Origin of the sequence: Cellulomonas fengjieae (assembly GCF_018388465.1) — a bacterium.
Taxonomy (GTDB): domain Bacteria; phylum Actinomycetota; class Actinomycetes; order Actinomycetales; family Cellulomonadaceae; genus Cellulomonas; species Cellulomonas fengjieae.
The window spans coordinates 1545888-1603558 of sequence record NZ_CP074404.1; the positions used below are offsets into that span (position 1 = coordinate 1545888).

At 71.7% G+C, this 57671-nt stretch carries 48 protein-coding genes and 3 rRNA genes (1 of these 51 only partly in view); 42 read left to right on the plus strand and 9 right to left on the minus strand.

The window, feature by feature from the left end:
• From KG102_RS07125 to KG102_RS07170, 10 genes are all read left to right on the plus strand, one after another.
• Positions 1–483 carry the 3' portion of a cell division protein SepF gene (locus KG102_RS07125; RefSeq protein ID WP_208289132.1) on the plus strand. Its footprint begins 12 nt before the window's first position, so only the last 483 of its 495 coding nucleotides appear in the window; the start codon falls outside the window, past its left edge; the stop codon is at positions 481–483.
• Between the two features lie 3 nt (positions 484–486).
• Positions 487–771, plus strand: a complete 285-nt coding sequence (locus KG102_RS07130; RefSeq protein ID WP_208213806.1) for a YggT family protein — start codon at positions 487–489, stop codon at positions 769–771.
• Positions 772–900: 129 nt separating this feature from the next.
• Entirely contained in the window at positions 901–1584 is a 684-nt protein-coding gene (locus tag KG102_RS07135) for a DivIVA domain-containing protein (protein ID WP_208213805.1), read from the plus strand.
• A 164-nt stretch (positions 1585–1748) separates the two neighbouring features.
• Positions 1749–2210 carry a TraR/DksA family transcriptional regulator gene (locus KG102_RS07140; protein ID WP_208213804.1) on the plus strand — a complete coding sequence of 154 codons (462 nt, stop codon included), beginning with the start codon at positions 1749–1751 and terminating at the stop codon, positions 2208–2210.
• Between the two features lie 20 nt (positions 2211–2230).
• Positions 2231–2902 carry a signal peptidase II gene (locus KG102_RS07145; RefSeq protein ID WP_208289131.1) on the plus strand — a complete coding sequence of 224 codons (672 nt, stop codon included), beginning with the start codon at positions 2231–2233 and terminating at the stop codon, positions 2900–2902.
• Positions 2895–3833, plus strand: coding sequence for an RluA family pseudouridine synthase (locus KG102_RS07150; RefSeq protein WP_208289130.1), 939 nt, complete (start codon positions 2895–2897; stop codon positions 3831–3833). The genes KG102_RS07145 and KG102_RS07150 overlap by 8 nt, the downstream gene beginning before the upstream one ends.
• A 95-nt stretch (positions 3834–3928) precedes the next feature.
• A complete protein-coding gene (gene dnaE, locus KG102_RS07155) occupies positions 3929–7468 on the plus strand; it encodes a DNA polymerase III subunit alpha (protein ID WP_208213802.1) in 3540 nt (1179 codons plus the stop codon).
• Positions 7469–7599: 131 nt separating this feature from the next.
• Complete coding sequence (locus KG102_RS07160; RefSeq protein ID WP_208213801.1) at positions 7600–7932, plus strand: ArsR/SmtB family transcription factor; 333 nt, start codon at positions 7600–7602, stop codon at positions 7930–7932.
• Positions 7922–8422, plus strand: a complete 501-nt coding sequence (locus tag KG102_RS07165; RefSeq protein WP_208289129.1) for an SRPBCC family protein — start codon at positions 7922–7924, stop codon at positions 8420–8422. Before KG102_RS07160 ends, KG102_RS07165 begins: the two co-directional genes overlap by 11 nt.
• A complete protein-coding gene (locus KG102_RS07170) occupies positions 8422–9447 on the plus strand; it encodes an SRPBCC family protein (RefSeq protein ID WP_208289128.1) in 1026 nt (341 codons plus the stop codon). The genes KG102_RS07165 and KG102_RS07170 overlap by 1 nt, the downstream gene beginning before the upstream one ends.
• Here KG102_RS07170 and KG102_RS07175 read toward each other — a convergent pair.
• Positions 9423–9641, minus strand: a complete 219-nt coding sequence (locus KG102_RS07175; RefSeq protein WP_208213798.1) for an RNA-binding S4 domain-containing protein — start codon at positions 9639–9641, stop codon at positions 9423–9425. The genes KG102_RS07170 and KG102_RS07175 overlap by 25 nt on opposite strands.
• A 109-nt stretch (positions 9642–9750) precedes the next feature.
• Here KG102_RS07175 and hisD point away from each other — a divergent pair, with 109 nt between their 5' ends.
• From hisD to KG102_RS07225, 10 genes are all read left to right on the plus strand, one after another.
• Positions 9751–11073 (plus strand): histidinol dehydrogenase, encoded by a 1323-nt coding sequence (gene hisD / locus KG102_RS07180; RefSeq protein WP_208289127.1) that lies wholly within the window; start codon positions 9751–9753, stop codon positions 11071–11073.
• A gap of 83 nt (positions 11074–11156) precedes the next feature.
• A complete protein-coding gene (locus KG102_RS07185) occupies positions 11157–12179 on the plus strand; it encodes a 3-oxoacyl-ACP synthase III (RefSeq protein WP_208289126.1) in 1023 nt (340 codons plus the stop codon).
• On the plus strand, positions 12176–14746 hold the full coding sequence (locus KG102_RS07190) for an alpha/beta fold hydrolase (protein WP_208289125.1): 2571 nt from the start codon (positions 12176–12178) through the stop codon (positions 14744–14746). The genes KG102_RS07185 and KG102_RS07190 overlap by 4 nt, the downstream gene beginning before the upstream one ends.
• Positions 14743–15738 (plus strand): NAD-dependent epimerase/dehydratase family protein, encoded by a 996-nt coding sequence (locus KG102_RS07195; RefSeq protein WP_208289519.1) that lies wholly within the window; start codon positions 14743–14745, stop codon positions 15736–15738. The genes KG102_RS07190 and KG102_RS07195 overlap by 4 nt, the downstream gene beginning before the upstream one ends.
• A 9-nt stretch (positions 15739–15747) precedes the next feature.
• Positions 15748–16857: a histidinol-phosphate transaminase gene (locus tag KG102_RS07200; RefSeq protein WP_208289124.1), complete on the plus strand. Its 1110-nt coding sequence runs from the start codon at positions 15748–15750 to the stop codon at positions 16855–16857.
• Positions 16854–17468: an imidazoleglycerol-phosphate dehydratase HisB gene (gene hisB / locus KG102_RS07205; protein ID WP_208213793.1), complete on the plus strand. Its 615-nt coding sequence runs from the start codon at positions 16854–16856 to the stop codon at positions 17466–17468. Before KG102_RS07200 ends, hisB begins: the two co-directional genes overlap by 4 nt.
• Entirely contained in the window at positions 17465–17953 is a 489-nt protein-coding gene (locus tag KG102_RS07210; RefSeq protein WP_208213792.1) for a hypothetical protein, read from the plus strand. The genes hisB and KG102_RS07210 overlap by 4 nt, the downstream gene beginning before the upstream one ends.
• Before the next feature lie 58 nt (positions 17954–18011).
• Entirely contained in the window at positions 18012–18671 is a 660-nt protein-coding gene (locus tag KG102_RS07215) for a type 1 glutamine amidotransferase family protein (RefSeq protein WP_249667509.1), read from the plus strand.
• Between the two features lie 4 nt (positions 18672–18675).
• Positions 18676–19416, plus strand: a complete 741-nt coding sequence (priA, locus tag KG102_RS07220; RefSeq protein WP_208213790.1) for a bifunctional 1-(5-phosphoribosyl)-5-((5-phosphoribosylamino)methylideneamino)imidazole-4-carboxamide isomerase/phosphoribosylanthranilate isomerase PriA — start codon at positions 18676–18678, stop codon at positions 19414–19416.
• Complete coding sequence (locus KG102_RS07225) at positions 19413–20144, plus strand: SseB family protein (RefSeq protein WP_208213789.1); 732 nt, start codon at positions 19413–19415, stop codon at positions 20142–20144. Before priA ends, KG102_RS07225 begins: the two co-directional genes overlap by 4 nt.
• On the opposite strand, the gene KG102_RS07230 is transcribed toward KG102_RS07225, so the two are convergent.
• The 6 genes from KG102_RS07230 to KG102_RS07255 all read right to left on the minus strand — a co-directional run bounded on the left by KG102_RS07230 (position 20141) and on the right by KG102_RS07255 (position 24555).
• A complete protein-coding gene (locus tag KG102_RS07230; RefSeq protein WP_208289123.1) occupies positions 20141–20536 on the minus strand; it encodes a spore germination protein GerW family protein in 396 nt (131 codons plus the stop codon). The genes KG102_RS07225 and KG102_RS07230 overlap by 4 nt on opposite strands.
• 21 nt (positions 20537–20557) lie before the next feature.
• Positions 20558–21298 (minus strand): S1C family serine protease, encoded by a 741-nt coding sequence (locus tag KG102_RS07235; protein WP_208289122.1) that lies wholly within the window; start codon positions 21296–21298, stop codon positions 20558–20560.
• Positions 21295–21960: a hypothetical protein gene (locus tag KG102_RS07240; protein ID WP_243884270.1), complete on the minus strand. Its 666-nt coding sequence runs from the start codon at positions 21958–21960 to the stop codon at positions 21295–21297. The genes KG102_RS07235 and KG102_RS07240 overlap by 4 nt, the downstream gene beginning before the upstream one ends.
• Before the next feature lie 57 nt (positions 21961–22017).
• A complete protein-coding gene (locus KG102_RS07245) occupies positions 22018–22401 on the minus strand; it encodes a DUF1844 domain-containing protein (protein WP_208213786.1) in 384 nt (127 codons plus the stop codon).
• A gap of 127 nt (positions 22402–22528) precedes the next feature.
• Positions 22529–24034 carry a catalase gene (locus KG102_RS07250; protein WP_208289121.1) on the minus strand — a complete coding sequence of 502 codons (1506 nt, stop codon included), beginning with the start codon at positions 24032–24034 and terminating at the stop codon, positions 22529–22531.
• Positions 24035–24135: 101 nt separating this feature from the next.
• Positions 24136–24555 (minus strand): Fur family transcriptional regulator, encoded by a 420-nt coding sequence (locus tag KG102_RS07255; RefSeq protein ID WP_208213784.1) that lies wholly within the window; start codon positions 24553–24555, stop codon positions 24136–24138.
• A gap of 420 nt (positions 24556–24975) precedes the next feature.
• Between KG102_RS07255 and infC the strand changes: the two genes are divergently transcribed.
• The 8 genes from infC (at position 24976) to KG102_RS07295 (ending at position 37460) form a co-directional block, all read left to right on the plus strand.
• The gene (gene infC, locus KG102_RS07260; RefSeq protein ID WP_249667540.1) at positions 24976–26133 is read left to right on the plus strand and encodes a translation initiation factor IF-3; all 1158 of its coding nucleotides are present in this window, start codon (positions 24976–24978) and stop codon (positions 26131–26133) included.
• A gap of 95 nt (positions 26134–26228) precedes the next feature.
• Complete coding sequence (rpmI, locus tag KG102_RS07265; protein WP_208213783.1) at positions 26229–26423, plus strand: 50S ribosomal protein L35; 195 nt, start codon at positions 26229–26231, stop codon at positions 26421–26423.
• A gap of 63 nt (positions 26424–26486) precedes the next feature.
• Positions 26487–26870: a 50S ribosomal protein L20 gene (gene rplT, locus KG102_RS07270; RefSeq protein ID WP_146847295.1), complete on the plus strand. Its 384-nt coding sequence runs from the start codon at positions 26487–26489 to the stop codon at positions 26868–26870.
• Between the two features lie 129 nt (positions 26871–26999).
• Positions 27000–27824 (plus strand): TrmH family RNA methyltransferase, encoded by an 825-nt coding sequence (locus KG102_RS07275; protein ID WP_249667510.1) that lies wholly within the window; start codon positions 27000–27002, stop codon positions 27822–27824.
• Positions 27821–28459 carry an RNA 2',3'-cyclic phosphodiesterase gene (gene thpR / locus KG102_RS07280; RefSeq protein WP_208289120.1) on the plus strand — a complete coding sequence of 213 codons (639 nt, stop codon included), beginning with the start codon at positions 27821–27823 and terminating at the stop codon, positions 28457–28459. The genes KG102_RS07275 and thpR overlap by 4 nt, the downstream gene beginning before the upstream one ends.
• A gap of 250 nt (positions 28460–28709) precedes the next feature.
• Positions 28710–29768, plus strand: a complete 1059-nt coding sequence (pheS, locus tag KG102_RS07285) for a phenylalanine--tRNA ligase subunit alpha (protein ID WP_208289119.1) — start codon at positions 28710–28712, stop codon at positions 29766–29768.
• Positions 29768–32323: a phenylalanine--tRNA ligase subunit beta gene (gene pheT / locus KG102_RS07290; protein WP_208289118.1), complete on the plus strand. Its 2556-nt coding sequence runs from the start codon at positions 29768–29770 to the stop codon at positions 32321–32323. Before pheS ends, pheT begins: the two co-directional genes overlap by 1 nt.
• A gap of 184 nt (positions 32324–32507) precedes the next feature.
• The gene (locus KG102_RS07295; protein ID WP_208289117.1) at positions 32508–37460 is read left to right on the plus strand and encodes an ExeM/NucH family extracellular endonuclease; all 4953 of its coding nucleotides are present in this window, start codon (positions 32508–32510) and stop codon (positions 37458–37460) included.
• A gap of 148 nt (positions 37461–37608) precedes the next feature.
• Here KG102_RS07295 and KG102_RS07300 read toward each other — a convergent pair whose 3' ends face one another.
• Together KG102_RS07300 and KG102_RS07305 are read right to left on the minus strand one after the other, a co-directional pair.
• The gene (locus tag KG102_RS07300; RefSeq protein ID WP_208289116.1) at positions 37609–38355 is read right to left on the minus strand and encodes a DsbA family oxidoreductase; all 747 of its coding nucleotides are present in this window, start codon (positions 38353–38355) and stop codon (positions 37609–37611) included.
• Positions 38352–39335, minus strand: a complete 984-nt coding sequence (locus KG102_RS07305) for a quinone oxidoreductase family protein (RefSeq protein WP_208289115.1) — start codon at positions 39333–39335, stop codon at positions 38352–38354. Before KG102_RS07305 ends, KG102_RS07300 begins: the two co-directional genes overlap by 4 nt.
• A gap of 81 nt (positions 39336–39416) precedes the next feature.
• On the opposite strand from KG102_RS07305, the gene argC reads away from it, so the two are divergent.
• The 14 genes from argC to rrf all read left to right on the plus strand — a co-directional run bounded on the left by argC (position 39417) and on the right by rrf (position 56743).
• Positions 39417–40481, plus strand: coding sequence for an N-acetyl-gamma-glutamyl-phosphate reductase (gene argC, locus KG102_RS07310; RefSeq protein WP_208213776.1), 1065 nt, complete (start codon positions 39417–39419; stop codon positions 40479–40481).
• Positions 40478–41683 carry a bifunctional glutamate N-acetyltransferase/amino-acid acetyltransferase ArgJ gene (gene argJ / locus KG102_RS07315; protein ID WP_208289114.1) on the plus strand — a complete coding sequence of 402 codons (1206 nt, stop codon included), beginning with the start codon at positions 40478–40480 and terminating at the stop codon, positions 41681–41683. Before argC ends, argJ begins: the two co-directional genes overlap by 4 nt.
• Positions 41680–42657, plus strand: coding sequence for an acetylglutamate kinase (argB, locus tag KG102_RS07320; RefSeq protein ID WP_208289113.1), 978 nt, complete (start codon positions 41680–41682; stop codon positions 42655–42657). Before argJ ends, argB begins: the two co-directional genes overlap by 4 nt.
• Positions 42654–43952, plus strand: coding sequence for an acetylornithine transaminase (locus tag KG102_RS07325; protein WP_208289112.1), 1299 nt, complete (start codon positions 42654–42656; stop codon positions 43950–43952). Before argB ends, KG102_RS07325 begins: the two co-directional genes overlap by 4 nt.
• Positions 43949–44878: an ornithine carbamoyltransferase gene (gene argF / locus KG102_RS07330; RefSeq protein ID WP_208213772.1), complete on the plus strand. Its 930-nt coding sequence runs from the start codon at positions 43949–43951 to the stop codon at positions 44876–44878. Before KG102_RS07325 ends, argF begins: the two co-directional genes overlap by 4 nt.
• Positions 44878–45423 carry an arginine repressor gene (locus tag KG102_RS07335; protein WP_208213771.1) on the plus strand — a complete coding sequence of 182 codons (546 nt, stop codon included), beginning with the start codon at positions 44878–44880 and terminating at the stop codon, positions 45421–45423. Before argF ends, KG102_RS07335 begins: the two co-directional genes overlap by 1 nt.
• Before the next feature lie 44 nt (positions 45424–45467).
• Positions 45468–46706, plus strand: a complete 1239-nt coding sequence (locus tag KG102_RS07340; protein WP_208213770.1) for an argininosuccinate synthase — start codon at positions 45468–45470, stop codon at positions 46704–46706.
• Positions 46699–48156, plus strand: coding sequence for an argininosuccinate lyase (gene argH, locus KG102_RS07345; protein WP_208289111.1), 1458 nt, complete (start codon positions 46699–46701; stop codon positions 48154–48156). The genes KG102_RS07340 and argH overlap by 8 nt, the downstream gene beginning before the upstream one ends.
• Positions 48153–48728, plus strand: a complete 576-nt coding sequence (locus tag KG102_RS07350; RefSeq protein WP_208289110.1) for a uridine kinase family protein — start codon at positions 48153–48155, stop codon at positions 48726–48728. The genes argH and KG102_RS07350 overlap by 4 nt, the downstream gene beginning before the upstream one ends.
• 49 nt (positions 48729–48777) lie before the next feature.
• On the plus strand, positions 48778–49479 hold the full coding sequence (locus KG102_RS07355) for a DNA-3-methyladenine glycosylase (protein WP_249667511.1): 702 nt from the start codon (positions 48778–48780) through the stop codon (positions 49477–49479).
• Positions 49480–49555: 76 nt separating this feature from the next.
• Positions 49556–50818, plus strand: a complete 1263-nt coding sequence (gene tyrS / locus KG102_RS07360) for a tyrosine--tRNA ligase (RefSeq protein WP_208289109.1) — start codon at positions 49556–49558, stop codon at positions 50816–50818.
• Positions 50819–51464: 646 nt separating this feature from the next.
• A 16S ribosomal RNA gene (locus KG102_RS07365) occupies positions 51465–52985 on the plus strand.
• Positions 52986–53431: 446 nt separating this feature from the next.
• Positions 53432–56548 (plus strand): 23S ribosomal RNA (locus tag KG102_RS07370).
• Between the two features lie 78 nt (positions 56549–56626).
• A 5S ribosomal RNA gene (rrf, locus tag KG102_RS07375) occupies positions 56627–56743 on the plus strand.
• The 16S, 23S and 5S rRNA genes sit together here, the layout of an rRNA operon.
• Positions 56744–57671: the final 928 nt, after the last annotated feature.

A 57671-nucleotide genomic window follows, 5' to 3' on the forward strand; every position in this document is an offset into this window, starting at 1 on the left:
CTGCGCAAGACGATGCTGTACCTCGGCCTGGCCGACGACCGGTCTGAGCACGAGGAGTACCTCGAGGAGTTCGACGACCAGGAGGTCGCGGTGCCGCAGGAGTTCGAGGCCCAGGTCACGCCGTTGCACCGGCCGACCCGCACGACCGTGCCCACGCAGGCGCCGTCGCAGGTCGCGCCCGTGGCGGGCGAGCTCCGTCGGATCACGACGATCCACCCGCGCTCCTACAACGACGCGCGCAAGATCGGCGAGGCGTTCCGCGAGGGCACCCCGGTCATCATGAACCTCACGGACATGGACGACGCCGACGCCAAGCGGCTGGTCGACTTCTCCGCCGGCCTGATCTTCGGCCTGCACGGCGCGATCGAGCGCGTGACCAGCAAGGTGTTCCTGCTCTCGCCCGCGCACGTCGAGGTCGCCGGTGAGGCCGCTGGGCCCGCCGCCGAGCCCCCGACGCGCGCAGGCTTCTACAACCAGAGCTGACGGATGCAACTCGTCGCGGCCCTGCTGTTCTACGTCGTCCTCGCGTTCTTCCTGCTGCTGCTCATCCGGCTCGTGCTGGACTGGGTGCAGTTCTTCGCGCGGGACTGGCACCCCTCGGGGATCGCGCTCGTGGTCGCCGAGGTGACGTACACGGTGACCGACCCGCCGCTCAAGGCGCTGCGCAGGATCCTGCCGCCGCTGACCATCGGCTCGGTCCGGCTCGATCTCGCGTTCCTCGTGCTCGTGCTCGCCTGCTCGATCCTGATGTCCCTGCTCAGCAGCATTTGAGGGTGACCTCTCCCCGTTCGTCGGCGTGTCGCAGGGGCATGCGCGCGCCGCATTGTCCGCTACCGTGGCCCGAGGCGGTCGGTGGACTGCCGCCGGCCCGACCGAGCACTACCGACTGAGGTGATGACGATGGCTCTGCTGACTGCAGACGAGGTCTTGAACAAGAAGTTCCAGGCCACGAAGTTCCGCGAGGGCTACGACCAGGACGAGGTCGACGACTTCCTGGACGAGGTCGTCAACACGCTGCGCGACCTGCAGGGTGAGAACGACGACCTGAAGACGAAGCTCGCTGCGGCCGAGCGCCGCATCGCTGAGCTGAGCCGCGCGGGCTCGCAGCAGGCGGCGCCGGCGCCCAAGCCGGAACCCACTCCCGAGCCCGCACCGGCGCCGGCCCCCGTGGCCGCCGCTCCGGTCGCCCAGCAGGCGCCGATCGTGGCGCCCGTGTCGAACGGACCGCGCTCGAGCGAGCCCGAGTCCGCGACCGGGATGCTCGCGCTGGCCCAGAAGCTGCACGACGACTACGTGCGCAGCGGCCAGGAGGAGTCCGACCGTCTGGTGGGCGAGGCCAAGAGCCAGGCCAACCGCATCGTCCGCGAGGCCGAGGAGACGTCGCAGCGCACGCTCGGCCAGCTGGAGCAGGAGCGGTCGCTGCTCGAGCGCAAGATCGACGAGCTGCGGGTCTTCGAGCGGGACTACCGCACCCGCCTGAAGAGCTACCTCGAGAACCTCCTCGGGGACCTGGACAACCGGGGCAACGCACTGCCGCCCCGTTCCGGTCAGCCGCAGACGGTCGGAGACGGTCAGAACCTCTGACGACGGCGCCCCGCGACCACCCGCCGGGCCTCCGCACGCATCACCACGGGTCGGTCCTGCGACCTCCGTGCACGCCACGCCTGGGTTTCGCCCAGGCGTGGCGTGTTGTGCACCCGGCGGACCCCGCATACAGTCGCGTCACTCGAGGACAGGGGGGCCAACTCGTGGCTATCAACGACGCGCTCAGCGCGGTCGACGTCAGGACGGACACCAAGGAGCTGGCGAAGTCCGTCAAGCAGTTCCTGGTACGGGACGGCGAGAAGCCGTGGACCGTGCACGAGGTGAAGGACATCGCCGAGGAGCTGACCGGCGACATCGACCGGCTGACCGGCGAGCTGGCGGCTGCGGATGCCGAGCTGTCGGACCTGCTGCGCAACTCCGGCGACGGTGCCGGGGACGACCAGGCGGACTCGGGCTCCTCGGCGCTCGAGCGTGAGCAGGAGCTCACGCTCGTGAACAACACGCGGGACCTGCTCGCGCAGACGAGCCGCGCGCTGTCGAGGATCTCCGCAGGCACGTTCGCGTCCTGCGAGTCGTGCGGCAAGGCGGTCGGCAAGGCGCGGCTCCAGGCGTTCCCGCGGGCCACCCTCTGCGTGGAGTGCAAGCAGCGCGAAGAGCGCCGCTGAGCCGCACGTAGACTCCTGCGGTGCCCATCACCACCGACGACCCGCCTGACGCGCCCGCGACCAGCACCACCCGACGTGCGCTGCTGATCACGCTCGCCTCGATCTCGGCGGTCGTGCTGCTGCTCGACCAGGCGTCGAAGGCGTGGGCGGTCCGCTCGCTGGTCGAGGGCGAGCGCCACGAGCTGGTGGGCGACCTGCTCGGAGTCCAGCTGGTGTTCAACCCCGGCGCGGCGCTGTCGATCGCGACGGGGATGACCTGGCTGCTGACCGTCGTCGCGACCGTGGTCATCGTGGTGGTGGTGCGCGCGAGCCGACGCATCGGCTCGCGCGCCTGGGCCGTGGCGCTCGGGCTGCTGCTCGGTGGCGCCGTGGGGAACCTGACGGACCGCTGGATCCGCGAGCCCGGTCCGGCCCGTGGGCACGTGGTCGACTTCATCGCGTACGCGGACTGGTTCGTCGGCAACGTCGCGGACATCGCGATCGTGGCCGCGGCGATCCTGATCGTGATCCTGGCGACCCTCGGCATCCACCTGGACGGCACGCGGGACGGACGGGGCGACGGCGACTCCGGCGACGAGGCGAGCGATGAGCCTCGCGACGAGGCGGGCACCGGCGAGGCGCGCGACGTGCCCACCGACGCCGCGCCCGCGGTCGCACCCACGACGACGACGGCGACCGAGCAGAATGTCTGAGACGCGAGCGATGCCCGTGCCCGACGGGCTGGTCGGGGAGCGGGTGGACGCGGCCCTGGCCCGGCTGCTCGGGCTGTCGCGCACGCGCGCGGCGGAGATCGCCGAGGCCGGCGGCGTGCAGCTCGACGGCAAGGAGCTCGGCAAGTCCGACCGGCTGTCCGCGGGCGGCTGGCTCGAGGTCGCGATCCCGGACGTGGTGCCGGCCTCGACGATCGAGGTCGTCGCCGAGCCGGTGCCCGGGATGCGGATCGTCTACGACGACGACGACCTGGTGGTCATCGACAAGCCCGTCGGCGTCGCGGCGCACCCCTCCCCGGGCTGGACCGGCCCGACCGTGGTCGGCGCGCTGATGGCGGTCGGCTACCGGATCTCGACGTCGGGAGCCGCCGAGCGGCAGGGGATCGTGCACCGGCTCGACGCCGGCACGTCGGGCCTCATGGTCGTCGCCAAGTCCGAGCACGCCTACACGGTGCTCAAGCGGGCGTTCAAGGACCGCACGGTCGAGAAGGTGTACCACGCGCTGGTCCAGGGGCACCCCGAGCCGACCACGGGCACGATCGACGCCCCGATCGGCCGGCACCCGAGCTCGGACTGGAAGTTCGCCGTGGTGGCCGACGGGAAGCCCTCGATCACGCACTACGAGGTGCTGGAGATGCTGCCCGCGGCCTCGCTCGTCGAGGTGCACCTGGAGACCGGGCGCACGCACCAGATCCGCGTCCACTTCGCGGCCACCCGGCACCCCTGCGTCGGTGACCTCACCTACGGGGCCGACCCGTCGCTCGCGGCGCGCGTGGGGCTGACCAGGCAGTGGCTGCACGCGATGCGGCTCGGCTTCCACCACCCGAGCACGGGCGAGTGGCTCGAGCTGACCAGCGAGTACCCGGAGGATCTGCGCCGGTCGCTCGCGGTGCTCCAGGACGGGTACGTCTGAGGGGTCGCCTCCCGGCGGCGTGAGTGCAGTCACGTCCTTCGACACAGCCCGCGACGCGCCGGGGAGTGTCGGACGGGCGACGTAGGATCGCCCGCATGGCATCAGCTGGGGGCTCCGACTTCGTCCACCTCCACGTGCACACCGAGTACTCGATGCTCGACGGCGCGGCGAGGCTGGACGACCTGTTCACGGAGGCCAACCGGCTCGGTCAGACGGCGGTCGCCATCACGGACCACGGCTACCTGTTCGGCGCGTTCGACTTCTGGCAGAAGGCCAAGAAGCACGGGATCAAGCCGATCATCGGCGTCGAGGCCTACGTCACGCCGGGCACCAGCCGGTTCGACCAGAACCGGGTGCGTTGGGGCGAGGCCCACCAGGCGTCCGACGACGTGTCGGCGCGCGGCGCGTACACGCACATGACGCTGCTGGCCAAGTCCACCGCCGGGATGCACAACCTCTTCCGGATGTCCTCGCTGGCCTCGCTCGAGGGCCAGATGGGCAAGTGGCCCCGCATGGACCGCGACCTGCTGACCACCTACAGCGACGGCCTGATCGGCACCACCGGGTGCCCGTCGGGCGAGGTGCAGACGCGGATCCGGCTGGGCCAGTTCGACGAGGCCGTGCGGGCCGCCGGCGAGCTCCAGGACATCTTCGGCAAGGAGAACTACTACGTCGAGCTGATGGACCACGGGCTCGAGATCGAGACCCGGGTGATCAAGGATCTGCGCCGCTTGGCCGAGGCGATCGGTGCACCCGTGGTGGCGACGAATGACCTGCACTACACCAAGCACGAGGACAGCCACGCGCACGAGGTGCTGCTGTGCGTCCAGTCGGGCTCGACCCTGGCCGACCCCGACCGGTTCAAGTTCGACACCGACCAGTTCTACCTGAAGTCCGCGGAGGAGATGCGGCGCACCTGGGCAGAGATCCCCGAGGCGTGCGACAACACCGTCCTCATCGCCGAGCAGTGCGAGGTGGAGTTCAACACCGACGCCAACTTCATGCCGAACTTCCCCGTCCCGGCGGGGGAGAACGAGGACTCCTGGTTCATCAAGGAGGTCGAGACCGGCCTGCAGCGGCGCTACCACGGGACGATCCCGTCGGACGTGCGCACGCAGGCCGAGTACGAGACCGGCGTCATCACCCAGCTGGGGTTCTCCGGCTACTTCCTGGTCGTCGCCGACTTCATCAACTGGGCCAAGGCGCAGGGCATCCGCGTCGGCCCGGGCCGCGGGTCGGCGGCCGGCTCGATGGCGTCGTACGCCATGGGCATCACCGAGCTGGACCCGCTCGAGCACGGGCTGATCTTCGAGCGGTTCCTCAACCCGGAGCGCGTCTCCTGGCCCGATGTCGACGTCGACTTCGACGAGCGCCGGCGCGGCGAGGTCATCCGGTACGTCACGGACAAGTACGGCGAGGACCGGGTGGCGCAGATCGTCACCTACGGCACCATCAAGGCCAAGCAGGCGCTCAAGGACGCCTCCCGGGTCCTCGGCTTCCCCTTCGCGATGGGGGAGAAGCTCACCAAGGCGATGCCGCCCGCGGTGATGGGCAAGGACATCACGCTCTCGGGCATCTACGACCCCCAGGACTCCCGGTACGCCGAGGCCGACGAGTTCCGCCAGGTGGTGCAGGCCGACCCCGAGGCGCAGCGCGTCCTGGAGACGGCGAAGGGCCTGGAGAACCTCAAGCGGCAGTGGGGCGTGCACGCCGCCGGCGTCATCATGTCCAGCGAGCCGCTGGTCGACATCGTCCCGATCATGCGACGCCCGCAGGACGGCGCGATCATCACGCAGTTCGACCAGCCCGGGTCCGAGGCCCTGGGTCTGATCAAGATGGACTTCCTCGGCCTGCGCAACCTCACGATCCTCGACGACGCGCTCGAGAACATCGAGATGAACGGCAAGGCACCGATCAAGATCGAGGAGGTCCCGCTCGACGACCCGGCGACGTACGAGCTGCTCGGTCGCGGTGACACCCTGGGCGTGTTCCAGCTCGACGGCGGACCCATGCGGTCCCTGCTGCGCCAGATGCGCCCCGACAACTTCGAGGACATCTCGGCCGTCATCGCGCTGTACCGCCCGGGCCCGATGGGGATGAACTCCCACATCAACTACGCGCTGCGCAAGAACGGCCTGCAGAAGGTGGAGCCCATCCACCCCGAGCTCGAGGAGGCGCTCGAGGAGGTCGTGGGCGTCACTCACGGCCTGATCGTCTACCAGGAGCAGGTGCAGCGCGCCGCGCAGAAGCTGGCCGGGTACACGCTCGGCCAGGCCGACCTGCTGCGGCGCGCGATGGGCAAGAAGAAGAAGGAGGTCCTGGACAAGGAGTTCGTGCCGTTCCAGGCCGGCATGCGCGAGCGCGGGTACTCGGACACCTCGATCCAGGCCGTCTGGGACGTGCTGGTGCCGTTCGCCGGGTACGCCTTCAACAAGGCGCACTCCGCCGCGTACGGCGTGATCTCCTACTGGACCGCCTACCTCAAGGCGAACTACCCGACCGAGTACATGGCCGGGCTGCTCACCAGCGTGCGCGACGACAAGGACAAGTCGGCGCTGTACCTGGGCGAGTGCCGCCACATGGGCATCACCGTGCTGGCCCCGGACGTGAACTCCTCGTCCGCCAACTTCACGGCCGTCGGCAAGGACATCCGCTTCGGGCTCACCGCCATTCGCAACGTGGGCGCCAACGTGGTGGACGCGATCGTGCGGTCGCGCGAGGAGAAGGGCGCGTTCACGTCCTTCACCGACTTCCTGGACAAGGTTCCCGCCGTCGTCTGCAACAAGCGGACCATCGAGTCGCTCATCAAGGCGGGCGCGTTCGACTCGCTCGGTCATGCCCGTCGGGCGCTCCTGCTGGTGCACGAGCAGGCGGTCGACTCGGTCATCGGCGTCAAGCGCAAGGAGGCCGAGGGGCAGTTCGACCTCTTCGCGGACATGCTCGGCGGCGACGACGCCGGCCAGGGGTTCGCGGTCGTCGTGCCCGACCTGCCGGACTGGGACAAGAAGCAGCGGCTCGCGTTCGAGCGGGAGATGCTCGGCCTGTATGTGTCGGACCACCCGCTGTCCGGGCTCGAGCACGTGCTCGCCGCGGCGGCGGACGTGTCGATCGCGACGCTGCTCGGTGACGAGCAGCGGCCCGACGGGTCCACCGTCGTCGTCGCCGGACTCATCACGTCGCTGCAGCGCAAGATGTCCAAGCAGGGCAACCCCTGGGCCGCGGTCACCATCGAGGACATGGAGGCCTCGGTCGAGATCATGTTCTTCGGGGAGACCTACCTCGCGTACTCCACGGCGCTGGCCGAGGACGCGGTCGTCGTGATCCGGGGTCGCGTGCGGCGCCGCGACGAGACCATGCAGCTGCAGGCGATGGAGGTGTCCCTGCCGGACGTCTCGCAGGCCGCGGACGCGCCGGTGGTGGTGTCGATGGCGGTCTCCCGGTGCACCCCGCCGGTGGTGGAGCGGCTCCGCGAGGTGCTGTCCACGCACCCGGGCGTGACCGAGGTGCACCTGCGCCTCACGAGCCCGGGCCGCGCCACGGTCATGCGCCTCGACCACGGGCTGCGCGTCGAGCGCTCGCCGTCGCTGTTCGGGGACCTGAAGGCGCTGCTCGGCCCGAGCTGTCTGGCGTCCTGACCGGCAGGTGGCGCTGGCCGTCGCCAGCCGATCGGTTGTGATCCAGCGCCAGTCGCCGCGCTGCACGATTCGCGGTCGCATAGCCCTTGCGTTATATAACCCGAACTGAAACCATCGGCGATGTGCAGGTGATGGATGCGTTGGGGGACCCGGTCCGGCGGCGGCTCGTCGAGCTGCTCGCCGACGGTGAGCGCAGCGCAGGCCAGCTGGCGACCGCGGTCGGTGCGGAGTTCGGCATCAGCCAGCCCGCCGCCTCGCGACACCTGAGGGTGCTGCGGGAGGCGGGGGTCGTCGAGTCGGTGCCGCGCGGCCCGGTCCGGCTGTACTCGGTCCGGCCGGAGGCCCTCGACGAGGTCGAGGACTGGGCTCGCCGCACCCGTCGGTTCTGGGACGGGCACCTGGACGCGCTGGAGACGGAGATCGCCCGAGGGGCGCGCGAGCGGAGGAGACACGATGGCGACTGACCTGTGGGGCGTGCTCACGCCGACCGGGACCCGTGTCACGGTCCGGTTCGAACGGCGGTTCGCGACCGCGCCCGAGGACCTGTGGTCGTGCATCACGGACCCGGACCGGCTTCGGCGCTGGCTCGGACCGGTCTACGGCGACCTGCGGGTCGGCGGCCGGTACGAGCTCCGCATGGGTGACGACGTCGCGGGGTCCCCGCAGAACGCGGCCGGCGAGGTCGTGGAGTGCAACCCGCCCGCGCGGCTGCTGCTGACCTGGCTGTTCCCGGGCGAGCCGGAGTCGCGGGTGAGCGTCGAGATCCGCGCCGAGGGCGGCGGTGCACTCCTCGTGCTGGAGCACCTCGGTCTGGAGGAGGCCGCCGCGCGTGGCTACGGCAGTGGCTGGCACGCCTCGCTCGACCAGCTGGACGACCACGTCGCCGGGCGGACCGTCCGGCCCTGGGAGGACCTCTATCGGGCGGCGCTGCCGCGGTACCGGCAGGAGGCGTGATGGGCGAGCTGGGTGAGGTGCTGGTCCGGGGAGCGCGCCGCGAGGTGGCATTCACGCGCGTCCTGGGCGCACCGCCGGCCGACGTGTGGGCGGCGCTGACGGTGCCCGAGCGCGTGGCCCGGTGGATCGGGGACCTCGAGACGTCGGGCGACGAATACGTGCTGACCTTCCCCGACCCGGGCAGCCCCCGGACGCACGGCCGCGTCCTGGTGTGCGAGCCGACCAGCCGGCTGGTGGTCACCTGGACGCACGAGACGGAGGCGCCCGGCGAGGTGGAGATCGTCCTGGTGGCGCACGGCCACGGGACCGAGCTGCACCTGGTGCACCGTGACCTGCAGGCGGTCGGGGCGGCGGAGTACGGGGCCGGCTGGCACGAGCTCCTCGACGTGCTGGCGGATGCGGTCGGGTTTCCGGTCGAGACCCCGCAACCGTTCGCCGATGTCCTCCCGCGGTACCGCCGGCTGGAGGCGGCCGGGGTCGCGGGTGAGGTGACGACCGGGCCCGACGGTGCGACGGTCGTGGTCTCGCGGCTGCTCGACGCGGCGCAGGACGAGGTCTGGTCCGCCTTCACCCGGCGTGAGCGCGTGGCGCGCTGGCTGTGGCCCGTGACGCAGTGGCCGGGGGCGGACGACGAGCCCTGGGAGCCCGCGCCAGGGGAGCGGATCGTGTTCGCCGACCCGAACGTCCCCGGCGGCGTGCGGTTCGAGGTCCTGGAGGTCCAGCCCCAGCGCAGGCTCGCCGTGCGGTGGGGCCCTGCAGACGGCCAGGACGGGACCGACGTGATCTTCACGTTCCAGCAGGAGGGTGACGAGACGCTGCTGGTCGTGCACCAGGGGCCCTCGCCGGAGGTCGAGGGTGCCGGACGGCGGCGGGGCGGGGCCGACTTCGCCGCCGGGTGGCACGCGCTCGTGGACGCGCTCACGGTGCTGCTCAGCGGGGAGAAGATGCCCCCTGGCGAGGACCTCTGGGAGGCCGCCTACGCCGTCTACTCGGCGCCGGGTCAGCCGACCGTGGCCTCCTTGTAGCCCGTCGGCAGGTCGACCTCCACCACGTCGCCGCGGACCAGCTGGCGGCCACGGCGGGTCTCGTCCTCGCCGTTGACGGTCACGGCGCCGTCCTCGAGCAGGGAGCGGGCGTGCGCGCCGGACTCGGCCAGGTCGGCGAGCTTGAGGAACTGGCCGAGCCGGATCGAGTCGTCGGAGATGGGCACCAGGGTCATGGGGCCAGTCTGCCTGTTCGGGGAACGTGGGCGCGCACCGGCGCACCCCGGTGCTCGGCCGGTGGGCGTGGTCGGGCCGTGCCCCGGTCCGCGTCTTATGCTCGGGAACGTGATCACCCGGATCGACCTGCGAGGTCGCACCCTGTCGCGTCGCGAGCTCCTGGGCGCACTGCCTCGTGCCGAGGTCGACGTCGAGCACGCCGCCGAGGTCGTCGCGCCGATCATCGCGGCTGTCCGCGCCGGCGGTGCCGCGGAGCTGCGCGACCTCGCCGAGCGGTTCGACGGCGTGCGTCCGGTGCACCTGCGCGTGCCCTCGGACGCGCTCGCCGACGCCATCCAGGCCCTGGACCCGCAGGTCCGCTCGGCGCTCGAGGAGACCATCCGACGCGTCCGGCAGGTGCACGGGGCGCAGCGGCCCGCCGACTTCACGGTGGAGCTCGCGCCTGGTGCCCAGGTCCGGCAGCGCTGGATCCCCGTCCGCCGCGTCGGCCTCTACGTCCCCGGCGGTCTCGCGGCCTACGCGTCGTCTGTCGTGATGAACGTCGTCGCCGCGCAGGCCGCGGGCGTTCCCTCGCTGGCGGTGGCCTCGCCCCCGCAGAAGGACCGTGCCGGCCTGCCCGACCCGGTCGTCCTGGCCACCTGCGCACTGCTGGGCATCGACGAGGTGTACGCGGTGGGGGGTGCCCAGGCGGTCGCGATGTTCGCCTACGGTGCCGCCGGCTCGGACGAGGTGGACGGCGAGACGCTGTGCGAACCGGTCGACGTCGTCACCGGACCCGGCAACGTCTACGTCGCGGCCGCCAAGCGGCTCGTGCGGGGGATCGTCGGCATCGACGCGGAGGCGGGCCCGACCGAGATCGCGATCCTCGCCGACGGCACGGCCGACGCGACGCACGTGGCTGCCGACCTGGTCTCGCAGGCCGAGCACGACCCGCTCGCGGCGGCCGTCCTGGTCACTCCGTCGGTCGAGCTGGCGGGTGCCGTCGAGGCGAAGCTGACCGACCGGGTGGACGCCACCATGCACCGCGCCCGCGTGATGACCGCGCTGGGGGGCCAGCAGTCCGCCATCGTGATCGTGGACGACCTGGAGCAGGGACTCGACGTCGTGAACGCCTACGGCGCCGAGCACCTCGAGATCCAGACCGTCGGTGCCGCCGCGCTCGCCGAGCGCGTGACCAGCGCGGGGGCGATCTTCGTCGGTGCCTGGTCGCCCGTGTCGCTCGGCGACTACATGGCCGGGTCCAACCACGTGCTGCCCACCGCGGGGTGCGCACACTTCGCCAGCGGTCTCGGGGTGCACTCCTTCCTGCGGGCGGTGCAGGTGATCGAGTACGACTCCGACGCCCTGGCCGAGGTCGCCGACAAGATCGTCGCGCTCGCGGACGCGGAGGGACTTCCCGCGCACGGCGAGGCGGTGCGGTCCAGATTCTGAGAGACGCACGTCGCGGTCCAGAACGACCGTGACCCGCCCCCCCGCCCGCGCCCGCGGTCGTCGACCCGTCGAGAGGACAGCCTGTGACAGGCAACGCGACGTTCCGCCACCGTGACGTCGCGCTGCTGGGTGTCGTCGGCATCGAAGCGCCCGTCGTCGTCGCGTCCACGGTCTTCGACGAGCGCCTCGCACCGACCCTGGACCGGCTGCGGCTGCCACGCGGCCTGCTGGCCCGGGTCGCGGGCGTCCACGAGCGCCGCTGGTGGGACGAGGAGATGACCTTCGACGACGCCGCGACGGCCGCAGGCGCCAAGGCCCTCGCCGAGTCCGGCATCGACGCCGGTGACGTCGGCCTGCTGATCAACACGTCGGTCACCAGGACCTTCCTCGAGCCGTCGGTCGCCTCCCGGATCCACTCGGGGCTGGCCCTGCCATCGAGCGCGCTCAGCTTCGACCTCACCAACGCGTGCCTCGGTTTCGTCAACGGCATGACGCTCGCCGCGCAGCTGATCGACTCGGGGCAGATCCGGTACGCCGTCATCGTCGACGGTGAGGACCCCCGGCCGACCCAGGAGGCCACCCTCGAGCGGCTCACCGCACCGACGACCACCCGCGAGCAGTTCCTCGAGGAGTTCGCCACCCTGACCCTGGGCGCGGGCGCGGCAGCCGCGGTGCTCGGGCCGGCGCACCTGCACCCCGGTGCCCACCGGCTGGTCGGCGGGGTCGCCCGCTCGGCCACGCAGCACCACGACCTGTGCGTCGGCGGTGTCGACGGGATGAGGACCGACCCGTCCGGGCTGCTGGCCGGTGGCCTGGAGCTCGTGGTCGACGCGTGGAACGAGGCGCAGCGGGACTGGGACTGGGTGGGGGTCGACCGGATCGTCACCCACCAGGTCTCGTCGGTGCACACCCGCTCGATCGTCGAGGCGCTGGACCTGGACCCCGACAAGGTGCCCATGACGTTCCCGCGCTGGGGGAACGTCGGCCCCGCGGCGCTCCCGCTGACCCTGGCCGACCAGGCCGACTCGCTGCGCTCAGGCGACCGCGTGCTGTGCATGGGCGTGGGGTCCGGGCTGCACACCGCGATGGCCGAGATCATCTGGTGACGGCCGCCTCGCACCCGCCCCCGGACGTCCTGGCGGCTGGCGGCATCGACCCGCGCTGGTCGCAGACCGTCGAGGTGGGGCCGCACACGTGGCACGTGCTCGACAACGGCGCCACGCTGGGCACCGAGCCCGTCGGCACGCTGCTGTGCGTGCACGGGAACCCGACGTGGTCGTTCCTGTGGCGTCGGCTGGTCGCGGCGGGCGCCCGGCCGGACCGCCCGTGGCGCGTGGTCGCCGTGGACCAGCTGGAGATGGGCTACTCGGAGCGGACGGGAGAGCAGCACCGGCTCGCCGACCGGGTCGCCCAGCTCGGGGCGCTGACCGACCACCTCGGACTCGCCGGTCCCGTGGTCACCGTGGGGCACGACTGGGGCGGCGTCGTGAGCCTCGGCTGGGCCCTCGACCACCCCGAGCTGCTGGCCGGCGTCGTACTCACGAACACGGCCGTGCACCACGACGCCGACGACCCCCTGCCCGCCCCGTTGCGGCTGGCGACCGCGCCGGGCGTGCTGCCGGTCGGCACGGTGAGCACCCCGGCGTTCCTGGAGGCCACGCTCGCGCTGGCGCACCCGCGCCTCGACCACGCCGTCGCGGACGCCTTCCGCGCCCCGTACCGCACGGCCGACCGGCGCTCCGGCATCGGCGGCTTCGTCGCGGACATCCCCGGGACGGCGGACCACCCGAGCCGGCCCGAGCTCGACCGGATCGCCGACGGACTGGGTGGTCTCGACGTCCCGGCCCTGCTGCTGTGGGGCCCGCGCGACCCCGTCTTCTCCGCGCGCTACCTGCGGGACCTGCGCGACCGCCTGCCGCACGCCGACGTGCACCGCTTCGAGGGTGCCGGGCACCTGGTCGTCGAGGACGCGGACGTCGCCGGTGCGGTCCTGAGCTGGCTCGACGCACGCGAGGGGCCGTCGCAGCCCTCGGCGAGCCTGCCCGCCCGGCCCGCGGGCGAGCCCTACCGCGCCCTCGGCGCGACCCTCGTCGAGCGCGCCGACGACGAGGGCACCGCGCTGATCGAGCTGCGCGGGCCGCACTCGCGCCGCGTGAGCTGGTCGGCGCTCGCCGCGCGGACCGAGCAGCTCGCCCGGGGGCTCGCCGCGAGCGGTGTCCGGCCGGGGGACCGGGTGGGGCTGCTGGTGCCGCCGGGCGCCGACCTCACCGCGCTGCTGTACGCGTGCCTACGGCTGGGGGCGGTCGTGGTCGTGGCCGACGCGGGGCTCGGCGTCCAGGGGTTGACGCGGGCTGTGCGCGCGGCGGAGCCCGCGGTCGTCGTCGGGATCGAGCGGGCGCTCGTCGCCGCACGGTGGCTGCACTGGGCGCCCACGCTGGTCAGTGCCGGGCCGCTGCGCGCGGGGGTCGCTCGCGCGCTGGGCGTGGAGGCGTCTCTCGACGACCTCGCCGCCCTCGGCCGCGCCTCGAGCGACGACCTGCCCTGGCCGGACCCCGACGCGGACGCCGCCGTCCTGTTCACGTCCGGGTCGACCGGTCCGGCCAAGGGCGTCGTGTACACCCACCGCCGGCTCGCGGCGATGCGCGACGTGGTCGCGCGCACGTACGGGATCGGGCCGGACAGCCCGCTCGTCGCCGCGTTCGCCCCGTTCGTGCTGCTGGGTCCCGCGCTCGGCGCCGCCAGCGCCAGCCCGGACATGGACGTCACGTCGCCCGGCACGCTCACGGCGCAGGCCCTGGCGGACGCGGTGCAGGCGGTCGACGCCGCGGTGGTCTTCGCCTCACCCGCAGCGCTGCGTTCCGTGGTGCGCATCTCCGACGGGTCGCAGCGGTCCGCCCTCGCGGGCGTGCGCCTGTTCCTGTCGGCGGGCGCACCCGTCGGCCTCGCGCTGCTGGAGGCGGCGGCCGACGTGATGCCCGCCGCCGAGGCGCACACGCCGTACGGCATGACCGAGGCCCTGGTCGTCACCGACGTGTCGCTCGAGGAGCGCCGTGCCGCCGGGCCGGGCGACGGCGTGTGCGTCGGACGGCCGGTGCCCGGGGTCGACGTCGCCGTGAGCGCACTGGACGGCGAAGGGCGCGCGACCGGGGTGCCGGACCGGTCGCCAGGGGTCACCGGGGAGGTGCTGGTCGGTGCCGCGCACGTCAAGGAGCGGTACGACGGGCTCTGGCTGACCCAGCAGGCCTCCGCCCGCGACGAGGGATGGCACCGGACGGGGGACGTGGGACACCTCGACGGCGAGGGGCGGCTGTGGATCGAGGGTCGGCTCGCGCACGTGCTGGTCACGCCCGACGGCGTGCGGACGCCGGTCGGCCTCGAGCAGCGGGCCCAGGACGTCGACGGCGTCGTGTCGGCAGCGGTCGTGGGTGTCGGGCCGCGGGGTACGCAGCAGGTCGTCGTCGTGGTCCAGCCGGAGGTCTTCTCGCACGGCCCGCTCGTCGCGGACCCTGCCCTCGCGGGGGCAGTCCGTGCCGCGCTCGACGGGACCGAGGTGGCCGCGGTGCTCGTGGTGGAGCAGCTTCCGACCGACGTGCGGCACAGCTCGAAGGTCGACCGGACACGGGTCGCGGCGTGGGCGGAGCGGGTGCTGGCGGGGCAGCGGGCACGGCTGTGACGCGTGTCCTGGTCACGGGCGCGAGCGGCATGCTCGGGCGGGCGGTCGCCGCGCGCCTCGTGGCGGACGGGCACGACGTCCGGACCCTGCAGCGCAGCCCGTCGCGCGTCGCCGGGGCCGTCGACGTGCGCGGATCGATCACGGACGGCCACGCCGTGCGGGGCGCCGTCCGTGACCGGCAGGCCGTCGTGCACCTGGCCGCCAAGGTGTCGATCACAGGGCCGCTCGAGGAGTACGAGACGGTGAACGTCGGTGGTACCCGGGTGCTGCTCGACGAGGCGCGGGCCGCGGGGGTCGAGCGGTTCGTGCACGTCTCCTCGCCGTCGGTCGCCCACGTCGGCCGCTCGCTCCTGGGTGCCGGCGCCGCACCCGCCGACCCCGAGCGGGCCCGTGGCAGCTACGCGCGGACCAAGGCGCGGTCCGAGGTCCTGGCGCTCGCGGCCCACGGCCGGGACGGCCTGGGCGTCATCGTGGTCCGGCCGCACGTCGTGTGGGGGCCGGGGGACACCCAGCTGGTCGGGCGCGTGGTGGACCGCGCCCGGTCGGGCCGCCTGCCGGTGCTGGGTCACGGCGCCGCGCTCATCGACACGACCTACGTCGACAACGCCGTCGACGCCCTCGTCGCCGCGCTGCACGCCGAGCCGTCCGCCTACGGGCAGCCGTACGTGGTGACCAACGGCGAGCCCCGCCCGGTCGTCGAGCTGTTGGCCGGGATCTGCGCCGCGAGCGGGGTGCCGATCCCGCGCCGGCACGTCCCGGCGGTCCTGGCGCGCGGGGCAGGGTCGCTGCTCGACACCGCGTGGCGCACCCTCCCGCTGCCCGGCGAGCCGCCGCTGACCCGGTTCGTCGCCGAGCAGCTGTCCACCGCGCACTGGTTCGACCAGCGCCGCACGCGCGACGCGCTCGGCTGGGTCCCGCGGGTCACCCTCGACGACGGGCTGGCGCGGCTGGCGGCGTGGACGGCGCGGCAGCAGGCGTCCGCGGCTCCTTAGACTCGTCGGGTGACTGCTGATCTCGGCGCCCTGCCCCTGCGCCCCGACCTCGCCGGCCTCGAGCCGTACGGCGCCCCCCAGCTGGACGTGCCGCACCTGCTCAACGTCAACGAGAACCCCTACGCCCCCGCCCCGGACGTGGTCGCGGACATCGCCGCCGCGGTCGCGGAGGCCGCCGGAGGCCTGAACCGGTACCCCGACCGCGACTTCGAGGCCCTGCGGACCGACCTCGCCGGGTACCTGCGCGTCGAGTCGGGCGTCGAGCTGGCGGTCGAGCAGATCTGGGCCGCCAACGGGTCGAACGAGATCATGCTGCACGTCCTGCAGGCGTTCGGCGGTCCGGGTCGCACGGTGCTGTCGTTCGCGCCGACGTACTCGATGTACCCCGAGTACGCCCGGGACACGTTCACGGGCTGGGTCGCCGGGCGCCGCGAGGCGGACTTCGCGCTCGACCCCGACGTCGCCCGCGCGGCGCTCGCCGAGCACGCTCCCTCCGTCGTGCTCCTCGCGAGCCCGAACAACCCGACCGGTACGGCCCTGCCCCCCGCGGCGGTCCTCGCGGTCCTGGACGCCGCCGCCGCGGTGCCGGGCGGATGCGTGGTCGTCGTCGACGAGGCGTACGGGGAGTTCCGCCGCGCCGGGGTCCCGTCGGCGCTCGAGCTGCTCGCCGACCACCCGCACCTGGCCGTGAGCCGGACGATGTCCAAGGCGTTCGGCCTGGCCGGTGCCCGGGTGGGCTACCTGGCCGCGGCACCGGCGCTCGTCGACGCGCTGCGGGTCGTCCGGCTGCCCTACCACCTGTCCGCGGTCACCCAGGCGGTCGCCCGTGCCGCGCTGCGGCACGCGCCCGCGCTGATGGCGCAGGTGGGGTCGCTGCGCGACGAGCGCGACGCGCTCGTGGACTGGCTGCGTGAGCGTGGCCTGACGGTCGCGGACTCCGACGCGAACTTCGTGCTGTTCGGCCTGTTCGACGACCGCCACGCGGTCTGGCAGGGTCTGCTCGACCGCGGGGTCCTGATCCGCGAGGTCGGGCCGGAGGGTTGGCTGCGGGTGTCGGTCGGCACACCGCAGGACATGGTGGCGTTCAAGGACGCCCTGGTGGAGGTGGCAGGACTGTGAGTGCCAAGAGTGGCGGCCGTACCGCGCGCGTCGAGCGTGCGACGAGCGAGTCGAGCGTGCTGGTCGAGCTCGACCTGGACGGCACCGGCCGCACGGACATCTCGACGACCGTGCCGTTCTACGACCACATGCTCACCGCGCTGGGCAAGCACTCGCTCATCGACCTGACGGTGAAGGCGACGGGCGACACGCACATCGACGCCCACCACACGGTCGAGGACGTCGCGATCACCCTCGGCGAGGCACTGCGCGAGGCGCTCGGCGACAAGCGGGGGATCTCGCGCTTCGGCGACGCCACGGTGCCGCTGGACGAGGCGCTCGCGCAGGCGGTCGTCGACGTCTCCGGGCGGCCCTACCTGGTGCACACCGGCGAGCCTCCCGGGCAGGAGTACCACCTCATCGGCGGCCACTTCACGGGGTCGCTGACTCGGCACGTCCTGGAGTCCATCGCGCACCACGCCGCGTTCAGCATCCACGTGCGCGTGCTCGCGGGCCGCGACCCGCACCACATCGTCGAGGCCCAGTTCAAGGCGCTCGCACGCGCGCTGCGGTTCGCCGTCGCGCTCGACCCGCGGGTCGAGGGCATCCCGTCCACGAAGGGTGCGCTGTGAGCCAGGACCTGCCCGAGGGCTTCGAGGTCCCCGACGACCTCTCCGGACTGCTCGACGGCCCCGCGGAGGAGCCGTCCGTCGTGCTCGTGATCACCCAGGTCGCCGCGCCCGCCCCGCTGGCCGCGGCCTGCGCGATCGCCAAGGTCGACGTCGACGTGGTGCCGACGCAGATCGGTGCGATCGCCGCGCTGCGCGACCCGAAGGCCGCCGCGGCCGGGGCCGAGGCGATCTCGAAGCTGCTGCGCACGCTGCCGGTCATCCTGCTGGAGCGCCGCGAGGGGCAGATCACCGCGTCGCGCTGGACCGCGGGCGAGAAGGGCGACGAGCTCCCGGCGGGCCTCGTGCTCTCCGACGCCCCCGCCGTCCTCGAGGACCTGCTGCTGGGGTCGGTGCGGGCGAGCGACGTCGAGGGTGTCGTGTCGAGCGTCGGGATGTCCCGGTGGCAGGCGATGCGCACGATCGCGAGCTCGGCCAAGCGCAAGTAGTCGTCTCGCGGACCGGCGCGCGTCCATGACGAGCACGAGCCGCAGGTACCGTGGTCCGGTGCCCGCTCAGCCCCTCGTCGTCGTGCTCGACCACGGCGCCGACGACCACGCACCGCTGGCCGAGGCGCTGACCCACGCGGGCGCGCGCGTGGTCGTGACCGCCGACAAGCGCTCGGCGCTCGCGGCCGACGGGCTCGTGATCGCCAGCCGCGCGACGGCCGCGGGCCTGATGCCCGCCCTGCGCGCCCTCGGCGCGGACCAGGTGGTCGACCGCCGTCTGGCGGGCGGCCGACCGGTCCTCGCGGTCGGCGTGGGCATGCATGTCATGTTCGCCGAGACGGTGCAGGACGGGACCGCCACGGAGGGCCTGGGGGAGTGGGCCGGAGTCGTGGACGCGGTCGCTGCTCCGCAGGCCCCCGCGACCGTCGAGGTGCCCGCGGGGTCGGCGCTGTTCGCCGGTCTCGACGACGCGCGGTTCGACGTCTCCCACCCGCGCGCCGCTCGCACGTTCCCCCTGCTCGACGACTGGCCCGCCGACACGCGGCTCGTCGTCCCGCTCGTGACCTGGTCGACCGAGGGCGAGCGCTTCGTCGTCGCCGTCGAGAACGGCCCGCTCGTCGCGCTGCACCTGGACCCCGTCTCCTCCGGCGCCGCGGGCGCCGAGGTGCTGGCCCGCTGGGTCTCGTCCCTGCCCACCGTCCCCGACCTCGCGGAGTGACCACATGACCGACCGCCTCGAGCTGCTGCCCGCCGTCGACGTCGCCGACGGACAGGCCGTCCGCCTGACCCAGGGGGCCGCCGGCACCGAGACCGGCTACGGCGACCCGCTGGCGGCCGCGCTCGACTGGTGCGCGGGGGGCGCCGAGTGGATCCACCTCGTCGACCTCGACGCGGCGTTCGGGCGCGGCTCCAACGCCGACCTGCTGGCCGAGGTGACCGGCGAGCTGGTCGCCAAGGGGGTCAAGGTCGAGCTGTCCGGCGGGATCCGCGACGACGCCTCGGTCGAGCGCGCGCTCGCCACCGGTGCCACGCGGATCAACCTGGGCACCGCCGCGCTGGAGAACCCGGAGTGGACGGCGCGCGTCATCGGCTCCTACGGCGAGCAGATCGCCGTAGGGCTCGACGTGCGCGGCACCACCCTGGCCGCGCGGGGCTGGACCCAGGACGGCGGAGACCTCTGGGAGGTGCTCGCCCGGCTCGAGGACGCCGGCTGCGCCCGCTACGTCGTCACCGACGTGCACAAGGACGGCATGCTCAGCGGCCCGAACGTCGAGCTGCTGCGCCAGATGTGCGCCCGCACGGACGCGCCCGTGATCGCATCCGGGGGTGTCTCCAGCCTCGAGGACCTGCGCGTGCTGCGCACGCTGGTCCCGCTGGGGGTGGAGGGCTCGATCGTCGGCAAGGCCCTGTACGCGGGCGCGTTCACGCTCCCGGAGGCGCTGGACGTCGCCGGGCGTCCGTGACCGGGCGCGAGCTGCCCCCCTCGTCCCCGTTCGCGGGTGACGACGGGTCCGCCGATCCCGCGGTCGCCGCGGCGCTGGCCGCGCTGGCGGACGGCTCGGGCACGGTCGGCGACCTGGTCGACGCCCTCGCCGGGACCCGCGTCCTGGTGCCGGTGCTCGCCGAGCTGGAGGTCGGCGACGTCGCGGTGCACGACGGCCACGAGCACACGGTCGACAAGGAGGCGTCGACGGGCATCGTGGCGCTGCGCGCCCCCGACGGCCGCACCGCCCTGCCCGTCTTCACGTCCGTCGCGACGATGGCGGCATGGCGCCCCGACGCCCGGCCGGTCCCGTCGGACGTCGCCCGGGCGGCACTGTCGGCCGTGAGCGAGGGGTGGGAGGTGCTCGTCGTCGACCCGGGCGGTCCGACGACCGTCCTGCTGCCCCGCCCGGCGGTCTGGGCGCTCGCGCAGCAGGAGCCGTGGCAACCCGCCGTCACGGCCGACGGTGTCGACCCCGAGCTGCGGGCCGCCATCACCGCCGCCGTGGCACCCGTGCCGGGGGTGCAGGCCGTCGACGTGGTGCCGGGCGCCCGGGCCGAGGTCGCCGTGGTCGTGGGGCTCGTCGCCGGTCTGGACCGCGCGGGCCTCGACGCGGTGCTGGCGCAGGTCAACGCCGCGCTGGCCGGGGTCGAGCTGGTGGCCGCGCGGGTGGACTCGCTCGAGCTGCGCCCTCGCGCTGCGGGCTAGCGCCGGCTCCGGACCGCCCACGCGAACGCCAGGGCGGTCAGCACGACGGCACCCACGAGCTGGCCGCCGAGGATCACCCGGTTGAGGTCGAGCGCGGGCTGCCAGTGCGCGCCGGTGTCGTCCACGACGTACACCCCGACCGCCCTGACGTGGACGCCGTAGCCGCCGCCGCCCCCGTACCCCTGCTGACCGCCGGTCGGGACGTCCTGCGCGTCGGCGGGGACGCCGACCTCTCCGGAGCCCGAGCCGGCCCCGGTGCCGCCCCAGAGCCGGGCGACGGGGATGACCAGCTTGCCGTCGCGCTCGTACGCCTCACCGAACACGCGGCGCACGGTGAAGGTGTCGTTCGCGGCCCGTGTGACGCTCGCGGGGTCGAAGTGCGGTACCGCCATGGGAACCTCCGGGGGACCTGGTCAGCCGGTGCAGGGTGCGAGGGGCGTGAACGCGGCCTCGTCGTCCAGCATGGCCCGCAGGGTGCTGACGGGCACCACAAAACTGTGGCCCTCCGAGTCCTTGGCGTACACCACGCCCACGACGCGCCCCTCGCCGTCGAGCATCGCCGACCCGGAGCTGCCGTGCTCCACCGGTGCGTCCGTGACCAGCACCTCGCCCAGGTTCTCGTTCAGGGGGTCGGTCTGGCTGCCGAGGACCTGCCCGGTGGTCACGGTGAGCGCGCGGCCCAACGGGTACCCGACCACGGTGACGGGGTCGCCGACCGCGGGGTCGGCCGGGGCCAGCTCCGGTGCGGCGGGCAGCGCGTCGTCGGTGCGCACGATCGCGAGGTCGGCCAGGTTCGCACTGCTGGCGGCGGCCGCAGCGAGGTCCCGCCCGTCGTACGTGCTCAGCTCGAGCGTGGCGGAGTCCTCGACCACGTGCCGGTTGGTCACCAGGGTGTGGTCGTCGAGCGCGAAGCCCGAACCGGTCGACAGGCTGCCGCAGCCGATGTTGCGGATGCGCACCGCCATGCGCTGCGCCGCATCGAAGCCGTCCGGAGAAAGGTTGCCGCTGGATGTCGCGCTCGGTTGCGGCAGGTCGGTGGGCACGACGCTCGTCGGGACCGGCGCGGGCATGGCCGGGAGCATGCTGCACCCGGCGGACAGGGTGAGGAGCGCGACGGCGCCACCGGCGAACCGCGCCAGCCTCGTCGGTCTCATCGGTCGAGCTCGCGCTGGAGCGCCGCGTTCGCGTCCGTCGCCCTGCCGCACACGGTCTGCACGTCGGAGCTGAACCGCGCGAGGTCGTTCGGGTCGTACTGGTCGGAGTTCTGCAGGTAGCCGATCAGGCGCTGCTGCCCGTCCACGCAGCTCGCCAGCGCGGTCGCCACCTGCCCCGCAGCCTGCGACACCCGCGCCTGGTAGTCGGCGAGCTGCTGCTGCGAGGCGGTGGTGTCACCCAGCTGCGCCTTCTCGTCGGCGAGCTGGGTGATCCGCTGCTGCGCGGCGGCCAGCTGACCCGCCGTGGCATCGAGCTCCGCCTGCGTGGCCGCGAGCTCGGCCTGCGACGCGGCGAGCTCCTCACCGGTCGAGCGCGCCAGCGTCTCCCACTTCTGCGCCGAGCTCTGCCACGCCTCGTTCGTCGTGAGCATGCGCCACAGGACCACGCCCGAGCCGACGAGCGCGGCGACGAGCAGGACCGCGAGCACCACCGTCGCGGTGCGCGGCCGGCGTCGGGTCGTCGCGGGTGCCGGTACGTCGGGTGCCGTCGGTGCCGTCGGGGTCCACGGGGCGACAGCCGGCGTGGTCGGGCCGACGCGCGTCACGTGCACCGCGGGCTCGGTGGCCGGGACGTCGGGCGCGCGGGGGTCGTCAGGCTGCATCGGCACAGGATAGGAGCCCCGCGGTGCCGCGCCGTCCGCCCGTCCGGGGTCGACGGCTCACACGACGGAGCCGGTGAACCTCTCGCCGGGCCCCTCGCCGGGGGCGTCGGGGAAGGGGGACGCCTCGCGGAACGCGAGCTGGAGGGAGCGCAGGCCGTCACGCAGCGAGCGGGCGTGCTGGTTGCCGATGTCGGGAGCCGACGCCGTGACGAGGGCGGCCAGCGCGGTGATCAGCTTGCGGGCCTCGTCCAGGTCGAGGTAGTCGGCTCCGCGCGCGCCGTCGGTGTCCGGGCTGAGCCCGCACTTGACCGCGGCGGCACTCATCAGGTGGACCGCGGCGGTCGTGATCACCTCGACCGCGGCGACGTCCGCGATGTCGCGGACCGCCGACTCGGGCGTGCCGGGGGAGTCGGGTGTCGTGCTCGCACTGTCCTGGGCCATGGACCGATCCTCTCATCGCGCAGGCCGCCGGCTGCCCGGCGACCACCGGCACGGAACGCGGACAGGGCCCGCACCGGTGCGGTGCGGGCCCTGCCTGCGGAGCCGGCTGGAGCCGTCGTCCCTGTGGTCAGGCGACCGGGACGCTGGCCGTCCCCGGCTCACCCATCTCGAGCGGCGCGACGCCTGCGAGGGCGGCGCGCAGCGCGACACCCAGCCCGGCGTCGACGTTCGTCCAGTACTGGATGGCGCGCTCGCGGATCGCGTCGCTCTTCACCGCACCGACGTGGCCGGTGATCGTCTCGAGGAACCGGGCGCGTGCGCCGTCGTCGAAGACCTCGCGGTACAGCGTGCCGGCCTGCCCGAAGTCGTCGTCCTCGGCGTGCAGCGTCGCGGCCGCGCGCTGCAGCACGCCGTCCGACTCCCAGCCGGGCGACTCGGCGGCACGCGCCGGGTCCGCGGCGGCGCCGCCCAGCGAGTTGGGCGCGTACACGGGCGTGCTGGCGGCGTTGAACGCGTAGCGCGCCGCGCCGTCCTTGGAGTACGAGTGCACCGGAGCGGCGTGCGGGGCGTTCACCGGCAGCTGCGCGTGGTTCGTCCCCACGCGGTACCGGTGGGCGTCGGCGTAGGAGAAGATCCGCGCGAGCAGCATCTTGTCGGGGCTGGCCGCGATGCCGGGAACGAAGTTGCTCGGCGCGAACGTGGCCTGCTCGATCTGCGCGAAGTAGTTCTCGGGGTTGCGGTTCAGCTCGAGCTGGCCGACCTCGATGAGCGGGTAGTCGCCGTGCGGCCAGACCTTGGTCAGGTCGAACGGGTTGAACCGGTACTCGGCGGCGTCGGCGTACGGCATGACCTGGACCGAGAGGGTCCACGACGGGAAGTCGCCGCCCTCGATGGCCTCGTACAGGTCCCGGATGTGGTGGTCCGCGTCGGACCCGGCCAGCTGCGCGGCGGCCTCGGGCGTGAAGTTGCGGACGCCCTGGTTCGTCTCGAAGTGGTACTTGACCCAGAACCGCTCACCGGCGGCGTTGATCCACTGGTAGGTGTGCGAGCCGAAGCCGTCCATGTGGCGCCACGACGCGGGGATGCCGCGGTCGCCCATCAGCCACGTGACCTGGTGCGCCGACTCGGGGGACAGCGACCAGAAGTCCCACTGCATGTCGTTGTCGCGCAGGTGGCTGCCCGGCAGGCGCTTCTGCGAGTGGATGAAGTCGGGGAACTTGATGCCGTCGCGGATGAAGAAGACCGGCGTGTTGTTGCCGACGAGGTCGTAGTTGCCCTCGGTCGTGTAGAACTTCAGCGCGAAGCCGCGGGGGTCGCGCCACGTGTCGGGGGAGCCCTGCTCACCGGCGACGGTCGAGAAGCGCAGCAGCGTCTCGGTCGTGACGCCCGGCTGGAACAGCGCCGCGCGGGTGTACGCGCTGACGTCGTGCGTCGTGGTGAACGTCCCGAACGCCCCACCGCCCTTGGCGTGCACGATGCGCTCGGGGACCTTCTCGCGGTTGAACTGCGCGAGCTTCTCGACGAGGTAGTGGTCGTGCAGCACGATCGGGCCGTCGTTGCCGACGGTCTGCGAGTGCGCGTCGGACGCGACCGGCGCACCCGCGTTGGTGGTGGTGTACGGGACCTGGGACAAAGGTGGTTCCTTTCACGAGGCCGGGCGAGCCCAGCCGGGGACCGCGCGGCGACAGAGCCGGCGGGAGGCGTATCCGGAGCGCGGGGGCGCTCCGGGAGATGTCAGGTGGTCTCGGCGGCGCGGCAGTCCGGGCACAGGCCCCAGTACGTGACCTCGGCGGTCTCGATGGTGAAGCCGGACGTCGAGCTGGGGACGAGGCAGGGCGCGTGCCCGACGGCGCAGTCGACGTCGCCGAGGGCTCCGCAGCTGCGGCAGGCCACGTGGTGGTGGTTGTCGCCCACCCGGCGCTCGTAGCGGGCGGGATGACCGGCGGGCTCGATGCGGCGCAGCAGTCCGGCGTCCGTCAGCGCGTGCAGGACGTCGTACACGGCCTGCACCGAGATGGTCGGCAGGGTGCGCCGGACCTCGGTCAGGACGGTGTCGGCGTCCGCGTGGGGATGGGTGCCGACGACCTCGTAGACACGCAGCCGCGGCTCCGTGACGCGCAGGCCGCGCTCTCGGAGTGCGGTGGGGAGGGACATGGCTGGGAGCCTCGCACCTTTTCTGGAATCATTCAAGTAAGCGGCGCCGCGAGTCCTTCGTCGCAGAGATGGGCGCCGTTCTGTCCGCACGGGGTGCGTGGTAGTCTTTCTCCCGACCAGCCGCGTCCTGCTGCCCCTCACCGGGCGGACGGGCGCGGTGTACAAGTGGAGCTGATCCCACCCGAGCGTCAACCGTTCGTCCCCTGCGTGCAGAGGGCGACGACAGAGGCCGGGTCCGGTCCGAGGACGTGTCGCGAACGTTGCGGTGCGTGCCTGGTGTGTTGCCGTTCGCCGGTGCGCGCTGCTTCGGACTCGTGAGGCCCCCACCTGTACCCAGGGCGGGGGCCTTCCTCGTTCCCGGCGGTCACCCACGACGAACCTGAGGAGCACCACATCAGCGAGCCCCGCATCAACGATCGGATCCGCGTTGCCGAGGTCCGCCTGGTCGGCCCCAACGGCGAGCAGGTCGGCATCGTCCGCGTGGAGGACGCCTTGCGCCTGGCCCAGGACGCCGACCTCGACCTCGTCGAGGTGGCGCCTGACGCTCGTCCGCCTGTCTGCAAGATCATGGACTACGGCAAGTTCAAGTACGAAGCAGACATGAAGGCCCGCGAGGCCCGGCGGAACCAGACGAACACGGTCCTCAAGGAGATCCGTTTCCGGCTGAAGATCGACCCGCACGACTACGGGACCAAGAAGGGCCACGTCGAGCGCTTCCTGGCCGCGGGCGACAAGGTCAAGGTCATGATCATGTTCCGCGGCCGTGAGCAGTCGCGCCCGGAGATGGGCGTGCGGCTGCTCCAGCGCCTCGCCGACGACGTCTCGGAGCTGGGCTTCATCGAGAGCATGCCCAAGCAGGACGGGCGCAACATGATCATGGTGCTCGGCCCGGTGAAGAAGAAGGCCGACCAGAAGCTCGAGCAGCGGCGTGCGGCGCAGGCTGCCGCGGCGCGCGAGCAGAACGCCGCAGCCGCTGCCGCCGCCGCAGCCGCAGCGGCCAACCCGGTCGAGCAGTCCGCACCGGCTCCCGTCGAGACGCCTGCGGTCGAGACCCCGGCGGTCGAGACCCCGGCGGTCGAGACGCCTGCGGCGGAGACCCCGGCTGTGGTCGAGTCCGCACCGGTCGTCGAGTCCGCAGCCGCCGAGATCGCACCCGCGGTCGACGCCGTCGAGACGCCTGACGTCGAGACGGCCGCCGTCGAGACCCCTGCCGTCGAGACCCCCGCGGTCGAGACCCCCAAGGTCGAGACGCCTGCCGCGCAGAAGGCCCCGGCCGCCTCGCGGCCGGCTGCCCGTCCCGCTGCACCCCGCCCGCCCGCGCCCGCCGCCGCACCCCGTGCGACGACGCCGCGTCCGGCCACGACGTCGCGGTCCGCCGCAGCATCGCGTCCGGCTGCAGCATCGCGTCCCGCTGCGGCACCGGCGCCCTCGGCTCCGCAGCCCGCGGCCGAGTCCGCACCGAAGCCGGCGGCAGCCAAGCCGGCGACACCTCGACCGGCAGCCACGCCGCGGCCCGCGCCGCGACCTGGTCCGGCCAAGGCACAGACCAGCACGACGACCTCGGAAGAGGCCAGCTGAGCCCGAACGAACGGACGGTCCGGCCCCCCGGTCGGACTGCACCAGACGAGTCGTACGAACCCGTGCGATGAGAACGACAAGGAGACACGGCAGCCATGCCGAAGAACAAGACGCACTCCGGTGCCAAGAAGCGCTTCCGGGTCACCGGGACCGGCAAGGTCATGCGTGAGCAGGCCGGCGGTCGCCACCTGCTCGAGCACAAGTCGAGCCGCCGCACCCGCCGCATCGCCGGCGACCTCGTCGTCTCCCCTGCCGACGCCTCCCGCATCAAGAAGCTGCTCGGAAAGTGATCCCGGGGGCGCTCCAGCGCCCCGGTCACCCGGTCCGAGCCTGAGACAAGCAAGGAGCATCACGTGGCACGCGTGAAGCGGGCGGTCAACGCCCAGAAGAAGCGCCGTACAACCCTCGAGCGCGCTGCGGGATACCGCGGTCAGCGGTCGCGCCTGTACCGGAAGGCGAAGGAGCAGGTCACCCACTCCCTCGTCTACGCGTACCGCGACCGCAAGGTGCGCAAGCAGGACTTCCGCAAGCTGTGGATCCAGCGCATCAACGCTGCGTCGCGCGAGCAGGGTCTGACCTACAACCGCCTGATCCAGGGCCTGAAGCTCGCCGGCATCGAGGTGGACCGCCGCGTGCTGGCCGACCTCGCCGTGAACGACGCCGCGACGTTCGCGACGCTCGTCCAGGCCGCCAAGGCCGCGCTGCCCGAGGACGTCAACGCGCCGAAGGCTGCGTGACCCTCGACCGCTGTTAGCCCGACCGCCCGCCCCGCCTCCTGGCGGGGCCGGGCGGCGGCTCGGTGCACCCCGACGCCCCCGGAGCCACTGGCTCACGGGGGCATCGTCGTACCCGGGCATGATGTCCCCGTGGCCGACGACATCCTGACCAACCCCCGCGCCGAACGGGTCCGAGCCGTGCGAGCCCTGGCCGGACGCTCGGCGCGCCAGCGTTCCGGCCGGTTCGTCGTCGAGGGACCGCAGGCCGTCCGGGAGGCCGTGCTCGCCGCCGACGTGCAGGACCTGTACGTCTCGGAGGCGTCCGCGCAGCGCTACCCGGAGATCGTGCGGGCGGCGCGCGGTCGCGAGATCCGGGTGCACACCGGCACGGCCGAGGTGCTGGAGGCGATGAGCCCCGACGGCCAGCAGGTGGTCGCGGTGGCGGCGCTGGCCTCGCCGTCCCTCGGGTCCGTCCTCGCGCAGGCCCCGCGCCTGGTCGCCGTGCTCGCCCACGTGCGCGACCCCGGAAACGCCGGCACGGTCGTGCGAGCGGCCGACGCCGCGGGGGCGGACGCCGCGGTGCTCACGGCGCAGAGCGTCGACGTGCACAACCCCAAGGTCGTCCGGTCGACGGCCGGGTCGCTGTTCCACCTGCCCGTGGTCACGGGCGTGGACCTTGCGCCGGCGATCGCGGCGCTGCGTGCCGGAGGTCTGACGGTGCTGGCCGCCGACGGGTCGGGCGCGCACGACCTCGACGACCTGCTGGACGTCTCCGGTGCTGCGCCGGACGGCGTCCCGGACCTGGCGCGGCCGACCGCGTGGGTGTTCGGCAACGAGGCGTGGGGCCTGCGCGACGAGGACCGGGCGCTGGCGGACGCCGTCGTGCGGGTACCGATCAGGGGCCGAGCCGAGTCGCTGAACCTCGCGACCGCCGCGACGGTCTGCCTGTACGCGAGCTCGCGCGCGCAGCGATGAGGCTGTTCGCCGCGGTGTGGCCGCCGCCGGACGTGCTCGACCACCTCGACCTGGCGCTCGCCTCGGTGCGGGGTGCTCCCGCCGGGCTGTCGTCGGCCGTGCGCTGGTCCGCCCGGGACTCGTGGCACCTCACCGTGGCCTTCTACGGCGACGTCCCGGACGGTGCCGTGCCGAGCCTGTCGGCCGCGCTCGCCCGGGTCGCCGCGTCGATCCAGCCGTACGAGCTCGGGCTGCGGGGGGCCGGCGTCTTCGCGCATCGCACGCTCTGGGTGGGGGTCGGCGGTGACGTCGACGCCCAGCGTGCGCTCAGCCACGGGTCCGTGCAGGCGGGGCAGCCCGCGGGTGCCGTCGACAACCGGGCCCGCGATCGCCCCCACCTCACGGTCGGTCGGGTCCGCCCGGGCAGCCGGCCGCCGCGCCGCCGCTCGTCGCGCCCGGACCGCCACCGACCGCGGGCGGACGCGCCGGTGCCCACCGACGAGGACGTCGCCGCGTCGCTCGTCCGGGCGCTCGCCGTCTACGAGGGACCCCGCTGGCTCGTCGACGAGCTGCACCTGGTGTCGTCCCACCCCGGCGCGGGTCGCGGCGGCGGGCCCCTGTACGAGCGGGTCGAGACGTATGCGCTCGGACGGTAACGGGGACCGTGGCAGGATGGCCGCCATGACAGCGAGTGGTCGGGCGGCCGGTGGTCGCCGATTTCTGGGGCCCGTTCCCGGGCCGCGCCACCACGCGCACTGAGCAGGCCGTCCACCGCTGGACCGGCAGCACAGACCCGGATCGGGCGCCTCTAGACTTGTCCGCTGGCCGCAGACCTCGTTCTCGCGGCCACAGCCGAGCCCGCTGCGTGCGGCGTCGGCTGCCCAGAACCTGCACTGGAAGGTCAGGATGTCCCACGACACCGCCCTGTCCCCGCTCGACGCCACCGGCATCGAGTCCGCCGTCGAGGCTGCGCTGAAGGCCCTCGCGGCCGCCGGTGACCTCGACGCACTGAAGTCCGCCCGGCTGGAGCACGTGGGGGAGCGCAGCCCGATCGCGCTCGCCAACCGTGCCATCGGTGGGCTCGCACCCGCCGACAAGGCGACCGCCGGCAAGCTCCTCGGCCAGGCCAAGGGCCGCCTCGCGCGCGCTCTCGCCGAGCGCCAGGCCGAGCTCGAGGCCGAGCGCGACCAGCGCGTCCTGGTCGAGGAGTCGCTCGACGTGACGCTGCCCACCGACCGGCACCCACGCGGCGCCCGGCACCCGCTGGAGACGCTGTCGGAGCGCATCGCCGACATCTTCGTCTCGATGGGCTGGGAGATCGCCGAGGGCCCGGAGCTCGAGGCGGAGTGGTTCAACTTCGACGCGCTGAACTTCGGGGTCGACCACCCCGCGCGGCAGATGCAGGACACGTTCTTCGTCGAGGGCCCCGACAAGGAGCCGTCCGGCCTGGTCCTGCGCACCCACACGTCGCCCGTGCAGGCGCGCACGCTGCTGGAGCGCGACCTGCCGGTGTACATCGCATGCCCGGGGAAGGTCTTCCGCACGGACGAGCTCGATGCCACGCACACGCCCGTCTTCCACCAGGTCGAGGGCCTCGCCGTGGACAAGGGGCTGACCATGGCGCACCTCAAGGGGACGCTCGACCACTTCGCGCAGGCGATCTTCGGCCCGGAGGCGCGCACGCGTCTGCGGCCCTCGTTCTTCCCCTTCACCGAGCCCAGCGCGGAGATGGACCTGTGGTTCCCGCAGAAGAAGGGCGGGGCCGGCTGGATCGAGTGGGGCGGCTGCGGGATGGTCAACCCGCACGTGCTCCGGGCGGTCGGGGTGGACCCTGAGGTCTACTCCGGCTTCGCGTTCGGCATGGGCATCGAGCGCACCCTGATGCTGCGCCACGGCATCGCTGACATGCACGACATGGTGGAGGGCGACATCCGCTTCTCCCTGCAGTTCGGGACGGAGATCTGATGCCGCGCATCCCCCTGACGTGGCTCGCCGAGCACGTCGAGCTGCCCACGGACCTGACCGCCGAGCGGCTGGCGGCGGACCTGGTCCGGGTCGGGCTCGAGGAGGAGGCCATCCACGCGGCCGCCGTGACCGGTCCGCTGGTCGTGGGCGAGGTCGTGGAGCTGACGCCGGAGCCCCAGAAGAACGGCAAGACCATCAACTGGTGCCGCGTGGACGTCGGTCCCGAGCACAACGAACCGGGTGGTGCACCGCGGGGCATCGTCTGCGGCGCGCACAACTTCGCGGTCGGCGACCGCGTCGTCGTCGCGCTGCCGGGGGCGGTGCTGCCCGGGCCGTTCGCCATCGCCTCCCGCAAGACCTACGGGCACGTGTCCGACGGGATGATCTGCTCGGCGCGGGAGCTCGGCCTGGGCGAGGACCACGCCGGGATCATCGTGCTGGCCGAGCTGGGCCTCGACGCACCCGTCGGCACGGACGCGCGCGAGCTGCTGGGCCTCGGCGAGGAGGTCCTCGAGATCAACGTGACGCCCGACCGCGGTTACTGCTTCTCGATGCGCGGGGTCGCCCGCGAGTACAGCCTGTCCACCGGTGCGGCCTTCACCGACCGTGGCCTGCCCACGGGCGACGAGCGGCCTGCCGGCGGCGGGTTCGCCGTCGAGATCGAGGACACCGCGCCGATCCACGGCGTACCGGGTGCCGACAGGTTCGTCGCCCAGGTGGTGCGCGGCGTGCGGGCGAACGACCCGTCGCCCGCCTGGATGCAGCGTCGGCTGCAGCAGGCCGGCATGCGGCCCATCAACCTCGCCGTCGACGTCACCAACTACGTGATGCTCGACATCGGGCAGCCGCTGCACGCGTACGACCTGGCCCACCTCACCGAGCCGATCGTCGTGCGGCGCGCGCGCCCCGGCGAGCGGATCCGCACGCTCGACGACGTCGAGCGCGCCCTGGACCCCGAGGACCTGCTCATCACCGACAGCCCGGACGGGGTGGGCGCCCGCGCGATCGGCGTCGCCGGCGTCATGGGCGGCGGGGACAGCGAGGTCGGTGCCACGACGGTCGACCTCCTGGTCGAGGCCGCGCACTTCGACCCGGTCACGGTCGCGCGCTCCGCGCGGCGGCACAAGCTCCCGAGCGAGGCCGCCAAGCGGTTCGAGCGCGGCGTCGACCCCGAACTGCCGCCCGTGGCGGTCGCGCGGGCCGTCGCACTGCTCGTCGAGCACGGCGGCGGTGTCGCCGGGCCGCTCACCGACCTCGACCGACGGGTGCCCGTGGCCCCGTTCGACCTCGACCTCGAGCTGCCCGCGCGGCTCGTGGGGGTGCCCTACACCCCGCAGGAGGTGCGCGAGACGCTCGAGTCGATCGGCTGCGACGTGGCCGACTCCGGCCCGGGGACCGTCACCGTCCAGGCGCCGTCGTGGCGTCCCGACCTGGTGGCGGGTGTCGACCTGGTCGAGGAGGTCGCACGCCTGCGCGGCTACGACGCGATCCCGTCGACGCTCCCGGCGGCGCCGTCGGGGGCAGGTCTGACGCAGGAGCAGCGGACCAGGCGCTCCGTCGCCCGGGCCCTGGCCGAGTCGGGCCTGGTCGAGGTGCTCAGCTACCCGTTCGTCGGGACCGAGCAGCTCGATGCGCTGAACCTGCCCGCCGACGACGACCGCCGTCGCGCGGTCCGGCTGGTCAACCCGCTGTCCGACGAGCAGCCGTTCCTGCGCACCAACCTGCTGGTCACCTTGCTGGACACGGCGCGGCGCAACGTGAGCCGGGGCGAGAGCGACCTCGCGATCTTCGAGCTGGGCCTGGTGACACGTCCGGCGCCGGACGCCCCGCCCGCGCCCCGTCTGCCCGGAGGTGTCCGGCCCTCCGGCGACGAGCTCGCCGCGCTCACCGCGGCGGTGCCCGCGCAGCCGCGGCGTGTGGCCGGCGTGCTCGCCGGGATGCGGGAGCCCGCCGGTTGGTGGGGGACCGGCCGCCGGGCGGATCACACCGACGCCGTGGCCGCCCTCCGCCTGGTCGCGGCCGTGGTCGGGGTCGAGCTGCTGGTGTCGGCCGACGCCGAGCACGCGCCGTGGCACCCCGGGCGGTGCGCGCGGTTCACGACGAGCGACGGGACGCTCGTGGGCCACGCCGGCGAGCTGCACCCGAACGTGGTGAGCGCGCTGGGCCTGCCCGCTCGCACGGCCGCGTTCGAGCTGGACCTCGACGTCCTGCTCGCTGCGGCGTCGCCCGACCCGGTGCAGGCGACGCCGGTCTCGACGTTCCCGGTCGCCAAGGAGGACATCGCCCTGGTGGTCGACGCCGGCGTGCCCGCCGCCGACGTCCTGGACGCGGTGCGGGTCGGCGCGACCAGCAGCGCCGCGGGGGACGTCCTCGAGGAGGTCCGCCTGTTCGACGTGTACTCGGGTGCGCAGGTGGGTGAGGGCCACAAGTCCCTCGCGTTCTCCCTGCGGCTCCGTGCGGACGACCGCACGCTCACCGCGCAGGAGACCGCGGCCGTCCGCGAGGCGGTCGTCGCCGAGGCGCACGGCCGGTTCGGGGCGACGCTGCGCGCCTGACCGGGCCTCCCGGAAGCCCCGTCGACCCCGAGGGTCGGCGGGGCTTCCGGCGTCCCGGCGAGAGGTCGGACGAATTCACTCAATAGTTACCGACCGGTAGTTGCGACGAAACGGACGAACGGCGACAGTTGACCCGGCCGTGTCGACGGTCACTTTTTGCGTGTCCGACGAAGGAGTGCCCGACGTGCACCGTGCGACGAAGTCGATCAGCGGGGGCGTCGCAGCCCTCGCGCTCGCCCTGACAGGCGGTGTGATCACGGCGGGGGCCACCCAGGCCGCGGTCGGCACCACACCACGCGTCCTGATCAACGAGGTGTACGGCGGAGGCGGCAACAGCGGCGCCACCTACACGAACGACTACGTCGAGCTGGTGAACGCGTCGGCCGCGCCGGTCGACGTCACGGGCTGGTCCGTCCAGTACGCGTCCGCCACCGGCGCGTTCGGGGCCAGCCTCACGACGCCACTGACCGGCGTCATCGCACCCGGTGCGGCGTACGTCGTGGTGCAGGCGGCCGGCACGGGTGGAACGACGCCGGTGACCGGCAACGTCACGGGCACGGTCGCGATGAGCGGGACCGCGGGCAAGGTCGCCCTGGTCGCCTCGACGACGCCGCTGTCGTGCGCCGGGAGCGCCTGCGCGGCGGCGGACTCGGTCGTCGACCTCGTCGGCTACGGCAGCAACGCCTCCGCCTTCGCCGGTAGCGGGCCGGCACTCGGCGCCTCGAACACGCAGTCGGTCTCCCGCGACGTGGCTCTGACGAACACGGCGAACAACGCCGCGGACTTCACCGCCGCGGCGCCGAGCCCCGGTGTCGCGGGCACCGGTCCGGTCGACCCGGACCCGACGACGGCCACCATCGCGCAGATCCAGGGCGAGGGCGCCACGTCCCCGCTGGCCGGGCAGTCGGTCACCACGAGCGGCATCGTCACCGCGGTCTACCCGACCGGCGGCCTCAACGGGTACGTCATCCAGACGCCGGGCACCGGGGGCACCGCCGACGCGACCCCCGGCGCGTCGGACGCCCTCTTCGTCTTCTCCTCGGCCACCGCCGGCACGGTCGCGATCGGCGACCACGTGCAGGTGACCGGCCTGGTCTCGGAGTTCAACGGCCTCACGGAGCTCACCGTCGCGTCGACGGCCGACGTGGTCGACCTCCCCGCCGCCGATCCCGTGACGCCGGTCGCGACGACGTGGCCGACGACCGACCCCGCGCGCGAGGCCCTCGAGTCGATGCTGTTCCAGCCGACCGGCGACCTGACGGTCACCAACACCTACTCCACGAACCAGTACGGCGAGGTCGGGCTCGCGGCCGGCACGTCGCCGCTGCTGCAGCCCACCGAGGTCGGCCGTCCCGGCTCGGCCGAGGCGTCCGCGGCCGCCGCCGACAACGCCGCCCGTGGCGTCGTGCTCGACGACGGCTCGTCGACCAACTTCCTCTCCGCGGCGAACTCGGACCTCACGCCGCCGTACGTCTCGCTCACCAACCCGGTGCGGGTCGGTGCCGCGGCGAACCTCACCGCCCCGGTCGTCGTCGACTTCCGCAACAACGTCTGGAAGCTCAACCCCACGGCACCCGGGCCGGCGTCCGTGACGTTCGAGAACGACCGGACCGCTGCGCCCTCCGAGGTCGGCGGTGACCTCAAGGTCGCGTCGTTCAACGTCCTCAACTACTTCACGACCCTGGGCGCCGCCACGGCGGGGTGCACGTCCTACAACGACCGCACGGGTGACCCGGTCACCGTCGACGGCGGCTGCGACCCGCGCGGTGCCTGGGACCCGGCGGACCTGCAGCGCCAGCAGGACAAGATCGTGGCCGCCATCAACGCGCTCGACGCCGACGTGGTCGGGCTCCTGGAGATCGAGAACTCGGCGCGCGTGGACGGCGTCGCCGACGAGGCGCTCGGCACCCTCGTGGCCGCGCTCAACGCAGCCGCCGGGTCCGACGTCTGGGCGTTCGTCCCGTCGTCCGCCGAGCTGCCGCCCGCCGCGGAACTCGACGTCATCACGAACGCGCTGATCTACAAGCCGGCGGCCGTCGAGCGCACGGGCGAGTCGCGCGCGCTCGGCACGCAGAGCGGTGACGACCAGGCGTTCGGCAACGCGCGTGAGCCCATCGGTCAGGTCTTCACGCCGGTCGGCGGGGGCGAGCCGTTCTTCGTCGCGGTCAACCACTTCAAGTCCAAGGGGTCCGCCGGTCCGTGGCCGGGTGACGCCGACACGGGGGACGGGCAGGGCGCGTCCAACGAGTCGCGCGTGCGCCAGGCGCAGGCGCTGCGCGACTGGGTGCCCACGGTGCAGGGTGCGGCCGAGTCGGTCGCGCTCCTCGGTGACTTCAACGCCTACACGCTCGAGGACCCGATGCAGACGCTGTACGACGCCGGGTACACCGACGCCGCCACGGCGCTCGCGGACGGCCAGTACTCGTACTCGTTCAGCGGTCTGTCGGGCTCCCTCGACCACGTCCTGCTCAACGGGCCGGCCATGGAGCGGGCGACGGGTGCGGACGTCTGGGAGATCAACGCCGAGGAGGCCATCGCCCTCGAGTACGACCGGTACAACTACCACGGCACGCTCTACTACGCCCCGGACGTGTACCGGTCCTCCGACCACGACCCGGTCGTCGTCGGGATGGTGAACGGCGCCGCGAAGCCCGTGAACCTCACCCTGCTCGACATCAACGACTTCCACGGCCGCATCGACGCCAACACGGTGAAGTTCGCGGGCACGGTCGAGCAGGAGCGAGCGGCGGCGGACGGCCCGGTGGCCTTCCTGTCCGCGGGTGACAACATCGGCGCGTCGCTGTTCGCCTCGGCGGTGCAGAACGACCAGCCGACGATCGACGTGCTCAACGCCCTCGAGCTGGACGCCTCCGCGGTCGGCAACCACGAGTTCGACAAGGGGTTCACCGACCTCACGGACCGGGTGATCGCCGGTGGGACCAACGCGGAGTGGGACTACCTCGGTGCGAACGTCTACCTGCGGGGCACGACGACTCCCGCGCTGCCCGAGTACACGGTCCTCGAGCTGGACGGTGTGTCCGTCGGTGTGATCGGTGCGGTGACGCAGGAGACGCCGACGCTGGTGACCCCGGCCGGGATCGCGCAGCTGGAGTTCGGCGACCCGGTGGAGGCTGTGAACCGCGTCGCGGCGCAGCTGAGCGACGGTGACGAGAGCAACGGCGAGGCCGACGTCCTCGTCGCCAGCTACCACGACGGAGCCGGCGCGGGCACGCCGGACGGCTCGACCCTCGAGGAGGAGCTCGCCGCCGGCGGCGCGTTCGCGCAGATCGTCAACGAGACGGCGGCCGCGGTGGATGCCATCTTCACCGGACACACCCACAAGCAGTACGCGTGGGCCGCGCCGGTCCCCGGTGAGCCCGGCAGCACCAGGCCGATCCTCCAGACCGGCAGCTACGGCGAGTTCGTCGGCAAGATCGTGCTCACGTACGACCCGGCGAGCGGTGAGGTCGTCGCGCACGCGCGGACCAACGTCGCGCGCCTGGTCGCTCCGGCGATCCCGGGCAACACCCCGGCGCAGAACGAGGCGGCGTTCGCGGCCCAGCTCGTCGCGACCTACCCGCGCGTGGCGGAGGTCAACACGATCGTCACCGCGGCGCTCGCCTACGCGACCGAGGTGGGGTCCGTCCCGGTCGGCTCCGTCACGGCGGACATCACCACCGCCTTCACCGGCGGCACGTACGGCCCGAACGGCTACACGGCCGCGTCGACCGCCCGTGACGACCGCGCCAACGAGTCGACGCTGGGTGACCTCGTGGCCAACTCGCTGCGGGACACGCTCGCCCCCGAGAACCTCGGCGGCGCGCAGATCGGCGTCGTCAACCCGGGCGGCCTGCGCGCCGAGCTGTACTACGCACCGGACGGCGTCGTCACGACGGCCGAGGCCAACGGCGTCCTGCCGTTCGTCAACAACCTCTGGACCACGACCCTCACGGGCGCCCAGGTGGTCACGATGCTCGAGCAGCAGTGGCAGACAAACCCGGACGGGACCATCCCGTCGCGTCCGTACCTGCAGCTCGGTCTGTCCGACAACGTCACGTACACGTACGACCCGGCGGCTCCGCTCGGCTCGCACATCACGTCGGTGACCGTGGACGGCCAGCCGCTCGACCCGGCGGCGGAGTACCGCATCGGGACGTTCTCGTTCCTGATCACGGGGGGTGACAACTTCCGGGTCTTCAACGACAGCACGGACGCTCGGGACTCCGGTCTGATCGACCGGGACGGGTGGATCTCCTACCTGCAGACCCACCCGCAGCTGTCGCCGGACTTCGCCCGCCAGGCCGTGGGCGTCCCGGAGCTGCCGGAGACGGTCGGCGCGGGCGAGACGCTGGCGTTCCCCGTCACCAAGCTGGACCTCACGAGCCTCGGCTCGCCGCAGAACACCAGCCTGGACGTCCTGCTCGACGGCGTGTCCCTCGGGACCGCGCCGGTCAGCGGCGGCAACGCAGACGTCTCGGTGACGATCCCGGCGGGAACCAGCGCCGGCGCGCACACGCTCACCCTCGTGGCGAGCCCGAGCGGCACCACCGTGACGCTCCCGCTCACCGTCGAGGCGGGCACCCCGTCGTCGACCACCACGCTGACGGCCTCGCCGTCGAGCCAGGTGTTCGGCACCTCGCGGGTCACCCTCACCGCGACGGTCGCGGCGGACGTCCCGGTGACGGGCTCCGTCGAGTTCGTCTCGGGCGACACCGTGCTCGGTACGGCGGCGCTGCGCGGCGGCACCGCCACGCTGCGGCTCCCGGCGTCGACGCCGGCCGGCAGCTACACGGTGGTCGCCCGGTTCGCCGGCGACGGTTCGGTCTCCGGCTCGGAGTCGGCGCCCGTCACGGTGGTGGTGAACAAGGTGACCACCACGACCGGTCTGGCCGTGACCCCCGGCTTCCTGTTCATCCCGCCGCTGGCCCTCGTGACCGTCTCGGCCGACAACGGGCGGGTGCCGTCCGGCACGATCGAGATCCGTGAGGGCACGAGGGTGGTCAAGCGCCTCAACGTGGTGCTGGGCATCGCGATCGGCACGCTGCCCACGGGTCGGCACACGTACACGGCGACGTTCGTCCCGAGCGACACCGCGAACGTGAGCCCGAGCACGAGCAAGCCGGTCAGCACCCGCTGACCGGGCGGACCGAGGCCCGCGTCCCCTCGGGGCGCGGGCCTCGGTCGTGCTCAGAGGTCGACGACGTCGCGGCGGAGCAGCGCAGGCACGGCGGCGGCGTTGAGAGCGGCGAGCGCGGGGGGCTCGGCGTCGATGACCGGCCTGAGGGTCAGGTCGCGCACGAGTCGTCCACGCACGCGGCGGCGTCGGGGTCGGCGGTGGCCAGGGTCTGCAGCGGGTTGGCCTCGCGCCACCCGGCCTCGAGCAGCTGGGTGAAGACGTCGGCGGGCTGGGCGCCGGACACGGCGACGCGCCGGTCGACGACGAAGAACGGCACGCCGGTGACGCCGAGCGCCCGCGCCTCGTCCTCGTCGGCCCGCACGGCGTCCGCGCCCGCGTCCGACGCCAGCGCGGCACGTGCGGCGTCCGGGTCGACACCGGCACCGCTGACGACCTGCACCAGGGTCTCGTCGTCGCCGAGGTCGGCGCCGTGCTCGAAGTGCGCGGAGAACAGCGCTTCCAGCGTCCGCTCGGCCAGCCGAGCTCCGCCGGTGGTCCGCGCGAGGTGGACCAGCCGGTGGGCCGCGAACGTGTTGACGGCCAGCGCCCGGTCGAAGTCGTAGGCGAGGCCCTCCCCGGCAGCCACGGCTGTGACCTGCGCGAACATCTGCCGCACGCGGTCGACGGGGATTCCCTTGAGGGCCGACAGGGCGGCCATCTCCGGCCTGCCGGGGCCGACAGGGGTGTGCGGCGACAGCTCGTAGGCCTTCCAGGTCACCTCGACGTGCTCGCGGTGCGGGAAGTCGGCCAGGGCAGCGGCGAACCGGCGCTTGCCGATGTAGCACCAGGGGCACGCGATGTCGGACCAGACCTCGACCTGGAGCGTGCGGACCGTGTTCAGGGTGAGGATGCTCACGGGAGCAGCAGGACCTTTCCGGTGGTGGAGCGCGACTCGAGCGCACGGTGGGCGGCGGCCGCGTCGCCGAGCGGGAACGTCGCTCCGACGCGCACGGCGAGCTCGTCGGCCCGGACCGCGTCGAACAGCTCGCCCGCGCGCCACAGCAGCTCGTCACGGGTGGCGACGTGGTCGTCGAGCGTGGGGCGGGTCAGGAAGATCGACCCTGCCGCGTTGAGGCGCTGCGGGTCCACCGGGGGGACAGGTCCGGAGGATGCGCCGAACAGGACGAGCATGCCGCGGCGCTGCAGCGAGGCCAGCGACGCGTCGAACGTGTCCTTGCCGACGGAGTCGAAGACGGCGTGCACGCCGCGACCGCCGGTGAGCGCCCGCACCTGCGCGGGCAGGTCGTCGGTGAGGTGGCCGAGCTCGCGGTAGCGGATGACGTCGGTGGCGCCCGCCTCCCGCGCCAGGCGTTCCTTCTCGGGGCTGCCCACGGTGGCGATGACCCGGGCGCCGCGGCGGGCGGCCAGCTGCGTGAGCAGCAGCCCCACGCCGCCCGCGGCCGCGTGCACGAGCACGTCGTGCCCCGCCTGCACCGGGAACGTCGAGGTCACCAGGTAGTGCGCGGTGAGGCCCTGCAGGGGCAGCGCGGCGGCCACCTGGTCGGGCACGCCCGCCGGCACGAGGAGCGCCTTCGACTCCCGGACGGTCACGAGCTCGGCGTACGAGCCGGGTGCCGACGCCCAGGCGACGCGGTCACCGACCGCGATCTCGCTGACGTCCGCCCCGGTCGCGACCACCTCGCCGGCGCCCTCGGCGCCGACGACGTGCGGGAACGGTGCCCGGTAGGTGCCGTTGCGACGGTAGACGTCGACGAAGTTCACGCCGCTGGCGGCGACGCGGACGAGGACCTCGTCGGCCGCCGGCTCGGGGTCGGGGAGGTCGACGAGCTCGAGGACGTCGGGTCCGCCCGAGGCGGTGGCATGGATGGCGCGCACGCTGGCAAAACGCGACGGCGCTCCGCCGTGTTCCGGCAACCCAGTTCGAATGTTCGTGCAGTGTTGTGTATGTTCATGCACATGACGTTCACGGTCGCGGTCGCGGGTGCCAGCGGGTACGCCGGCGGCGAGATGCTCCGCGTGCTCCTCGCCCATCCCGAGGCGAAGATCGGTGCCCTCACGGCCCACTCCAACGCCGGCACCCCGCTGGGGGCGCACCAGCCGCACCTGCGCTCGCTCGCGGACCGGGTGCTGGCGCCGACGTCGGTCGAGGAGCTGGCCGGTCACGACGTCGTGGTGCTCGCGCTGCCGCACGGTGCCAGTGGCGCCATCGCCGCCGAGCTCGAGGCGCGCGGGGACGGTGCCGTCGTCGTGGACCTCGGAGCAGACCACCGGCTGGTGGACGCGCAGGACTGGGAGCAGTTCTACGGCAGCGCCCACGCCGGCACGTGGCCGTACGGCCTGCCGGAGCTGATGCACCCGGGTGAGCGCACCGCCGCCGGCCAGCGCGCGGTCCTCGCTGCCGCCCGGCGGATCGCCGTACCCGGCTGCAACGTCACCGCCGTGTCGCTGGGTCTGCAGCCCGGCGTCGCCGCCGGTGTCATCGAGCCCACCGACCTCGTCGCGGTGCTCGCCAACGGGTACTCGGGCGCGGGGAAGTCCCTCAAGACGCACCTGCTCGCCAGCGAGGCGCTCGGCGCGGCACAGCCGTACGCCGTGGGTGGGACGCACCGCCACATCCCGGAGATCGTGCAGAACCTGCGGTCCGCCGGCGCGGCGGACGTCACCATCTCGTTCACCCCGACCCTCGTCCCCATGGCCCGTGGCATCCTCGCGACCGCGACCGCGCGCCTGGTCGCGGGCACGGACCCGGCGACCGTCCGGGCCGCGTGGCAGGAGGCGTACGCCGACGAGCCCTTCGTGCACCTGCTGCCCGAGGGCCAGTGGCCCACGACCGCCGCGACGCTCGGTGCGAACACCGCGCTCGTGCAGGTCGCCGTCGACGAGCGGGCGGGCCGGGTCGTCACCGTCACGGCGCTCGACAACCTGGTCAAGGGCACCGCCGGCGGCGCCCTGCAGTCCCTCAACCTCGCGCTCGGGCTGCCCGAGACGCTGGGCCTTCCTCTGGACGGAGTCGCCCCGTGACCATCGACGAGCACGCCCCGACCTCCGCGGGCGTCACCGCTGCTGCGGGCTTTCGCGCCGCGGGCGTCACGGCGGGGCTCAAGCCGTCGGGGCGCCCGGACCTCGCGCTCGTCGTCAACGACGGGCCGTCGCAGGCCGCCGCGGCGGTGTTCACCACCAACCGGGTGGTCGGCGCGCCGGTCGTCTGGTCGCGTCAGGTCGTGTCCGACGGGGTGGTCAGCGCCGTCGTGCTCAACTCCGGCGGCGCCAACGTCTGCACGGGGCCGGACGGCTTCCTGGACGTCCACGTGACCGCCGAGAAGGTGGGCACCGCGCTCGAGGTCTCCCCGGGCGACGTCGTCGTGTGCTCCACGGGCCTCATCGGTGAGCGTCTGCCCATCGACACCCTGCTCGCCGGCGTGGACCTCGCGGTGGAGGCGCTCTCGCCCGACGGCGGACCGGACGCGGCCGTCGCGATCATGACCACCGACACGGTCCCGAAGACCGCCCACGTGCACGTCGACGGGGAGCAGGGCGGGTGGACCGTCGGTGGCATGGCCAAGGGCGCCGGGATGCTCGCGCCCGGGCTGGCCACCATGCTCTGCGTGATCACCACCGACGCGGTGCTGGACGCCGAGACGGCGGCATCGGCGCTGCGGGCCGCGACCGCGCAGACGTTCGACCGCATCGACTCGGACGGCTGCATGTCGACCTCCGACACCGTGACCCTGCTCGTCTCGGGCGCCAGCCGGGCCGTGCCGGAGCCGGCCGACTTCACGGCGGCCCTCACGCAGGTCTGCGCCGAGCTGGCCCGCGCGCTCGTCGCCGACGCGGAGGGGGCGACGCACGACATCGCGGTCACCGTGACCGGCGCGCAGACGCAGGACGCCGGGCTCGCGGTGGCCCGTGCGGTCACCCGCTCCAACCTGTTCAAGGCCGCGATGTTCGGCAACGACCCCAACTGGGGTCGGGTCCTGGCGCAGGTGGGGACGGTGCCGGAGAGCGTCGCCGCCTTCGACCCCGACCAGCTCGACGTCACCATCAACGGTGTCCAGGTGTGCAAGGCGGGCGTGGCCTTCCGGCCGCGTTCGGAGGTCGACCTGGCGGCGAACCGCGAGGTCCACGTGCTGATCGACCTGCACGCGGGCGACGAGGCCGTCACCGTCTGGACCAACGACCTCACGCACGACTACGTCCACGAGAACAGCGCGTACTCCACATGACCGACTTCCAGTTCAACACCCGCACGGACCTGCGCGCCGACCAGAAGGCCGAGGTCCTCATCGAGGCGCTGCCCTGGCTGCAGAAGTTCTCGGGCGCGCTCGTCGTCGTGAAGTACGGCGGCAACGCGATGATCGACGACGGCTTGAAGCGGGCGTTCGCCGAGGACATGGTCTTCCTGCGCCAGGTGGGCCTCAAGCCGGTCGTGGTGCACGGCGGGGGACCGCAGATCAACGCGATGCTCGTCCGGCTCGGCATCGAGTCGGAGTTCCGCGGCGGGCTGCGCGTCACCACCCCCGAGGCGATGGAGGTCGTCCGGATGGTGCTCACCGGGCAGGTCTCGCGTGAGCTGGTCGGGCTGCTGAACGCGCACGGGCCGCACGCCGTCGGGCTGTCGGGCGAGGACGGCGGCCTCTTCCAGGCCCGCCGCCGGACCGCGATCGTCGACGGCCACAGCGTGGACATCGGCCTGGTGGGGGACGTCGTCAAGGTGAACCCCGGCGCCGTGCTCGACCTGCTCGACGCGGGCCGGATCCCGGTGGTGTCCACCGTCGCGCCCGACATCGACGACCCGACCACCGTGCTCAACGTCAACGCCGACACGGCGGCCGCCGCGCTCGCGGTCGCACTCGGTGCGCGCAAGCTCATCGTGCTCACCGACGTGGAGGGGCTCTACACCAGCTGGCCGGACCGCGGCTCGCTCGTGCGGCGCCTGTCCGCCAGCGCCCTCGCGGAGATCCTGCCGACCCTCGACGCCGGCATGCGCCCGAAGATGGAGGCCTGCTGGCGCGCCGTGGAAGGCGGCGTCGGCCGCGCCCACGTCATCGACGGCCGCGCACCCCACTCGATCCTGGTCGAGGTGTTCACCTCCGACGGCATCGGCACCATGGTGCTGCCCGACGAGGAACCGCCCGACGCCCCGTTCACCGCGCCGATCCCCGTGGTGCCGCACCCCAACACCGAGGTGACCGCATGACCGTCGAGAACACGGGCCTCCGGGCGCGGCACCGGTCGCCCGACGGCCCCGACGGCCCGGCGGTCGCGGTCCCCGCGGTCGACGGCTCGGTCGCGCAGTGGACCGAGCGGTACACGCACGCGGTCATGGACACCTTCGGTGCGCCGCAGCGCGTCCTGGTCCGCGGCGAGGGTCCCTACGTGTGGGACGCCGACGGCCGGCGGTACCTCGACCTCCTCGGCGGCATCGCGGTGAACTCCCTGGGCCACGCCCACCCGACGCTGACCGCCGCGATCAGCGCCCAGCTCGGCACGCTCGGGCACGTCTCCAACTTCTTCGCCAGCCCGACGCAGATCGCCTTCTCGGAGCGCCTGCTCTCGCTGGCCGGTGCCCCCGAGGGCTCGCGCGTCTTCCTCACCAACTCCGGTACCGAGGCCAACGAGGCGGCGTTCAAGCTCGCGCGGCGCAACGGCGGGACGCAGCGCCCGCGGATCCTCGCGCTCGAGGGGTCGTTCCACGGCCGCTCGATGGGCGCCCTGGCGCTGACCCACAAGGCGGCGTACCGGGAGCCCTTCGAGCCGCTGCCCGCGGGCGTCGAGTTCCTGCCGTTCGGCGACACGGCCGCCCTGGACGCCGCCTTCGCGGTCGACGGCGACCGGGTGGCGGCCCTGTTCCTCGAGCCCATCCAGGGCGAGGCGGGCGTCCGACCGCTGCCGCCGGGGTACCTCGCGCACGCCCGCGCGCTCACCGCGCAGCACGGGGCCCTCCTCGTCCTCGACGAGGTCCAGACCGGCATGGGCCGGACCGGTACCTGGTTCGCCCACCACCTGCCCCACCTCGGCGGCGGCGTGGTGCCCGATGCCGTCACCGTGGCGAAGGGCCTCGGCGGCGGGTTCCCCGTCGGTGCGCTCATCGCGTACGGCGAGCGCACCGCGACGCTGCTCGGCCGGGGTCAGCACGGGACGACGTTCGGCGGCAACCCCGTGGCGTCGGCCGCCGGGCTCGCGACGATCGCCGTGATCGAGCGCGACGGGCTCCTCGCCCACGTGACCGAGCTCGGCTCGTCGCTGCGCGGCCGGCTGGCGAGCACCGGGAACCCCCTCGTCGCCGAGGTGCGTGGCGAGGGCCTGCTCATCGGCGTCGAGCTGACCGCGCCCGTGGCGGCGACGGTCGCCTCCCGGGCGCTCGAGGACGGCTTCATCGTCAACCCCTGCACCCCGACCACCGTGCGGCTCGCGCCGCCGTTCCTGCTCACCCACGAGCAGGCGGGCCAGTTCGTGGAGTTCCTCACGACCCTCCGGGAGGACCTGTCATGACCCGGCACTTCCTGCGTGACGACGATCTGTCCCCCCGCGACCAGCGCGACGTCCTCCAGCTCGCCCTTGCCTTCCGGGACGACCGGTTCATCCGGACGCCGCTGACGGGTCCGCGGGCGGTGGCCGTCATCTTCGACAAGCCGACCCTGCGCACGCAGGTGTCGTTCACGGCCGGGATCGCGGAGCTCGGCGGCTTCCCGCTGAGCGTCGACGGGAAGCTCGCCCGGATCGGGGAGCGGGAGTCCATCGAGGACACCGCACGGGTGCTCGGGCGGCAGGTCGCCGCCATCGTGTGGCGCACCTTCTCCCAGGAGCGCCTGGAGCGCATGGCCGAGCACGCCGGTGTCCCCGTGGTCAACGCCCTGACGGACAGCTTCCACCCGTGCCAGATCCTCGCGGACCTCACGACGATCGCGCAGCACCGTGGCGGTGTGGGCTCCCTGGCGGGACACACGCTGGCCTACGTGGGGGACGGGGCCAACAACATGGCGCACTCCTACCTGCTCGGTGGGGCGACGGCCGGTCTGCACGTGCGCATCGGCACGCCGGAGGGCTACCTGCCCGATGCGTCGATCCTCGCCGACGCGTCGGCCATCGCTGCCGACACCGGCGGGTCGGTGACGGTCGTCCACTCGATCGCCGAGGCGGTGACCGGCGCGGACGCCGTGGCCACCGACACGTGGGTCTCCATGGGCCAGGAGACCGAGGCGTCGGAGCGGGAGACGCCCTTCGTCCCGTTCCGCGTCGACGCCGCCGCGATGGCGCTGGCCCGGCCCGACGCCCTCGTCCTGCACTGCCTGCCCGCCTACCGCGGCAAGGAGATCACTGCCGACGTCCTCGACGGCCCCCAGTCGGTCGTCTGGGACGAGGCCGAGAACCGGCTGCACGCGCAGAAGGCGCTCCTGAGCTGGCTGGTGGAGGGCTAGTGAGCGTCACCGTCCCGCACACGAAGGCCGCCCGCCACGCGCTTGTCACGGCGCTGCTCACGCGCGGCACCGTGCACTCGCAGCAGCAGCTGGCGGAGCTGCTCACGGCGGAGGGCGTCACCGTCACGCAGGCGACGCTCTCGCGCGACCTGGTCGAGCTGCGCGCGGTCAAGATCCGCACGCCGTCCGGCGCCCTCGCGTACACGGTCCCCGCAGAGGGTGGCCAGCGCGCCCCGGCCGCGGGTCCCGACTGGGCCCCGGTGGGGGAGGAGATGCTGGCCGCCCGGCTCGCGCGCCTGTGCGCCGAGCTGCTGGTCACCGCGGAGGCGTCCGGCAACCTGGTCGTGCTGCGGACCCCGCCCGGTGCCGCGCAGTTCTTCGCGTCGGCCATCGACCACTCGGTGCTGCCCGCCGTGCTGGGCACGATCGCCGGCGACGACACCGTGCTGGTGATCGCCCGTGAGGGCGAGACCGGCGCCGCCCTGGCCGCGCGCTTCCTGGCGTTGGCCAACGACAACCCGTCGCGGACCCGTCCGTCAGACTGACCCGCAGCATCCCCGAACCACGCACACATCGAAGAGAGAAGAACATGACTGAGCGCGTCGTCCTTGCCTACTCCGGCGGCCTGGACACCTCCGTCGGCATCGGCTGGATCGCCGAGGCGACCGGTGCCGAGGTGATCGCCGTGGCGGTCGACGTCGGCCAGGGCGGCGAGGACCTCAACGTCATCCGCCAGCGCGCCCTGGACTGCGGCGCGGTGGAGGCCTACGTGGCCGACGCCCGCGACGAGTTCGCGACCGAGTACTGCATGCCCGCGCTCAAGGCGAACGCGCTCTACCTCGACCGCTACCCGCTGGTCTCGGCGCTGTCCCGGCCCGTCATCGTCAAGCACCTGGTGCGCGCCGCCCGCCAGTTCGGCGCGACGACGGTGGCCCACGGCTGCACGGGCAAGGGCAACGACCAGGTCCGCTTCGAGGTCGGCATCACCTCGCTCGCGCCCGACCTGACGTGCCTGGCGCCGGTCCGTGACCTCGCGCTGACCCGCGACAAGGCCATCGATTTCGCGACGCGCAACGCGCTGCCGATCGAGACGACCAAGCACAACCCGTTCTCGATCGACCAGAACGTCTGGGGTCGCGCCGTCGAGACGGGCTTCCTCGAGGACATCTGGAACGGTCCCACGAAGGACGTCTACACCTACACCGACGACCCCACGTTCCCGCCGGTCGCCGACGAGGTCGTCATCACCTTCGAGGCGGGCATCCCGGTCGCGCTCGACGGCGTGCCCGTCACGCCCCTGCAGGCCATCCAGGAGATGAACCGCCGAGCCGGTGCCCAGGGCATCGGCCGCATCGACATCGTCGAGGACCGCCTGGTCGGCATCAAGTCGCGCGAGGTCTACGAGGCGCCCGGCGCCATCGCCCTGATCGCGGCGCACCAGGAGCTCGAGAACGTCACGGTCGAGCGCGAGCAGGCCCGGTTCAAGCGCGGCGTCGAGCAGCGCTGGACCGAGCTCGTCTACGACGGCCAGTGGTTCTCGCCGCTGAAGAAGTCGCTCGAGGTGTTCGTGGACGACACGCAGCGCTATGTCTCCGGCGATGTGCGGATCGTCCTGCACGGCGGCCGCGCGACCGTCACGGGCCGCCGCTCGGACGCGAGCCTCTACGACTTCAACCTCGCGACGTACGACACGGGCGACTCCTTCGACCAGTCGGCCGCCAAGGGCTTCATCGAGATCTACGGCCTGTCCTCCAAGCTGGCCGCGGCGCGCGACGTGCGCTTCGGCAACGGCGTGGACCTCGGCACGCAGGGCGGCATCAGTGGCTGACCAGCAGTCCGTCGTCGGCCCGACCGGGCCCGTCCAGGCGGCCGGCAACGTCTCCCTGTGGGGTGGCCGGTTCGCCGGCGGTCCGTCGGAGGCCCTCCAGGCGCTGTCGCAGTCGACCCACTTCGACTGGCGGCTCGCCCGGCACGACATCGCCGGCTCGATCGCCCACGCCCGCGTCCTGCACGGCGCGGGGCTGCTGTCCGACGACGAGCTCACGGGCATGGTCGACGCGCTCGAACGGCTGCGCGCCGACGTGGACAGCGGTGACTTCCTGCCGGTGCTCGAGGACGAGGACGTGCACACGGCGCTCGAGCGCGGTCTCATCGACCGGGCGGGCGTGGACCTCGGCGGGAAGATCCGCGCGGGCCGCTCGCGCAACGACCAGATCGCCACGCTCGTGCGGATGTACCTGCGGGAGGAGTCGCGCGCCCTGGCGCGGCTGGTCCTGGACGTCGTCGACGCCCTCGTCGCGCAGGCCGACCGTGCCGGGCAGGCGCCGATGCCGGGCCGCACTCACCTGCAGCACGCCCAGCCGGTCCTGCTCGCGCACCACCTGCTGGCGCACGCCTGGCCGCTGCTGCGCGACGTCGAGCGGTGGGTCGACTGGGACGCCCGCGCCGCCCGGTCGCCGTACGGCTCGGGCGCCCTGGCGGGGTCGTCGCTCGGGCTCGACCCTGCCGCGGTCGCCGCCGAGCTGGGCTTCGACGGCCCGGTCGAGAACTCGATCGACGGCACCGCGTCGCGGGACGTCGTCGCCGAGTTCGCGTTCGTCGCCGCGATGCTCGCGGTGGACGTCTCGCGGCTGGCCGAGGACATCATCCTGTGGGCCACCAAGGAGTTCGGCTTCGTCAAGCTCCACGACGCCTACTCGACCGGGTCGAGCATCATGCCGCAGAAGAAGAACCCCGACATCGCCGAGCTCGCGCGCGGGAAGGCGGGCCGCCTCGTCGGTGACCTGACCGGCCTGCTCACCACGCTCAAGGGCCTCCCGCTCGCGTACAACCGCGACCTGCAGGAGGACAAGGAGCCGGTCTTCGACCAGGTGGACCAGCTCGCCGTGCTGCTGCCGGCCTTCGCGGGCATGGTTGCCACGCTCGAGTTCGACACCGACCGGCTGGCTGCGCTCGCCCCTCAGGGGTTCTCGCTCGCCACCGACATCGCCGAGTGGCTGGTGCGGACCGGGGTGCCGTTCCGGGTCGCGCACGAGGTCGCGGGCGCGTGCGTCCGGGCGTGCGAGGAGCACGAGCCGCCGATCGAGCTGTGGGACCTCACGGACGACGAGCTGGCCGCCATCTCGCCGCACCTGACGCCCGAGGTCCACTCGGTCCTCACGGTGGAGGGGTCGCTCGCATCGCGGTCCGCCTACGGCGGCACCGCACCGGTACGTGTGGCGGAGCAGCTGGAGCGCGCCCGCGCACGGTCCGCGGAGCTGCGCACCTGGACGTCGTGATCGCCGACGAGCTCGTCCGCCGGGCGCGGGCCGCGCGCCCGCGCCTCGGCCCGGTGCGGCTCGTGGCCGTCGACGGTCCCGCGGGGTCCGGCAAGACGACACTGGCGGCCGAGCTGGGCGCCCGCGGCGCGACGGTGCTGCATCTCGACGACCTCTACGAGGGCTGGTCGGGGCTGGAGGGCTCGTTGTGGCCGCGGCTGTCGGCGCAGGTCCTCGAGCCGCTGCGCCGCGGGGTGCCCGGTCGCTACCAGCGCTACGACTGGACGACGGGGACGTTCGCGGAGTGGGTCGACGTCCCGGTCCCGGAGCTGCTCGTCGTCGAGGGCTGCGGGTCCGCGCGGCGTGCGGTCGACCCGGTCGCGGTCCTGCGCGTCTGGGTCGAGGCACCGGCGGACCTGCGCCTCGCGCGTGGGCTGGAGCGCGACGGCGCCGAGGCCCGGGAGCTCTGGCTGACCTGGATGGCGGACGAGGCCGAGCACTTCGCCCGGGAACGGACGCGCGAGCGCTGCGACGTCAGGCTCGACTCGTCGGGCGGCGCGCTCGTCGAGGTCGCGGACGGTGCGGCGTCCTGAGCGCCGGGATCGACCCGCGGGCTACGGGGCCGTGCGGCAAGATGGTCGCGTGAACCCGTCGGAGCCGCTCGAGAGCCCGGACGCCGCCGGTCGGCGCGCGCCCGTGGTGGTCCCGGCGCGCGTGTGGTTCGCCCGCCCGGTGCACCTCGTCGCTCGCGACCTGCTCGGCGCGTGCCTGACGTCGCGGTCGCCCGAGGGTGACGTCACGCTGCGGATCACCGAGGTCGAGGCCTACGGCGGTGCCGAGGACCCGGGTTCCCACGCGTACCGCGGACGCACCGCGCGCAACGCGGTGATGTTCGCCGAGCCGGGCCGGTTGTACGTATACCGGCACCTCGGGCTGCACCACTGCGTCAACGTCGTCACCCAGCCCGCGGGAAGCCCGTCGGCGGTCCTGCTGCGCGCTGGGGAGATCGTCGAGGGCAAGGACCTCGCGTGGGCCCGTCGCGAGGCGGTCGGCGTCGTCGACTCGGAACGCCAGCTCGCGCGCGGCCCGGCCCGGCTCGCCGTGGCGCTCGGCATCGACCTGACCGCCAACGGCGCGGACGTCACCGAGGCGGGCGGCGACCTCGTCCTGCACCGCCACCAGGTCCTCGCCCAGCCGACCCACAAGTCCGGCCCCCGCGTCGGTGTCTCGGGTGCGGGCGGCGAGGGCTCCCGGTTCCCGTGGCGCTACTGGCTGACCGACGAGCGCACCGTGTCCGCGTACCGCCCGGCGTATCGCGCGCCGGCGTCGGTAGACGTCTCGTGAGAGACGACGACGCCGGCCGGACCGCCTCGCCCCCTGACTTCGCCGTGCACACGCCGGCCGACCCCCTGGAGACCTCGTGAACCACATCCTCGACGAGCTCGACTGGCGAGGGCTGATCGCCCAGACCACCGACCTGGACGCGCTGCGGGCGGCGCTGTCCGCCGGGCCGGTCTCGCTCTACTGCGGGTTCGACCCCACCGCGCCCAGCCTGCACATCGGCAACCTCGTGCAGATCCTCACGGTGCGGCGCCTGCAGGACGCGGGCCACACCCCCTTCGCTCTCGTCGGGGGCGCGACCGGCCTCATCGGCGACCCGAAGATGGCGGGGGAGCGCACGCTCAACGACCCCGACGTCGTGTCCGGCTGGGTGGAGCGCATCCGCAAGCAGATCGAGCCCCTGCTGCGGTTCGACGGCCCGCACGCCGCCACGATGGTCAACAACCTGGACTGGACCGCGCCGCTGTCCGCGATCGACTTCCTGCGGGACATCGGCAAGCACTACCGGCTGGGCACGATGCTCGCCAAGGACACGGTCGCCCGGCGCCTGAACAGCGACACCGGGATCAGCTTCACCGAGTTCAGCTACCAGATCCTGCAGGGCATGGACTACCTCGAGCTGCACCGCCGGCACGGGATCACCCTGCAGACGGGTGGCAGCGACCAGTGGGGCAACCTGCTGTCGGGGGTCGAGCTCATCCGCAAGGCGGAGGGCGTCGCCGTGCACGCCCTGACCACGCCGCTGATCACCAAGGCCGACGGGACCAAGTTCGGCAAGACGGAGTCGGGCACCGTCTGGCTGGACCCCGAGCTCACGACGCCGTACGCGTTCTTCCAGTTCTGGCTCAACGTCGACGATGCCGACGTGGTGGGCTACCTCAAGGTGTTCAGCTTCGAGTCGCGCGAACGGATCGAGCAGCTCGAGGCCGCCGTCGCCGAGCGGCCGGCCGCCCGCGAGGCGCAGCGGGCACTCGCCTACGAGGTGACCGCGCTCGTGCACGGCACGGCGGCGGCCGACCAGGTGGTGGCGGCGAGCCAGGCGCTGTTCGGGCGGGGGTCGCTCGCCGATCTCGACGCCTCCACGCTTGCCGCCGCGGTCGCCGAGCTGCCGTCCGCGCCCGGCGCGGTGGGAGCGTCGATCGCCGACCTGTTCGCCGCCACCGGCGTCGTCTCCAGCAAGGGGGCGGCCCGACGCGCGATCGCGGAGGGCGGCGCCTCGGTGAACAACGTCCGGGTCCCGTCCGAGGACGCGGTCCTCACGGCCGACGACCTCCTGCACGGACGGTGGGCGGTCCTGCGCAGGGGCAAGCGGACGCTCGCGGTGGTCGATGCGGAGGCCTGAACGCCTCCCGCCGCACGTCCAGACCCCCGCGACCGCCAGGACGCGGGGGTCTGCTGCTCCCGGTGGGCCGCCTGACCTGCGTGTTCGCCTGTCCGGGTGGACGGGTGACCCGGGTCACCGAGCAGCGATTTGCCACCCCCCGCAACCTGCGCGTAATGTTCTCGATGTCGCCCGAGAGGGAGGAACGGACACCGCGGATCGAACCACGGTGGCTGGTCCCTAGGGTGGCCACCCCCGATCGTGTTGACAGGCGCTTCGTGCGCCCGGATGCTGACGGGGACGGGCTTCCAGGCCCGCTGATGTCGCCCGACAGGGTGGCGAGAAGCGGTCAGGAAGTCAGGTAAGATTCAGAACGACAAAGCCTCTCGGACGAGATCGAAAGATCTTGAGGAGATGCGCGTCTGTTCCTTGAGAACTCAACAGTGTGCCAAATAGTCGATGCCATATGGCTCGCTATCTGAGGGTGTGTCCGCTCGTTTGGGTGGGTGTGTCTGATGGTGGTGGGTCTTGGTTGAGATAGATGTCCGTTCTTTCACCTCCGTGGGAGGCGGCATCAAAATTCAGCCGAATCTGAACGGTCCTTATCGGGACCATTTCGTTTGTCGGTTGCTCTGCTGCTTTCGGGTGGCGGGGTGCCATGTAGACATTAACGGAGAGTTTGATTCTGGCTCAGGACGAACGCTGGCGGCGTGCTTAACACATGCAAGTCGAACGGTGACGACCAGCTTGCTGGTCTGATCAGTGGCGAACGGGTGAGTAACACGTGAGCAACCTACCCCAGACTCTGGAATAACCATGGGAAACGATGGCTAATACCGGATACGAGACGTGCACGCATGTGTGGCGTCTGGAAAGATTTATCGGTCTGGGATGGGCTCGCGGCCTATCAGCTTGTTGGTGGGGTAGTGGCCTACCAAGGCGACGACGGGTAGCCGGCCTGAGAGGGCGACCGGCCACACTGGGACTGAGATACGGCCCAGACTCCTACGGGAGGCAGCAGTGGGGAATATTGCACAATGGGCGCAAGCCTGATGCAGCGACGCCGCGTGAGGGATGACGGCCTTCGGGTTGTAAACCTCTTTCAGCAGGGAAGAAGCGAAAGTGACGGTACCTGCAGAAGAAGCGCCGGCTAACTACGTGCCAGCAGCCGCGGTAATACGTAGGGCGCAAGCGTTGTCCGGAATTATTGGGCGTAAAGAGCTCGTAGGCGGTTTGTCGCGTCTGCTGTGAAAACCTAAGGCTCAACCTTGGGCTTGCAGTGGGTACGGGCAGACTAGAGTGCGGTAGGGGTGACTGGAATTCCTGGTGTAGCGGTGGAATGCGCAGATATCAGGAGGAACACCGATGGCGAAGGCAGGTCACTGGGCCGCAACTGACGCTGAGGAGCGAAAGCATGGGGAGCGAACAGGATTAGATACCCTGGTAGTCCATGCCGTAAACGTTGGGCACTAGGTGTGGGGCTCATTCCACGAGTTCCGTGCCGCAGCAAACGCATTAAGTGCCCCGCCTGGGGAGTACGGCCGCAAGGCTAAAACTCAAAGAAATTGACGGGGGCCCGCACAAGCGGCGGAGCATGCGGATTAATTCGATGCAACGCGAAGAACCTTACCAAGGCTTGACATACACCGGAAACTTCCAGAGATGGTTGCCCCGCAAGGTCGGTGTACAGGTGGTGCATGGTTGTCGTCAGCTCGTGTCGTGAGATGTTGGGTTAAGTCCCGCAACGAGCGCAACCCTCGTCCCATGTTGCCAGCGGGTTATGCCGGGGACTCATGGGAGACTGCCGGGGTCAACTCGGAGGAAGGTGGGGATGACGTCAAATCATCATGCCCCTTATGTCTTGGGCTTCACGCATGCTACAATGGCCGGTACAAAGGGCTGCGATACCGCGAGGTGGAGCGAATCCCAAAAAGCCGGTCTCAGTTCGGATTGGGGTCTGCAACTCGACCCCATGAAGTCGGAGTCGCTAGTAATCGCAGATCAGCAACGCTGCGGTGAATACGTTCCCGGGCCTTGTACACACCGCCCGTCAAGTCACGAAAGTCGGTAACACCCGAAGCCGGTGGCCCAACCCTTGTGGAGGGAGCTGTCGAAGGTGGGACTGGCGATTGGGACTAAGTCGTAACAAGGTAGCCGTACCGGAAGGTGCGGCTGGATCACCTCCTTTCTAAGGAGCATCTGGCATCAGGTTGTCCTGTCATGGGGTGGCTGTGGTGTCCAGGCCCGTTGTCCCTGCCGAACGAGTGGGGGACGGTGCTCGAGGGTGGAACATCGACTGTGGCCGGCTTTCGAGCTGGTGGCGACCTAGTACGCCGGGCCCTTTGGGGTTCCGGGTGGGAACGGATCGTTGCTGGTGAGGGGTCGGCTGGGCACGCTGTTGGGTCCTGAGGGAACAGCCGGAAGGTTGTTCGTTCAGGGTCGCTACGAGTCGCATCGCCGCCTGTGGGTGGGGGTGGGGCTCGGGTGGCTGCGGGCTGGTACCGCTCAGACGAACCGCTCTTGCTGGTGCCTTCGGGTGCGGTGGGGTAGGCGCTGGGGTGAGGGTGCTGGTTTCCCGGTCGTAGCTTGAGAACTGCACAGTGGACGCGAGCATCTTTTATGAATGATCTTTGTGGTCAAGTTTATAAGGGCACAGGGTGGATGCCTTGGCACTAGGAGCCGAAGAAGGACGTTGTAGCCTGCGATAAGCCTCGGGGAGTTGGCAAACGAACCGTGATCCGAGGATGTCCGAATGGGGAAACCCCGCACGAGTCATGTCGTGTGACCCGCACCTGAATATATAGGGTGTGTGGAGGGAACGGCGGGAAGTGAAACATCTCAGTACCGCCAGGAAGAGATATTCCGTGAGTAGTGGCGAGCGAAAGCGGATCAGGCCAAACCGTGTACGTGTTCAAGCCGGCAGGCGTTGCGTGCACGGGGTTGTGGGACCTTTCAGCTGGTTCTGCCGATCCAGCAGGGAGTCAGAAAGTCGCGTCATAGTCGAAGGGCATTGAAAGGCCCGGCACAGAGGGTGTGACCCCCGTAGACGAAATGGCGTGGCCTCCCGAAGGGGATCCCAAGTAGCTCCGGGCCCGAGAAACCTGGAGTGAATCTGCACAGACCACTGTGTAAGCCTAAATACTACCTAGTGACCGATAGCGGACAAGTACCGTGAGGGAAAGGTGAAAAGTACCCCGGGAGGGGAGTGAAATAGTACCTGAAACCGTGTGCCTACAATCCGTTGGAGCCTCCCTAGCAGGGGTGACAGCGTGCCTTTTGAAGAATGAGCCTGCGAGTTAGTGGTACGTGGCGAGGTTAACCCGTGTGGGGAAGCCGTAGCGAAAGCGAGTCCGAATAGGGCGATTCAGTCGCGTGCTCTAGACCCGAAGCGGAGTGATCTAGCCATGGGCAGGTTGAAGCGCGGGTAAGACCGCGTGGAGGACCGAACCCACCAGGGTTGAAAACCTGGGGGATGACCTGTGGTTAGGGGTGAAAGGCCAATCAAACTCCGTGATAGCTGGTTCTCCCCGAAATGCATTTAGGTGCAGCGTCACGTGTTTCTTGCCGGAGGTAGAGCTACTGGATAGCCGATGGGCCCCAACAGGTTACTGACGTTAGCCAAACTCCGAATGCCGGTAAGCCAGAGCGTGGCAGTGAGACTGCGGGGGATAAGCTCCGTAGTCGAGAGGGAAACAGCCCAGACCACCAGCTAAGGCCCCTAAGCGTATGCTAAGTGGGAAAGGATGTGGAGTTGCACAGACAACCAGGAGGTTGGCTTAGAAGCAGCCACCCTTGAAAGAGTGCGTAATAGCTCACTGGTCAAGTGATTCCGCGCCGACAATGTAGCGGGGCTCAAGTATACCGCCGAAGCTGTGGCATTCACATATCAGCTCAGCGCACCTTTTGGGTGTGTTCAGGCGTGTGGATGGGTAGGGGAGCGTCGTGTGGCGAGTGAAGTCGCGGGGTAACCCAGCGGTGGACGCCACACGAGTGAGAATGCAGGCATGAGTAGCGAAAGACGGGTGAGAAACCCGTCCGCCGAATGATCAAGGGTTCCAGGGCCAGGCTAATCCGCCCTGGGTAAGTCGGGACCTAAGGCGAGGCCGACAGGCGTAGTCGATGGACAACGGGTTGATATTCCCGTACCGGCGAAGAACCGCCCATACCGAGCCCGGTGATGCTAAGCGCCCGAGCTCTCGCATCGTCCCTTCGGGGACACCGCGGGAGGGAGCGCGTGACCCGAACCGGTAGTAGGTAAGCGTATTAACAGGGGTGACGCAGGAAGGTAGCCAAGCGTGGCGATGGTAGTCCACGTCCAAGGTCGTAGGGCGAGGTGTAGGCAAATCCGCACCTCATATAGCCTGAGAGCTCACGGTGACCGCGAATGCGGGAATCTGGTGATCCTATGCTGCCAAGAAAAGCCTCGACGCGAGGTTCTAGCCGCCCGTACCCCAAACCGACTCAGGTGATCAGGTAGAGAATACCAAGGCGATCGAGAGAATCGTGGTTAAGGAACTCGGCAAAATGCCCCCGTAACTTCGGGAGAAGGGGGGCCTGAAGCGTGATCCGGCTAGCCCGGGGAGCGTGAAGGGCCGCAGAGACCAGGGAGAAGCGACTGTTTACTAAAAACACAGGTCCGTGCGAAGTCGCAAGACGATGTATACGGACTGACGCCTGCCCGGTGCTGGAAGGTTAAGAGGACGGGTCAGCCGCAAGGCGAAGCTCAGAATTTAAGCCCCAGTAAACGGCGGTGGTAACTATAACCATCCTAAGGTAGCGAAATTCCTTGTCGGGTAAGTTCCGACCTGCACGAATGGCGTAACGACTTCTCCGCTGTCTCAACCGCGAACTCGGCGAAATTGCACTACGAGTAAAGATGCTCGTTACGCGCAGCAGGACGGAAAGACCCCGGGACCTTTACTATAGCTTGGTATTGGTGTTCGGTGCGGCTTGTGTAGGATAGGTGGGAGACTGTGAAGCCGGCACGCCAGTGTCGGTGGAGTCAACGTTGAAATACCACTCTGGTCGCTCTGGATATCTAACCTCGGTCCGTGATCCGGATCAGGGACAGTGCCTGGTGGGTAGTTTAACTGGGGCGGTTGCCTCCTAAAATGTAACGGAGGCGCTCAAAGGTTCCCTCAGCCTGGTTGGCAATCAGGTGGCGAGTGCAAGTGCACAAGGGAGCTTGACTGTGAGACTGACAGGTCGAGCAGGGACGAAAGTCGGAACTAGTGATCCGGCGGTGGCTTGTGGAAGCGCCGTCGCTCAACGGATAAAAGGTACCCCGGGGATAACAGGCTGATCTTGCCCAAGAGTCCATATCGACGGCATGGTTTGGCACCTCGATGTCGGCTCGTCGCATCCTGGGGCTGGAGTAGGTCCCAAGGGTTGGGCTGTTCGCCCATTAAAGCGGTACGCGAGCTGGGTTTAGAACGTCGTGAGACAGTTCGGTCCCTATCCGCTGCGCGCGCAGGAAACTTGAGAAGGGCTGTCCCTAGTACGAGAGGACCGGGACGGACGAACCTCTGGTGTGCCAGTTGTTCCGCCAGGAGCACGGCTGGTTAGCTACGTTCGGAAGGGATAACCGCTGAAAGCATCTAAGCGGGAAGCCTGCTTCAAGATGAGGTTTCCATGCCCCCTTGAGGGGTGAGAGGCTCCCAGCTAGACCACTGGGTAGATAGGCCGGATGTGGAAGAGGGGACTAAAGACCCTCGCAGCTGACCGGTACTAATAAGCCGACAACTTCACCACACCATTCATTGCGTGTACGCGTCCACTGTGCGGTTCCCGAGGTACGAACGGGAATCCCGTTTGAGAACTCGATAGCGTTACGGCGGTCATAGCGAAGGGGAAACGCCCGGTCCCATTCCGAACCCGGAAGCTAAGCCCTTCAGCGCCGATGGTACTGCACTCGCCAGGGTGTGGGAGAGTAGGACGCCGCCGGACATCATTCAGGAAAAGCCACCCCTTACGGGGGTGGCTTTTCCTGTTTCACCACCAGTTCTGTGCGCGCAACGCCGGGCGTATTGATCACCAAGAATCACCGCAGTCTTCTCCTTGCTGCGCTCCACCAGACGGCCCTCGCGGCCGCTGTGCAGCGTTCACAGCCGGGGATGAGACCATGGGGCGGTCGATCGCGACGAGGAGAGCACACAGATGAACAGCGAGAATCGTGCCGGGCGCACGCCTGACGAGCGGGGTCGATCGGGCGGGGCGGACCGCGGTCGTCCCGACCGCGACAACAGCTCGTCCCGTAGCCCCCGTGGCTCCCAGGGCGGTGGCGCGTCGCGCGGTGGGTACTCCGGTGGTGGACGACCTGCGACGGGCGGGTCTCGCGGCGGCGACCGCCCTGCCTACGGCGCCAGGTCGGGCAGCGACTCGGCCGGCCGTGGCGAGCGCGCCTCGTACGGGGACCGCGGCGGCGACCGTCCCAGCTATGGCGGTCGTCCGTCGGGTGAGCGTCCCTCGTACGGTGACCGTTCCGGCGGTCGTCCCTCGGGTGACCGTCCTTCCTTCGGTGACCGTTCCGGTCGTCCCTCCGGTGACCGCCCCTCCTACGGTGACCGTTCCGGCGGTCGTCCGTCTGGTGACCGTCCTTCGTACGGTGACCGTTCCGGTCGTCCGTCTGGCGACCGTCCCTCGTACGGGCAGCGTCCCTCTGGAGACCGCCCGTCCTTCGGTGACCGTTCTGGTCGCCCGTCGGGTGACCGTCCGTCCTTCGGTGACCGTTCCGGTGGTCGCCCGACCGGTGACCGTCCGTCCTTCGGTGACCGTTCCGGTGGTCGTCCTTCGGGTGACCGTCCCTCGTACGGTGACCGTTCCGGTGGTCGTCCCTCGGGTGACCGTCCCTCCTACGGTGACCGTCCCGGTCGTC

Bases quoted from the DNA above. Each gene is read 5' to 3' on its own strand.
- KG102_RS07130 (WP_208213806.1), top strand. From the start codon at position 487: ATGCAACTCGTCGCGGCCCTGCTGTTCTACGTCGTCCTCGCGTTCTTC.
- KG102_RS07135 (WP_208213805.1), top strand. From the start codon at position 901: ATGGCTCTGCTGACTGCAGACGAGGTCTTGAACAAGAAGTTCCAGGCC.
- KG102_RS07150 (WP_208289130.1), top strand. From the start codon at position 2,895: ATGTCTGAGACGCGAGCGATGCCCGTGCCCGACGGGCTGGTCGGGGAG.
- dnaE (WP_208213802.1), top strand. From the start codon at position 3,929: ATGGCATCAGCTGGGGGCTCCGACTTCGTCCACCTCCACGTGCACACC.
- KG102_RS07160 (WP_208213801.1), top strand. From the start codon at position 7,600: ATGGATGCGTTGGGGGACCCGGTCCGGCGGCGGCTCGTCGAGCTGCTC.
- KG102_RS07165 (WP_208289129.1), top strand. From the start codon at position 7,922: ATGGCGACTGACCTGTGGGGCGTGCTCACGCCGACCGGGACCCGTGTC.
- KG102_RS07170 (WP_208289128.1), top strand. From the start codon at position 8,422: ATGGGCGAGCTGGGTGAGGTGCTGGTCCGGGGAGCGCGCCGCGAGGTG.
- KG102_RS07175 (WP_208213798.1), bottom strand. From the start codon at position 9,641: ATGACCCTGGTGCCCATCTCCGACGACTCGATCCGGCTCGGCCAGTTC.
- priA (WP_208213790.1), top strand. From the start codon at position 18,676: ATGACCGACCGCCTCGAGCTGCTGCCCGCCGTCGACGTCGCCGACGGA.
- KG102_RS07230 (WP_208289123.1), bottom strand. From the start codon at position 20,536: ATGGCGGTACCGCACTTCGACCCCGCGAGCGTCACACGGGCCGCGAAC.
- KG102_RS07235 (WP_208289122.1), bottom strand. From the start codon at position 21,298: ATGAGACCGACGAGGCTGGCGCGGTTCGCCGGTGGCGCCGTCGCGCTC.
- KG102_RS07240 (WP_243884270.1), bottom strand. From the start codon at position 21,960: ATGCAGCCTGACGACCCCCGCGCGCCCGACGTCCCGGCCACCGAGCCC.
- KG102_RS07245 (WP_208213786.1), bottom strand. From the start codon at position 22,401: ATGGCCCAGGACAGTGCGAGCACGACACCCGACTCCCCCGGCACGCCC.
- KG102_RS07255 (WP_208213784.1), bottom strand. From the start codon at position 24,555: ATGTCCCTCCCCACCGCACTCCGAGAGCGCGGCCTGCGCGTCACGGAG.
- rpmI (WP_208213783.1), top strand. From the start codon at position 26,229: ATGCCGAAGAACAAGACGCACTCCGGTGCCAAGAAGCGCTTCCGGGTC.
- thpR (WP_208289120.1), top strand. From the start codon at position 27,821: ATGAGGCTGTTCGCCGCGGTGTGGCCGCCGCCGGACGTGCTCGACCAC.
- pheS (WP_208289119.1), top strand. From the start codon at position 28,710: ATGTCCCACGACACCGCCCTGTCCCCGCTCGACGCCACCGGCATCGAG.
- pheT (WP_208289118.1), top strand. From the start codon at position 29,768: ATGCCGCGCATCCCCCTGACGTGGCTCGCCGAGCACGTCGAGCTGCCC.
- argC (WP_208213776.1), top strand. From the start codon at position 39,417: ATGACGTTCACGGTCGCGGTCGCGGGTGCCAGCGGGTACGCCGGCGGC.
- argB (WP_208289113.1), top strand. From the start codon at position 41,680: ATGACCGACTTCCAGTTCAACACCCGCACGGACCTGCGCGCCGACCAG.
- KG102_RS07325 (WP_208289112.1), top strand. From the start codon at position 42,654: ATGACCGTCGAGAACACGGGCCTCCGGGCGCGGCACCGGTCGCCCGAC.
- argF (WP_208213772.1), top strand. From the start codon at position 43,949: ATGACCCGGCACTTCCTGCGTGACGACGATCTGTCCCCCCGCGACCAG.
- KG102_RS07340 (WP_208213770.1), top strand. From the start codon at position 45,468: ATGACTGAGCGCGTCGTCCTTGCCTACTCCGGCGGCCTGGACACCTCC.